Genomic DNA, 57,149 nt, shown 5'->3' with positions numbered 1-57,149 from the left:
CAGCCACCTCCGCCGAGTTCGTCGCCGCGCTGAGGGCACTGCGAGAGTGGTCAGGGCTGACGTACCGGCAAATCGCGGGTAATGCGGCCGCCGCCGGAGAGGTCCTTCCCTCGAGTACGATCGCCGCCGCGTTGGGACGCACGACGCTGCCCCGGCAGCAGGTGGTGGCGGCATTCGCCCGGGCCTGCGGTCTGGATGGCGCCACGACGGCGCGATGGGTCGCCGCGCGCAACCGCATCGCAGCCGGGTCCGTCGGGCCAGAGCCGACGGCATCCCCCATTAGGGCCGAGGCGACCGGTGCGGCATCCAGCACGGAGCCGTCGTCGACTGAGTCGGAGACGGTGCCTCGGACACGGCCGGTGGACCCGGCAGCGCCGGCCAACCGACGCTGGCTGCTGGTGGCGGCGATCACGGTCGTCGCGACACTCGTGATCGCGCTGACCGCAGCGCTGATCTGGGACAGGGAGCAAGAGTCGGGAGTCCCCACCAATACCACCCACCCGATCGACGGTTGGTATCTGGTTCGGCCCGCCCACATTGACGACCGCAGCCTGTGCCTGGGCGAGGGCCGGGAGCGCAATGGCCGCACCGATCGGCCACTGGCGGTGCAGAGGCCATGCGACAAGGTGTCCCCGGACACCTACCTTCGAGAAGTCGGTGCCGATGTGTACGAGCTTCAGTGGCACCACCCGACGGAAGGTGCCGGGTGCCTGACCGTGGATGACGCGTTCACCGGCGACGGCGCGCTGTTGGCCCCGTCGGACTGCGTCGGAGCCAGCCATCAGCGTTACCTGCTGGATCCGGTTGACGACTCGACCGGGAACAACTACCGCCTGCGTCCAGTCCACAGTGGGCTGTGTATCGGGCTACTTGGCGGTCCGGCTGAGGTGAACATCGGCGCCGAGGTGGTGCAAACGCCCTGCTCCGGGACCGACGACCAGAAGTTCCTCATATCCCCCACCCAGAAGGCGAATCGGACTTCATGACCCTGGAACGTCCGTATTCGACGCGCGGGGTGGCGGTGCACTGGTTGCGTTGACCCTGTTGCCGCCGCCGTGACCCGGAGTGCTGAGGATCCGTTCGGGTTGGAGGTAGGCCAGTCTCTTCGCCATGCACGCCGCCGCCTCGACATCTCTGAGAAGGTCAGCGCCGGGCGGCAGAAGCCGCCGAATGTTCGTCAGCAGCGTCAGCGATGTAGCCGGCAACGATTGCCGCCAGCGTGACCAGCCGTTACCGCCAAGGCCGTTGCCACCCGGCCGGGCTCCTCAGCTCGCCCCTTCGCTTGACGTACACCAACACCGGCTATGTCCTGGTCGACGAACTCGGCCAGCCGCAACGCACCGACTGGCTACGCCGTCGGGTACACGAGCTGGTGTCGAAGGTCGGGGTACGGAAGGTCCGGCCCTACGACGCTCGGCACGCCTGCCTAACTTCGGTACCGCCGGGGTGCCCGATGTGGTGCTCGCGGCCCGGGCTGGCCACGCCTTGGCCTATACGCCGATTGTGCGGGGGTTGTACGGATCCCACCGTATCGTCCTACCGTCAGATCGGCCCATGGGAGAGATCCCGTTGGCCTGGCTGTGACATGGCGCTGAAACCCGCTCGATGTCCTTGGGCCCGCCGCCGCGCCCCTGAAGATCACAGGTCAGCTGACAAGGTCACAGTTGCGGATGAATCGGAGGAAACATGGATAGCGTCATCCGACGAGTGCAAGCGGTAGCTGACCGGATGCTTGAGGTTGTTGTGCCTCGTGCCGACGTCCAGGCCATCGACTGCTGGAACGAGTTCAGGTGTATGACCCTCAACAACGTGCGGTACCGCTGGATCCGGCGGTGCTGCTACTACGGGCCAAGCCGGCCCGTGAACTGCAACGCATGGACCATCTACTCCACTGAGGGCTGTTAGCACCGGCGCCATCCGCAGTCGGAAGCAGGGCGTGGCGGGAGGCGGCTGGTGATGTATCTGGCGGTGGCCTGCCGCGCTCTGGTCTTCGGCGTCTTCCTGTGCTCGCTGGCCAGCAAGCTCCGCGGTCCGGCGGCGTACTCGAGCTTTGTCGCTTCGACCGGTGGGTTGTTGGGCCGGCCGCGCCGCGGTGTGGCCGTGGGCGTGGCCGCGGCCGGTACGGTGATGGCCGAGGCTGCGGTAACGGTGCTGGTGGTGATTCCAGCGACGGCGCCGACCGGGTTGACGCTGGCGGCAGCGCTCCTGGTGGCGTTCTCGGTCGCCATCGTGCTGGCAATGCGGGGCGGGCGGCGGGCGCCGTGCCGGTGTTTCGGCGCATCGGAGACTCCACTCGGCCTGCCGCACGTGGCGCGTAACATGCTGTTGGCTGTCGTGTGCCTGGGCGGCCTGGTGGCGACGACCGCAGCGACGGGTGTCGGCCGACATCCCGCCGGCGTCGCCGTGGCGCTTGCCGTGGCCGCGGCGGTGTTGCCTTTCGTATTGCGGCTCGATGACCTGGTGGCGCTGTTCCGTCCCACCTATCATCCCGGAAACCTTCGGAGGAAGTGACGATGCCCTTCGTCGTCGCCGCAGTCGCCCTGCTTGGGGCGTTGTGCATGGTGAACCTGCTGTTGACGTTCGGGGTACTGCGCCGGCTGCGGGAGCAGACCGCTGCGCTGACCCGACTCTCGGGCGCCCTACCGCCCGTAATGCCCGCACCGGAGGAGCTGGTGGGCACGCCTGTGCCGGCATTCGCGGCGACCGCGGTCGATGGCACACCGGTCACCCGGGACAGCCTGGTCGGCCGACCACGGTTGGTGGGATTCTTCTCCGCCGGATGCGCGCCGTGCCACGAACAGGCGCCCCTGTTCGCCAAGTGGTTGGCTGAGCAGGGCGGCGACGCCAGCACGGCGGTCGCGGTCATCACCGACTCCGGTCCGGAAGCCGTTGAGCTGGCCACGTCGCTGACCGACACGGCGACCGTGGTCGTCGAACCGGACGCTTTCTCGGTGTCCCAGGCGTTCGGGGTACGAGGCTTCCCGACGTTTCTGCGGGTCGATGCCGACGGCGTCATCGCGGCTGCGGACGCCACGGTGCGCGGCGTGGTGGGGCACGTGGCGGCCACGTCCTGACGATGCCAGCTTCCGAGATGCCGGTGACAGAGCCGGCCAGCCCGCAGCGCCCGCTTCATGAACTGGCCGGGGTGTGGCGTACCGCGTGGCAGGCGGGTCCGTGGTTGACCGTGGCGCAGATGGTGACGACCGTTGCCAGCGGTCTGCTGCCAGCGACCACGGTGTGGCTGACCAAGCTTGTGGTGGATGGGCTGGCGGCCGGTCGGGTCGAGGCCGCCGTCGGCGCCGGAGTGGGCCTGGCCGGTGCCGGCCTGGTCGCCGCGGTACTACCGCAGTTGGCCGGCTATCTGCAGGGTGAGCAGCAGCGGCGGATGGACCGCCTGATGCAGGACCAGCTGTACACCGCGGTGAACTCCTTCCAAGGGTTGTCCAGGTTCGAGAACCCTCGGTTTCTCGACCGGCTGCGGATGGCGACCGAGGCGACCGGTCCGGCACTCAGCCCGCTCACGTCCGGCCTGCTCGGCATCGGCCGGGACGTGATCACGCTGCTCAGTCTGCTCGGCACGCTGTACTTCCTCAGCCCGGTGATGACCGCGGTCGTAGTGGGCGCGGCGGTGCCGGCGCTGCTGGCGGAGATCTCGCTGGCCCGGCAGCGGGTCGGAATGTACCTGGGCCTGTCGGCGGCGATGCGGCGGCAGGCCTTCTACAGCCAGCTGATCACCGACGTCGGAGCCGCCCAGGAGGTACGCCTGTTCGGCCTTGGTGACTTCTTCAAGGGCCGGCTGCTGCGCGGACTGCGCGAGGTGCAGGACGGGGAACGGCGCCTCGACCGGAAGGTGCTACGTAGCCAGTCACTGCTGGCGCTGCTGAGTGCGGTGGTCTCTGGGCTCGGCCTGGTGTGGGCGGTACACAGCGCCACCACCGGCCGGCTGACGCTGGGCGACGTGACGGCGTTCGTGGTGGCTGTCGCCGGTATCCAGGGATCGCTCATGGGTCTGGTCAACGGCATTGCCAGCGGGCACGAAGCGCTGCTGATGGTCGGCCACCACTCCGCCGTACGCCGCCTCGGTGACGACCTGCCACCCGCCCGCCGACCGGCACAACTCCTGCCGTTGCGCCACGGCATCGAGGTACGGGACGTGTGGTTCCGTTACCACGACGACCATCCATGGATCCTGCGCGGCGTCAGCCTGACCATCTCCCAGGGCCAGGCGGTCGCACTGGTGGGGCTCAACGGCGCGGGCAAAAGCACCCTGGTCAAACTGTTGTGCCGGTTCTACGACCCGAACCACGGCGTGATCCGCTGGGACGGCGTCGACATCCGCGACCTGGATCCAGCGCAGTTGCGGCGCCGGATGGGCGTGTTGTTCCAGGACTTCGTGTCGTACGACCTGAGCGCCGCCGAGAATATCGGGGTCGGTGACGTCGACGCGATAGCCGACCGGCGCCGGATTGAGGAGGCGGCCGGCGCAGCTGGCATTCACACCAATCTGGCCGCGCTGCCGCGGGGCTACGACACGCTGCTCAGCCGCCTCTTCTACCTGGAGGAGGAGAAGGACGACCCGGACACCGGTGTAGTGCTGTCCGGCGGCCAGTGGCAGCGGCTGGCCCTGAGCCGGACGTTCATGCGTGACACCCGGGACCTGCTGATCCTCGACGAACCGAGCGCGGGCCTGGACGCGAAGGCCGAACACGAGATCCACCAGCGCCTCCGGACGCATCGTGCCGGCCGCACCAGCCTGCTCATCTCGCACCGGCTGGGCACGGTTCGGGATGCCGACGTGATAGTCGTGCTCGACGGCGGCCTGGTCGCCGAGCAGGGCAGCCACGACGAACTGATCGCCCTCGACGGCCGGTACGCGCAACTGTTCCGGACCCAGGCCAGCGGCTACGGCGCAACGGCGGTAGAGGAGATCCGATGATTGCTCGGGTGGTGGCCAGCGCCCTGGTCGTCGGCGCCGTAACCGGTGGTGTGGCGTGCTGGCTGCGGCACACCTTTCTCGTCACCACCGTGGCCGGGCGAAGCATGCTGCCCACGTACACCAGCGGTGACCGGATGCTGGTGCGGCGGGTGCCACTGGCCAGGGTCCGCTCCGGCGATGTCGTCGTCCTCGCCGACGGCGACCTGCCAGCGCGTTCCACCCGGTCGGCCAGCACGCGACGCGATCCACCAGGCGAGCTCATCGTCAAACGCGCCGTGGCCGTACCAGGCGATCCCGTACCCGCCGGGGTACCCGTACCCGACCAGGTCGTACCACCCGGGCACCTGATCGTCCTCGGCGACAACGCCGACGCCAGCTACGACTCGAGAAATGCCGGCTACTACGCCGCGGACGCGCTGATCGGCGTCGTGGTCCGCGGTATGCGGCGTAACCCGCACAGCTGAGCCTGCCAGGCTGCTGCCCGTCAACGACGAACTCAACCGAAAGGCTGTGGCGCGGTGCGCCCGATCCGCGTCGCACGGCCCGGGATCAGCTGCCGTGCAAGTCGAGTGCGCCCACCGTTTCATGCCCGAGGACCTCGGCCATGACCCCCAACGCTCATGACTGATGATCGTCGCCCGGACGGCGGTGCCCACCACCAGGCTGCCGCCAGCGCCCTGGTACGCCTTGTCAGCAAAGGTCATCACGTTGGCTCAGCTCAGAGCCTCGATCAGGCCGTGGGTGCGTGGGGCGGTCAGGTCGTGCACGGCGCCGGGCAGGGCGGGTGAGGCCCAGACGAGTCGTCCCTTGCAGTCCGCGATGACCTGCACGTTGACCCCGTGGCGTTTGTGATTATCGCCTATATATGCCTATATATGTGCCGACATCGTCGGCACTTTATGCCCGATGACTAAAGAGTCGATACTTGACGTCGTTGTCAACTTCATGAAGACTCGACGGTGGCGCCGGTGACTGACGGCGACCCTCGCCCGGTTGGGAGCTGGCACATGCGCGCGCTACTGCCGAAGGACCTGTTGCGTCAGCGGACCGTGTTCGTCAGCGGCGGCGGCAGCGGGGTCAACCTGGCCATCGCCAAGGCCTGCGCCCAGGTAGGCGCCAACCTGGTGCTGTGTGGGCGCACCGAGACCAAGCTCAAGGACGCGGTCGAGGAACTGACCGCGCTCGGCGCCGAGGCGGTCTACGCGATCGCCGACGTACGCGACGCCACCGCGGTCAAGGCCGCCTTCGAGATGGCCGAGGAGCGCTTCGGCGCGGTCGACGCGGTGGTCTGCGGTGCCGCCGGCAACTTCCTCGCCCCCGCCGAACGGATCAGCTCCAACGGTTTCCGCGCAGTGGTCGACATCGACCTGCTCGGGAGTTTCCATTGCGCGCACGCCGCCTACGAGCAACTCCGCCGCACCCGGGGCACCATCCTGTTCGTCTCCGGCGGGCAGTCGCAGATGCCCTTCGCCCACCAGGCGCATGTGGCCGCCGCCAAGGCCGGCGTGGACCAGCTCATGCGCTCGCTGGCGCTGGAGTGGGGGCCGCACGGCATCCGCTCAAACTCGATCGTGCCCGGCCCGGTGAGCGGCACCGAGGGCATGCGGCGGCTGGCCGAAACGGTCACCGAACAGGTCTGGGCCGGCATGGTGCCGCTGGGCCGTTTCGCCGTGCCTGAGGAGATCGCGCAGATCGCGGTCGTCCTGCTCTCGCCGCTCGCCGCGTACGTCAACGGGTCGCAGGTCGTGGTCGACGGAGGCATGGCGACGGTCGGCTCCGCGGCTTTCAACCACGCCGTCCGCCAGGCCGGCTGACCCCACCCGGCCGCGCCGTACTCGCGGCCCGCTCGGGCGGCGCGCGATCTGGCCCGAGTGCCACGTCACCCGTGCCGCCAGCCCGGATTGTTCTCCTCGTCAGCGTGATGTCACACGACATCAACATGTCGGTGTGACATCACGCTCGGCGGGAGCAACACCACCCCGAGCCGTCAGCCGGTCGGCAGGGACCGCAGCGTCGGCGGGACCACCAGGTCGAGGCCCAGAGCGCGGGCCTCCGCCTCCACCATGGACAGGTAACGGCCAATGTTGCGAAGCTTGACGTGCTCGTAGCCGCGGATGGTGTCGGCCTGGTCCAGGAGCCGGATGCACCGGTCGAGGTTGTCGGCGTTCACTCCGGCGGCGACCGCCTCGGCGAGCGCCGTGTAGTGGACGACCAGGTCCCGCTCGACCCGGCGAAGGTGGGCGTAGCCGAAGACGTCGAACGGCGTGTGGCGGACCCGCTTGAGCACGGCAAGCGCCTGGAACCCGGGCCGGAACCACGGGCCGAGCCGGATCTTGGAAGTCATCCCCATCGCCCGCAGGATCGGCGGGTGCAGGTGCCAGGAGACCTTTGCGCCCGGCCCGAACTGCTCGCGTACCGTGTCCCGGGTCGAGTCGAGCAGGTGCAGCCGGGCCACCTCGTACTCGTCCTTGTAGGCCATCAGCCGGTGCATCTGGGTTGCGGTGGCCCGGGTGAGTGGCCCGGCCGCGCCGCTCACCGCCGTCTCCGCAACCGCCATCCGCTGTACGGTGTCGAGGTACCGCCCGGCGTACCCCGCGTTCTGGTACTCCACCAGGTCCGCGGCCCGGGTGTGCAGCAGGTCGTGCAGCGCCGGATCGGGCGCGAGGGAGGCGACCCGGTCGGCCAGCACGGACGCCAATGGGGGCGGCGCGAGGCGGCGCCGACGGGCCGCCACCAGTGCCTCGACGGTGGCCGGTACCGCCACCGCGGCGCGGCCCCACCGGAACGCCTGCACGTTCGCGGCGACGGCGGTCCCGTTGAGCCGGTACGCCTCCTCGATCGACGCGGCCGACAGTGGCAGTGCGCCGCTCTGGTACGCCGCGCCAACCAGCACCGTGTTGGCCATCAGGTGGTTCCCGAAGACCGCATCCGCGATCGCCTCCGGGTCGACGAAGACGTTGTCGTCGCGCCGCGTCACATCGCCGAGCTGGCGGGTCTGCGCGTCGATCGAGGGGTAGGCGATGCTCGGGTCGACCGCCATGTCCGCCGTCGGCGTGGGGCTCAGCGACCCGACCGCCACCGTACGGTTCGGCGACGCCTTGGCCAGGCCCTTGGCGTTCATCGCGGCGAGCAGGTCGAAGGCGAGCATCAGGTCCGCCTCGCCGTCGGCGATCTGGGCCGCTGGTTCGACCGCCGGGTCGGAGTAGACCTGTAGCTGCGACACCACCGGCCCGGCCTTCTGGCTGGAGCCGGTGAGGTCGAGGTTGCGGACCAGCTTGCCGTCGAGCACGGCCGCGGTGGCGAGCACCTGGCTGACCGTCACCACGCCGGTGCCGCCGATGCCGGTCATGTACAGGTTGAACGCGTCGGCGGGCACGGTCACCACCGGCGCCGGCAGGTCCGGCAGCGGCGGGGTGTCGCTTTCGCCCGAGGTCCGGGCGCCGCCGCCCGCCGAGGTCTCGACGGTCATGAACGAGGGGCAGTCGCCCCGCATGCACGAGTAGTCGAAATTGCAGGACGACTGGTGGATCGTGGTCTTGCGGCCGAACTCGGTCTCCACCGGCTGCACGCTCAGGCACTGCGACTTCGCGCTGCAGTCCCCGCACCCCTCGCAGACCCGGTCGTTGATGACCACCCGCCGGGTCGGCTGCGCCATCTGCCGGCGCTTGCGGAGCCGGCGTTTCTCGGCCGCGCAGTGCTGGTCGTGCAGCAGTACGGTGACGCCGGGGGTGGCGGCGAGGATCTCCTGCGCCTCCAGCAGCCGCTCCCGCTTCCACACCTGGACGCCACGCGGTAGCCGGACCCACCGGTACCTGCGGGTGTCGTCGGTGGTGATGATGGTGCGGGCGACCCCTTCGGCGGCCAGCATGCGGACCAGCCGGGGCACGTCGAGTACGCCCTCGACGTGCTGGCCGCCGGTCATCCCGACCGCGCTGTTGTAGAGCAGCTTGTAGGTGATGTTCACGCCGGCCGCCACGGCCTGGCGCAGAGCGAGGCTGCCGGAGTGGTGGAAGGTGCCGTCGCCGACGTTCTGGAAGATGTGCGTCGTGGTGGTGAAGGGGGCCATGCCGACCCACTGCGCGCCCTCGCCGCCCATCTGCGTGTAGCCGGCCATCGTGCCGTACTCCTCACGGGGCACGACCAGCTCCAGGATGTGGCAGCCGATACCGGCGCCCACCACCGCGCCCGCCGGCACGGCGAGTGAGCTGTTGTGTGGGCAGCCCGAGCAGAAGAACGGCTTGCGGGAGGTGACCAGCGGCAGCATGGTCCGGGTCCGGGTCCGCTCGGGCAGCCGGACGGCGTCACCGAGCAGGTCCCGCAGCCGGGGGCCGAGAGTGGCGGCGAGTTGGTCGGTGCTGAAGACGCCGTAGCCGGGCAGGAAGGGCTCGCCGTCGGCGTCGGTCTTGCCGTGGATCGCCGGTGCCCCCGGGCGCCCGTACAGGGCCTCCTTGAGCATCCGCTCGATCAGCGGCCCCTTCTCCTCCACCACGAAGACCTGCTCCAGCCCGTCGGCGAAGTCCCGCCACTCCCCCGTCGACACCGGCCACAACGCCAGGACCTTCTTCACCCGTACGCCGGCGTGGCGCAGCGCGTCGTCGTCCAGGCCGAGCCGGTCCAGGGCACGCCGTACGTCGTAGTAGGTGGTGCCGGGTGCCACGATGCCGACGCGGGCGGCCGGCGGTGCCACCGTGACCGGGTTGAGCTGGTTGGCCTCGATGTAGCTGGCCGCGATGCCCCGGCGGTGGGTGACCAGGTCGCGTTCGGCCTCCCGCATCGGCGGACCGGGGGTGTTCACCCGCAGTTTCGGGGTGTGGCCGGTCTCGGGCACCACGAAGCGCAGCCGGTCGGGCGTGACGTCCGCCGAGCCGGAGGCGTCGGCCAGGTCGGTGACCATCTTGAAGCCGACCCAGAGCCCGCTGGCCCGGGACAGCGCGATGCCGTGCGCGGCCAGGTCGAGGATCTCCTGCACGGTGCCGGGGTAGAGCAGCGGCATGCCCCAGTCGATGAAGGCGCCGTTGCTGTCGGTCGGGAAGTTGGTCGAGGCGGCGTCCGGGTCGTCACCGGCGACGACCAGCACGCCGCCGTGCGGCGCGGTGCCCCTGATGTTGGCGGTCCGCAACGCGTCACCGGCCCGGTCCACCCCGGGTGCCTTGCCGAACCAGAGGCCGAAGACGCCGTCGACGGTGGCGCCGGGCAACTCGTTGACGGTCTGGCTGCCCCACAGCGCGGTGGCGGCGAGATCCTCGTTGAGCCCCGGCTGGTGCCGGATCCGGTGCTCGGTCAGCAGCGCCTGCTGGCGGTGCATCTCCAGGTCGACCCCGCCGAGCGGCGAGCCGGGGTAGCCGGAGACCAGGCCCGCCGTGTCGAGTCCGGCGGCGACGTCGCGCCGACGCTGGTCGAGCAGCACCCGGACGAGCGCCTGGATCGCGGTCAGGTAGACCTGGCCCTCGCGCCGGGTGAAGCGGTCGGCGAGGGTGAACTCCGAGGCGGGCTCGTTGGTGATCGTCATGGGTACTCAGTGCCCGACGACCGAGCTGGCGTCACCGACGGTGAGCCGGCGTACGGTCAGGTTGTCGATCTCGTCCTCGTCGATCTCGTAGCCGAGGCCGGGCTTGGTCGGCGCGTCCACGTAGCCGTCGGCGGTGACCCGCAGGGTGTCCTTCATGCCCTGGTCCAGGACGCCGGTGGGGACCGGCAACTCGACCAGGTCGCAGTTGTGGATGGCGAGCATGACGTGGAAGTGCGCGGCCTGGATCAGCGTCGAGCCGTAGCTGTGCGGCTCGAACTTCACGCCGAACGCCTCGCAGAGCGCGGCGGTCTTCCTCATCGCGGTGATGCCGCCGGTCCAGTCCCCCACCGAGCGCACCGAGTCCACCGCGTGGTTCACCAGGTAGGGCGGCACGAACTTGAGACCGCCGCCGACGCTCTCCACCGCCGTGATCGGGATCGAGAAGTACCGGGTGAGGTCGGTCAGGCCCTGGATGTCGGCGTCCTCGATCGGCGCCTCGTACCAGTAGAAGTCCAACTCCTCCAGCACCTTGCCGACCTTGAACGCCCCCTGCCGGTCGTACGCATTGACCGGGTCGAGCATCAGGTCCATGGTGTCGCCGACCGCCTCGCGTACCGCCCGGCAGACCTCGATGTCCTTGTCCGGCACCCCGAAGGCGTGCAGCTTGTACGCGGTGAAGCCCTCGTCCCGGCACTGCAACGCCAGGTCGACGTACTCGGGCACGGTGTCGTAGCGCACGGTGCTGGCGTACGCGCGGACCCGGTCGCGGGCCGCGCCCAACAGCTTGTAGACGGGCTGTTCGTGGATCTTGCCGACCAGGTCCCAGAGGGCGATGTCGACGCCGGAGGAGACCGCGTTCGGGGCGGTCAGGTTGTCGGTCAGCTGGTACGAGAACCGCTCGATGTCGTGCGGGTCCTGGCCGACGAGGGTGTCACGGACCCGGGGCAGCATGTCCTCGAACTGGCCCGGCCCGGCCAGCCAGGTGATGCACTGTCCCTCGTGGCCCTCGTCGTCGCGGATCCGCAGCAGGATCATGCCGACCCGGCGCGGCGGGAGCTGGTCCTTCCACTGGAACTCGAACTCGGTCGGCTTGAGCAGTTGGGCGGACACATCGGTGATCTTCACGGTCGGATCCTCTCTTCCTCAGGCTCCAGCGAGCGCAGCTCGGAGGCGGCGATGAGGCTGCGGGTGTACTCGTGCCGGGGGTTCCCGAGCACCTCGGCCACGGTGCCCTGCTCCACGATCTGGCCCTTCAGGAGCACGGCGACCCGGTGACACAGATGGCGCACCATGTGCATGTCGTGGGCGACGAAGACGTAGCTCATCTGGAACTTCTCCTGCAGGTCGAGCAGGAGGTTCGCGATCTGGGCGCTGACCGAGACGTCGAGCGCCGACATCGGCTCGTCGAGCACGATGACGTCCGGTTCCTCGGAGAGGCTGCGGGCGATCGCCACCCGCTGCCGCTGGCCGCCGGAGAGCTGGTGCGGGAACCGGTCGGCGAACTCCGGCGGCAGCGACACCAGGTCCAGCAGTTCGGCCGCGCGGGCCCGGCGTTCCGCCCGGCCGGCCCGGCGTTCGATGGAGCGCCGCTCGGTGATGATGTCCCACAACCGTCGGCGCGGGTTGAGCGAGCTGTACGGGTTCTGGAAGACCGCGGAGACCGAGTTGAAGAAGTCGCGTCGGTGCTCGGTGGTGAACGTGGGCCGGGGCGTACCCCGGAAGGTCACCGTGCCGCTGGTCGGCTGCTCGATGCCGAGCAGGATGCGCATCAGCGTGGTCTTGCCGCTGCCCGACTCGCCCACCAGCCCGACCATCTCGCCCCGGCCCACCCCGAAGGTCACGTCGGTCAGGGCGTGGGTGGTGCCGGCGGTGCGGCTGCGGTACGTCTTGGAGACGTCGACCGCGTCCAGGATTCTGTCGGTCATGACGTCACCGGATTCCAGCAGGCGTACGACGCGCCGTCCGGCCGCCGGGTGGTGGCCGGCATCCGCTGGTGGCAGAGGTCGGTGGCGCTCGGGCAGCGGGGGGCGAACGGGCAGCCGGGTGGCATCGCGGTCAGCGATGGCGGGCTGCCGGAGATGGCGCGCAGGCGCTGGCGGGGCCCGACGTCGAGGGAGCTGGCGTCCAGCAGCGCCCGGGTGTACGGGTGCGACGGGTTGTCGGCCACCACGGTCAGCGGGCCGGACTCCACCACCACGCCGCCGTACATCACCGCGACGTCCTGACAGACCAGCCGGGCCACCCGGATGTTGTGGGTGATGAACATCGTGGTGAGGTGGCGTTCCCGGCGCAGCCGGTCCAGCAGCCGCAGGATGCCGATCTGGGTGGTCACGTCGAGCGCGGTGGTCGGTTCGTCGGCGATGAGCAGCTGCGGCTCCTTGGCCAGCGCGATGGCGATCGCGACGCGCTGGCGCATGCCGCCGCTGAACTGGTGCGGGTGCTGCTTGAGCCGGGCCGCCGCGTCGACGATGCCGAGCGAGGTGAGCAGCTCGACGATGACCTCGTCGCGGCGGGCCCGCTCGACGTGCGGCATCGCCTCGACGATCTGCGAGCGGATCGTGTACAGCGGGTCCAGCGCCGTGGTCGGGTCCTGCGGCACGAAGCCGATCTGGGTACGCAGCAGCTCCCGCATCTGCCGGGGCGTGGCGCGGGTGACGTCGGTGCCGCCGATGCGGATCTCGCCCTCGGCGATGTCACCGATCGGCGGGCGGATCATCCGCATGACGCTCATCGCCACCGTGCTCTTGCCGCTGCCGGACTCCCCGACGATCGCCATGGCCGAGCCTTTCGGCAGGTTCAGGGTGACGCCGCGGGCAGCGGGGGTGACCTGGCCGCCGAAGAAGTAGTGGGTGGTGAGGTTGGTGATCTGCAGCATCTCCTACCGCCTCGTCGCGGGGTCGAGGGCGTGGCGGAGCCAGTCGCCCAGCAGGTTCGCCGCCAGCACGGTGATGCTCAACGCGACACCGGGTACCACCGGCAGCCACCAGGCGGTGGCCAGGAAGGTGCGCCCGTCGGCGAGCATGTTGCCCCAGGAGGCGGCCGGTGGCGGGACGCCGATGCCGAGAAAACTCAGCGAGCCCTCGGCGATGATGGCCAGGCCGACCTGGAGGGTCGCCAGCACCAGCAGGGTCGGGATCAGGTTCGGCACGACGTGCCGGGTGATCGCCCAGAACCGGCTGCCGCCCATGATCCGGGCCATGGTGACGAAGTCCTGGTGTCGGATCCGGATCACCTCGCTGCGCAGCACCCGCGCGTACTGCGGCCAGCCGGCCACCACCAGCACCAGGATCACCACCGTGACGCCCTTGCCGTAGATGGCCACGATGACGATGGCCAGCAGCACCACCGGGAAGGCCATCGAGGCGTCGGCGACGCGGGTCAGCACCGTGTCGAGCCGGCCACCGAGGTACCCGGCGAGCAGCGCGATGAGCAGGCCGAACGCACCGGCGATGAGCACCGCGCCGGCGGCGACGAGGAACGACACCTGCGCCCCGGCGAGCAGCCGGCTGAGCACGTCGCGGCCGAGCTGGTCGGTGCCGAGCAGGTAGCTGGTGCTGCCGCCGGCAAAGACCGGTGGCTTGAGCGACTGGCTCAGGTCGACCTTGTTCGGGTCGTGCGGCGAAACAAGCGCGCCGAAGGCGCCGCAGAACGCGAAGAGCACCATCACCGTGCCGGAGAACCAGGGCCAGCGGCCGGACCGGCGCCGCGGCCGCGCCGGTGGCGTACCGGCCGGCGGGGTGGTCGACGCGAGGTCGGTGGTCATGCCGACACACCCGCCTTCTGCGGCTCGGCGGACGAGTTCGTCCGCACCCGTGGGTCGAGCCAGCCGTAGGAAAGATCGACCAGGAAGAGCAGGGCGACGAAGACCAGCGTGTTGATCACGACGATGCCCTGGATCAGCGCGTAGTCGCGGGCCTGGATGGCCTGGATGGCGAGCTGTCCCACTCCCGGCCAGGCGAAGAGGTTCTCCACCACGATCGTCCCGGAGAACATCGCCCCCAGCTGGATGCCGGCGAGGGTGACCACGGGCAGCGAGGCGTTGCGCAGGATGTGGGCGACCAGCACGGCCGGCGACACGCCCTTGGCCCGTTCGAACAACGTCTGGTCCCGCCCCACGATCTCCAGCACCGACGAGCGGGTGAGCCGGGCGATCGAGGCGAGCGGGAAGGCGGCCAGCGCGCAGGCCGGCAGGATGAGGCTGGTGAACCCCTCCGAGCCGAAGGCGGGCAGCCAGCCCAGCGTGATGGAGAAGAGCAGGACCAGCAGCATGCCCAGCCAGAACGGCGGCACCGACTGCCCCAGCACCGACAGCGCGCGTACCGCCTGGTCGTAGCGCGACCCGGCGCGCATCCCGGCCACGGCGCCGAGCGCGATGCCGACGACGAGGGCGATGACGAAGCCGGTCAGCGCGAGCTGGGCGGTGTTCAGCATCGCGGGTACCACCAGGTCGGTCACCGGCTGGCGGTAGCTGACGCTCTGGCCGAGGTCGAGGGTGACGATGCCGCGCAGGTAGTCCAGGTATTGCAGGTAGACGGGCTGGTCCAGGCCGTAGCTGACCCGGATCGCCTCGACCTGTTCGGGGGTGGCGTCGGCCGGCGCGAGCAGCGCGGCCGCGTCACCGCCGAGCCGCGCCAGGAAGAACACGATGGTCACGATGACCCACATCGCGATCAGGCCCTGGAGCAGGCGGTTGAGGATGTAGCTGGTCATGGCCCCTCCATGCAGCGTCCGGCAGGTGCGGGGTGCCCGGCGCAGGGACGGCGCCGGGCACCCCCGGTCGTCAGTTCGCCCGCAGGTACCAGAACGGGCCCGGGTACGGGTTGCCGTCCATGACCTTCCAGTCGGCGACCTTGGGGCCGATCGCGTACACCGCGTCGAGCGAGACCACCGGCAGGCCGAAGAGCGTCGCGTGCAGCTTCCGGCTGATCTCGCCGGCGATGGCGGCCTGGTCGTCGCGCTTGACCGTCGAACTCAGCTTGGCGAAGAGCTCGTCGAGTTCGGCGTTCTTGACCGCCGAGTAGCCACCGGTGGAGGTGTAGAAGATGGACAGCTTCTCCGGGTCGGAGATGAGCAGGCCGGGCGTGCCGAGGATGACGGCGCCGGTCAACTGGTGCTTGACAGCCTTGTCAAGATAGGTGGCCGGGTCCATCGCGTCCATCGTCACGTCGACCCCGACCTCCTTCCAGTAACCGATCACGGCCTCGGCGAACTTCTGCACGTCGGCGATGGCGGTGGTCTGGTTGTAGAGGTGCAGGGTGAACTTCAGATCGCTGGCGCCGGCCGCCGCTAGCAGCCGTTTGGCCTCGGTCGGGTCGTACGGCCAGGCGCTCAGCGAGGTGTCGTTGCCCAGGGTCACCGGCAGGGTCGCGTTGACCGTCACCGAGCCGAAGCCGCGGTAGAGCGAGTCGGCGATGCTCTGCCGGTCGATGGCGAGCATCAGCGCCTTACGCACGTCGACGTTCTTCAGCGGCGAGTCCTCCGGGAACCAGTTGTCCACGAAGAACACGTTCGCCACGCTGGCCTGCTTGGAGGTGACCAGCCGCAGGCTGGGGTTGCCCTGCAACTGGGCCGCGCTGTTGGGGGTGAGCCCCTGGGCGATGTCCAGCTGACCGGTCTGGATGCCGGAGAGCCGACTGCTCTCGTCCGGGATGATCCGCATGATCAGGTTGGCGAAGTTCGGAATGCGCTCGGCGTCCCAGAAGTCGTCGAAGCGGGTCAGCGTCATCGACTCGTTGAAGACCTGCGAGTCGAACTTGAACGGACCGGCCGCGACCGGCTGCTTGCGGAACTCCTCCTCGCCCACCCGGTTGTAGTAGTCGGTGGCCACCGGCGCCGGGGTGTCGAAGACGAGGTTCGCGTACGGGACCTTGGTCTTGATCTTGATCTCGTGGTCGTTGACGACCTCGACCGTGTCGATCTTGCTGTAGTACGCCTGGTACGAGGTGAAGTCCGGGTTCTTCACGCGGTTGATCGACGTCTCGACGTCCTTGGCGGTGAACGCCGAGCCGTCGTGCATCTTGACGCCCTCGCGCAGCTTGATGTCCCAGGTCAGGTTGTCGTCGCTGACCGTCCACTCGGTGGCCAGCGCCGGCACCTGGGCCATGTTCAGGTCCTGCCGGATCAGCGGCTCGCCGACCGACCATTTGATCGGGTAGGTGTTGCCACCCTCGTTGGCCAGCACCGGGTCGGCATACTGCTGCTGGAGGGTGGCCACGCCCACGGTGAGCGTCTGGTTCTGCGCGACGGCCGGGATCTCGCCGTTGCCCTGGTTGGGCGCCTCGGCGCCGCCGCAGCCGGCAGCGACGAGAGTTGCGGTCAGTACGCCCGCGACCAGCGCAACGCGTCCAGCGTTTCGCCCGCGTCGGGGACGGGCACCACGGCCGCCGGCCGTGGCCCTCGTGGGGTTCGACATCCACTACTCCCTAGGAGGTGTGCGCGAGGTCAGGCCTACGCGGTGAAAGCAGCGTCTGAAATGGCCGGCGCGGTACGGAATCAGCGGCGCGGCCCGGGGTGAATCGTGAAGCGGAAGCCGTGAGGGCGGCTCCCCGAAACATTGCCGACGTCAGTTGTTGACATGCATGTCAAGTGTGACCAGAGCCACCGAGGCTGTCAAGGGGTCGGTTGTCAAGTCCCCAGGCCAGCGAAGGATGCGCGGGCAGGAGAGGGCGCGGACGGATCGCCGCCGGCCACGGATCAGTAGGGTGTGGGGCCGCTGACGAGCAGCCGGACGCGACTGCCCGCGAAGCGGGTCACGGTGACCCGCGAGCGGGCCCGGGATCAGCGCTGGCTCGACCGCAGAGTCTTGCGCCAGACCGTGGACAGCGCCTCCACCAACCGGTCCTCGTCGAAGTTCTTGTCCAGACAGAACCAGAGGTAGCAGCTGTATTCCAGCATCGCGCCGAGCACCTCGGCGGTGTACTCGACGTCGATGTCGGGATCGGCCAGCATGCCGCTGGACGCCATCCGGGTGATGCCGCGCCGGGTACGGCGCACGAAGGTGTCCCGGATGTCCAGGCGCAGCTCGCGCATCTCCGGCGAGAAGGTGCCCACCTGCTCGATCAACCCGATCATCTGCGCATGTGGACGGTACGCGTGCACGAAGCGGCGGACCAGGTCGCGGATACGCTCGTCGAAGCCGGTGGTCGGGATCGGCGTGGCCATCGAGGCGAGCATCGAGTCGACCACGTCGTGCGCCACCGCCGAGAAGATGGCTTCCTTCGTGTCGAAGTAGGTGTAGAAGGTGCCGTGGGAGACCTGCGCCTCCTTCACCACGTCGCGGACCCGGGTCTCGATGAAGCCCTTGCGTTCGAAGACCCGCCGCGCCGCGTCCAACAGTTCCCGCTTGCGCGCGGCACCACGATCGGTGAGCGGGCCGTTGTCGCGACGCGCCTGCTGGACCTCGGTCGGGCCGGGCATGTGATCTCCTGGGTGAAGCCGATGTCGGGAGCATCAGGGCGAGGGCGAGGCTCGTACCGGAGACAGCGTCTCCAGTAGATCGGTCGCCATCTGTGAAAAGGGTGCGTCAACCTTGTTGAGCCGCGCAACCCGCACCAGTGCACCACTGATGGCGTCGTGTTCGAACCGCCGACCGGCGTGCAGATCCTGCCACATCGACGAACGTACGGTCGCGGGAAACGCCGCGAACTCGTCGAGCATGGATTCGGCCAGTTCCGGCGGCAGCGTGGCGTGCCGGGTGGCCGCGACCGCGCGTACCTCGGCGACCAGCGCGGCGGCGATCCGGCGCAGTTCCGGCCGTCGCCCCAGCTCGCGTACGGGTAGGTCGGTGATGGTGGTCAGCGAGTTGCCGACCACGTTGTAGGCGAGCTTGGTCCACAGCGCGGCGACGAAGTCCTCGACCACCTCCACCCGCAGCGAGGTCGGCGCGGCGAGGCGGGCGAAGTCCCGGCCCGCGTCGTCGGCCGGTACCCGCACCAGGCCGTCCAGCGTCTGCACCACCCGGCCGGGGCCGCGGCGCTCCGCGCCGTAGGTGACGATCGCCGGTACGACCCGGGTGGGGTCGGCGAAGGGCGCCATCCGCTCCCGGTGCTCCACCCCGTTCTGCGCGACCAGGATCCGGGCTCCGGCGGTGGCCGGCGTGCCCAGCCAGGCGCCGAGCCGGGCGGTGTCGTAGGTCTTGGTCGCGACCACCACCCATTCCAGCGGCGGCAGCGACGCGGGGTCGACGACAGGCGTCACCGGCACCGTGACCGGCGGCGAGTCACCGGTCGGCCCGCGCCGGCTGAACGTCAGCCCGGGGATCGACCGGCGGGCGGCGACCAGGACGTCGAGCGCGGGCGACTCGGCGAGCCGGGCGCCGAGCAGTCCGCCGATCGCGCCAGCACCGAGGACCAGCACCCGCCGGGGCGCGCCCGGCGGGTGCCCGGCCTCAGCTGAACTGTCTGGTGGTGGCATCGTCGATCACGTCCCAGTCCAGCTCGTAGCCCAGCCCGGGGGCGGTGGGCGCGCGCACGTACCCGTCGTCACCGACCTCGATGACGTCCTTCATGCCGAAGTCCAGCGGTCCACGCGGGTAGGGCAGCTCGAAGAACTCGCAGTTGCGCACCGAGAGGATGTAGTGCAGGTGCGCGGCCTGGACCAGCGTCGAACCGTATGAGTGCGGCTCCATCCGCCGGTTGTGCAGCTCGGCCAACGCGCCGATCTTGCGTAGGCCGGTGATGCCGCCGATGATGTCGCCGACCGCGCGCAGCCCGTCGCAGGCGCCCTGGGTGAGGTAGTGCGCGAAGGTCCACGGTCCCCGCGCGGTGGACTCGCCCATCAGCACCGGCACGTCGAGCACCTGGCAGAGCTGCACGAACCCGGCGACGTCGTCGTCGCGCATCGGGTCCTCGTACCAGTGGAAGCCGAGCTTCTCGATCTCGCGGCCGACCCGTACCGCGTCGTGCCAGTCGTACGCGCTGGTGGCGTCGAGCATCAGGGTGAAGTCGTCGCCGACCGCGGCCCGGGTGGCGCGGCACGCCTCGATGTCCTTGTCCGGGGTGGCCGCCGCGTGCAGCTTCACCCCGTGCAGCCCCTGCTCCTTGCACTTTACCGCGATGTCCGCGTAGTCCTGCGCGTGCTTCTGGGTCTCGGTGGTGATGTAGACCGGCACCCGGTCCCGGTACGCCCCGAGCAGTTCGTAGACCGGCCGTCCGGCGGCCTTGCCGGCGATGTCCCAGAGCGCGATGTCGATGTTGCTGGCCGCCTTCGGCGAGATCATGTAGCGGCTGAAGGCCATCAACTCCTGCCAGATCTTCTCGCGCTGGAAGGGGTCGGCCCCGAGCAGCAGCGGCTTGAAGAAGTGGTTTGCCGACTCGGCGATCTCGTGTGGTGCCGCCGGCAGCCACGAGGTGGAGACGCCGGTGATGCCCTCGTCCGTCTCGATCTCGAAGACCGTCATGGTGAGCTGCACCGGGGGGATGTCCTCGCGCCACTGGAAGACGAACTCGGGGGGCGCGACGACCCGGGTCCGCAGATCGGTGATCTTCATGCGTTCGCCCTTCCGGTATTACAGGAATGTGAACGGCGTCACTTGCCCGAACGTAGGGGCAAGTTGACACTCATGTCAATAGACGCCGACCGGGTCGGCTCCGGCACTGCGAAGGGACGTCGATGGGTACCGAGTTGTTCGACCTGACCGGCCGCCGGGCGGTGGTGACCGGCGGCACCGCCGGCATCGGCCTGGCCATCGCGGGTGCGCTCGCCGACTTCGGGGCCGATGTGGCCGTCTGGGGGCGCGACGAGGGCCGGGTCCGCGCCGCCGTACGCCGACTCGGCGGCCGATCCGGCCGGCCCAGCGGCCAGGTCGTGGACGTCGCCGACGAGGCAGCCGTCGTCGCCGGCATGGACGAGGCGGTGGCCCACCACGGCGGAGTGGAGATCGTGGTGGTCAACGCCGGCATCGGCGGTACCACCGCCAGGCTGATCGACTCGACGACCGCGGACTACCGCCGGGTGATGGCGGTGAACCTGGACGGCGCCTACTGGACGGTCCGGGAGGCGGCCCGGGTGATGGTGGCGAGCGGCGGGGGCGGTTCGATCATCGCGATCTCCAGCCTCGCCGCGGTCGAGGGGGCCGGCCACAACCAGCCCTACGGCGCGGCCAAGGCCGGGCTGCTCGCGCTCGCCAACGGCGCCGCGGTCGAACTCGCCCGCCACGGCGTACGGGTCAACACCATCCTGCCCGGCTGGATCGCCACCGACATGAGCCAGCAGATGCAGGAGTCGACCGCCTTCACGGAGCGGGTGATCAACCGGGTGCCGTTGCGCCGCTGGGGCCGACCCGACGACCTCGTCGGCGCCGCCGTCTACCTGGCCAGCGACGCCGCCCGGTACACCACCGGCACGGAACTGGTGGTCGACGGCGGTTACCGCGTGTTCTGACCCTTGACCTCTGGTCGACCCCGACCTACATTCGCTTAGCGAGCGCTAAGTAAGCACCAGCCGGTCCGGTTCGGTGGGCGACTATCCGCATCCGCCATGGAAATTCGAGAGCCACCCCGCTCGGACGGGGCGGGGACGGGAGGTTCGGCGTGGTCGACGCAGTGCTGGTGGACGTGGTGCGGACCGCGTCCGGGCGGGGAAAGCCGGGCGGCGCCCTGTCCGGGGTGCATCCGGCGGAGTTGCTCGCCGGAGTGATCCGGGCGGTGGTGGAGCGCAACGGGCTGGACGGCAGCGAGGTCGACGACGTGATCGCCGGCTGTGTGAGCCAGTGCGGCGACCAAGCCATGAACGTCGCCCGCACCGCCGCCCTCGCCGCCGGGCTGCCCGAGCAGGTGCCGGCCACCACCGTCGACCGCCAATGCGGCTCCAGCCAGCAGGCGGTCCACTTCGCGGCTCAGGGGGTGCTGGCCGGCGCCTACGACGTCGCGATCGCCTGCGGGGTGGAGAGCATGAGCCGGGTGCCGATGGGCTCGGCCAACGCCGGTGGCGATCCGCTCGCCCCGCTGGCCGGCCGCTACCCGGACGGGCTGGTCGGTCAGGGCGTGTCGGCCGAACTGATCGCCGCGCGGTGGAAGCTCAGCCGGAGCCAGCTCGACGAGTACGCCGCCGCCTCGCACGAACGGGCCGCCCGGGCCACGGCCACCGGCGGCTTCTCCCGTGAGATCGTCCCGGTCGACGTCACCGACGCCACCGGTGCGGTACGCGCCCACACCGTCGACGAAACCATCCGGGCCGGCACCACCGCACAGAAGCTGGCCGGCCTACCGCCCGCCTTCCACACCGCGGCGCTCGCCGCCCGGTATCCCGAACTTGGCTGGCAGATCACCCCGGGCAACTCGTCGCCGTTGACCGACGGCGCCTCGGCCGCGCTGATCATGAGTGCCGAACGGGCCCGCACGCTCGGGCTCACACCCCGGGCCCGCTTCCGGGGCTTCGCCGTCACCGGCAGCGACCCGCTGCTCATGCTCACCGGTGTCATTCCGGCCACCGAACGGGTACTGCGCCGGGCCGGGCTCTCCATCGACGACATCGACGCGTTCGAGGTCAACGAGGCGTTCGCGCCGGTCCCACTGGTCTGGGCGCGGGAGTTCAACGTGGACGCCGCCCGCCTCAACCCGCGCGGCGGGGCGATCGCGCTCGGCCACCCGCTCGGCGGCTCCGGCACCCGGCTGCTGGCCACCCTGCTGCACCATCTGGAGGACACCGGCGGGCGGTTCGGTCTGCAGACCATGTGCGAGGGCGGCGGCATGGCCAACGCCACGATCATCGAACGGATCGACCGATGAGCGACCATGTCCGCTACGAGGTCCGCGACCACGTCGCCGTCGTCACGCTCGACCGGCCGGAGGCGCTCAACGCGTTCACCGACCAGATGGAGTCCGGCCTGATCGAGTGCCTGGACGCGGCCGACGCCGACGACGGCGTACGCGTGGTGGTTATCACCGGTGCCGGCCGGGCGTTCTGCGCCGGGATGGACCTGACCGACGGCGCCGACACCTTCCGGGCCTGGCGGACGAGTCCGCACGCCCCGGCCGGGACCCGGTTCGAGGTGCCGGGCGAGGAGTTGCCGATGCGACGTGACGGCGGCGGCCGGGTGGTACTGCGGATCTTCACGGCGCGCAAACCCGTGATCGCCGCGGTCAACGGCCACGCGGTCGGCGTCGGCATCACCATGACCCTGCCCTGCGACATCCGGATCCTCGCCGACGACGCCCGGGTGGGGTTTCCCTTCACCCGGCGGGGCCTGGTGCCCGAGTCGTGCTCGTCGTGGTTCCTGGCCCGCGCGGTGGGACCACAGCGGGCGCTGGAGTGGCTGCTCACCGGCCGGGTCTTCGGCGCCGCCGAGGCACTCGCCGGCGGGCTGGTACGCAGTACCCACCCGGCCGGCGAGGTGCTGCCGGTCGCGCTCGGCCTCGCCGCCGAGATCGCCGAGCGGGCCGCCCCGGTCTCCGCCACGCTGACCCGGCAACTGGTGTGGCGGATGCTCACCGCCGAGCACCCGGCCACCGCACACAAGGCTGAGACGTACCTGCTGAACCTGCGCGGCATGAGCGGCGACGCGGCCGAGGGCATCGCCGCGTTCCTCGACAAGCGCGAGCCCCGGTTTCCCGACCGCGTCTCGCGGGACCTGCCGTCACTGCCGACCGGCGCCGACGCCGACGCCGACCCGACGGGAGATCGTCATGTCCGGGCCTGACCTACGGCTGTCGCCGCAGGGCGAGCAACTCCACACGGAGATGGTCGCGTTCCTGCGCGAGGAGGTGCTACCCGCCGAGGCGGCGTACCACCGGCACCGCGCTGCCGGTGGGCCCGGCGACCACAGCGTTCCGCCGGTGATCGAGGAGCTCAAACGGTCGGCGAGGCGGCGCGGGCTGTGGAACCTCTTCCTGCCGGCGGAGTCCGGGCTCAGCCAGGTGGACTACGCGAGCATCGCCGAGGTCTCCGGCTGGAGCCTGGAACTCGCCCCGGAGGCGATCAACGGCCAGGCGCCCGACACCGGCAACATGGAGTTGCTGCACCTCTTCGGCACCGCCGAGCAGCGGGCGCGGTGGCTGAAGCCGTTGCTGGACGGGCGGATCCGGTCGGCGTTCGCGATGACCGAGCCGGACGTGGCCTCCAGCGACGCCACCAACATCGCCACCACCATTCGGCCCGACGGGGACGGGTACCTGGTGAACGGACGCAAGTGGTGGACCAGCGGGCTGGCCGACCCTCGGTGCGGCCTGCTCGTCGTACTGGGCCGGACGGATTCCGACGCGCCGGCGCACCGGCGGCACTCGATCGTGCTGGTGCCCAGGGACACGCCGGGCGTGACCGTGCACCGGGACGTGCCGGTCTTCGGCCGCCACGACCAGCACGGTCACTGCGAGGTGAGCTTCCACGACGTACGGGTGCCGGCGGCGAACCTGCTCGGCGCGCCCGGCGACGGCTTCACGATGGCCCAGGCCCGCCTCGGCCCGGGCCGCATCCATCACTGTATGCGGGCGCTCGGGGCGGCCGAACGGGCGTTGGCCATGCTGATCGCCCGGGCCCGCGCCCGGATCGCGTTCGGTCAGCCGCTGCTGGAACGCGAGACGGTCCAGCGGGAGATCGCCGAGTCCCGGATCGCGATCGACCAGGCCCGGCTGCTCTGCCAGGCCGCCGCGCGGACCATCGACGAGGCCGGCAACCGGGCCGCGGCGCCGCAGGTCGCGATGGTCAAGGCGATCGTGCCCCGGGTCGCCACCGAGGTCATCGACCGGGCGATCCAGGTGCACGGCGGCGCCGGGGTCAGCGACGACGTGCCGCTGGCGGCGATGTGGGGGTGGCACCGGGCCATGCGGATCTTCGACGGCCCCGACGAGGTTCACCTACGCTCGGTGGCCCGGGCCGAGATCCGTCGACGGCCCCTGGTCGACCTGTCGCTAGAGTTCTCAGCATGAGGCGGTCGGCGGCATGAGGCGGTCGACGGCCGGTACCCCGGAGGACGACCCGCGGGCGCGGGCGTCGCGACCGGTCGCGCTCACCCCGATGCTGACGGCGGCGCTGGAGGCGTTCTACGAGAACGGTTACCACGGCGCCACGGTGCGGGACATCGCCAGCCGGGTGGGCGTCACGGTGCCGGCCCTCTACTACCACCACGAGAACAAGGAGGCGCTGCTCTACGCCCTGCTGGACACCTCGATCAGCCGGCTGGACACCGTCTGCCACCTGGTCGACATCGGCGGCGGCAGTCCGGTGCAGCGCTTCAACGACCTGGTCGAGTGCCTGGTGCGACACATGGCGGTCAGCGGCAAGCTCGCCTATCTCGACGGTGAACTGCGATCGCTGACGCCGGAGCACCGGCGCGGCTACATCGCCAAGCGGTCGGCGATCGAGGCTCGACTGCTGCGCGCGGTCGAGGAGGGCGTCGCCGAGGGCTCCTTCGACCTGGCGTACCCCCGGGACACCGTGCGGGCGATGCTCGGCACCATCCAGGCGGTCGCGACCTGGTACCGGCCGGACGGCGAGCTCTCGCTGGACGACCTGGTGAAACGATATCTGTCGATCCTGTCCCGGATGGCCGGCCTGCGGTCTGCCTGACCCTTTCCCGGCCATGAGGCCAGCGGTCCGGCCTTGCCGCCGGACTGAGCGAGCGATAAGTAAGCAGGAGTGGAGATGGTTTCTTCCGAGCCGGCGCTGCTGGAGATCCGGGACGGCGTCGCCGTGGTGACGCTGAACCGGCCCGAGGCACTCAACGCGGTCAACGCCGAGCTGTCCCGGGCGGTCGGCGACGCCGTCACCGCCGCCGAGGCCGATCCACGGGTCCATGTCATCGTGCTCACCGGCGCGGGCCGGGCATTCTGCGCCGGTGCCGACCTCAAGGCGATCGGCGCCGGCCTGCCGCTGCACCACCCCGGGCATCCGGAGTGGGGCTTCGCCGGCTTCGTCGACCGGCCCCGGGAGAAGCCGACGATCGCGGCAGTGAACGGCCTGGCCCGGGGCGGTGGCACGGAGCTGATGCTCGCCTGCGATCTGGTCGTTCTCAACGAGGAGGCCACCATCGGCCTGCCGGAGGTACGGCGCGGCCTGTTCGCCGCGGCGGGCGGGCTGATCGAACTGCCCCGCCATCTGCCGGTGAAGCTGGCGATGGAACTCGCCCTGACCGGGGCCACCATGGACGCCGCCACCGCCCTGCGCTGGGGCCTGGCGAACCGGGTGTTGCCCGCCGGAGAGGTGCTCGCCGGGGCGCGCGGCCTCGCCGGCGAGATCTCGGCCAACGCGCCCCTCGCCGTACGGGTGAGCCGGCGACTGGTCCGCGGCGCCGCCGGGGCGGGTTCCCCATGGGACGCGGAGTTGCACGACCAACAGCATCGGGCGATCGAGGAACTGCTGGCCAGCGACGACGTTCGGGAGGGCGCGACCGCGTTCGCCGAGAAGCGGGCACCGCACTGGAGCGGATCGTGACGGCGGCACCGGTCGACCTCGCCGTGCTGGCCCGGGTGCTCGCCGAGCGGGAGATCCCCGTCGCGGGACCGCTGACGGCGACCCTGGTGGCCGGCGGCAAGTCGAACCTGACCTTCCGGGTCACCGACGGGGTCAACCGGTGGATCCTGCGCCGCCCGCCGTATGGGTCGTACCACCGGGGGGCGCACGACGTGGCCCGGGAGTACCGGGTGCTGGCGGCGCTCGCCGCCACCGCCGTCCCGGTGCCGACGGTGGTCGCCCTCGGCACCGACCAGGAGGTGCCGTACTACCTGATGGCCGAGGTGCCGGGCGATGTCCTGCGCACCCGCGACGCGGTGGCCGCGGTCGCACCAGCCGACCGGCACCGGCTGTCCATCGCCATGGTCGACACCCTCGCCGACCTGCACGAGGTACGGATCGACGCGGTCGGGCTACGGGACTTCGGCCGGCCGGACGGCTTTCTCGCCCGCCAGCTGGCCCGGTGGCACCGCCAGTACCACGCGGTGTCCCGGCGGCACACCGTGCTGGTGGACGAGCTGGCCAACCGGCTCGGCGCGGGCCTGCCGCCGCCGGTCGGCGCATCGATCGTGCACGGCGACTACCGCGTCGACAACCTCATCGTGACGCCGGACGACCCGGGTCGGATCGCGGCGGTGCTCGACTGGGAGATGGCCACCCTCGGTGACCCGCTCGCCGACCTCGGCACGCTGGTGATGTTCTGGGACGAGGTCGGCCGGCCGTTCAACCCGATCACCGGCGGGCTCACCGCGTTCGCCGGGTTCCTCGACGTGGACGAGGTGGTCTCCCACTACTGCGCCCGTCGCGGACTGGACGACCAGGTCTCCACGGCGCTGCCCTGGTACCTGGCCTTCGCCAAGTTCAAACTGGCGGTGATCCTCGAACAGATCCACGTACGTCACACCTCGGGCCAGACCCTCGGCGACGGCTTCGACGGCATCGGCCGGATGGTCGACGAACTGCTCGACGACTGTGCCCTGGCGACCCTGCCCGCCCGGTGACGGCGAGCTGAAAGGACGGCGATGAAGCGCAACCTCTACACCGACGACCATGAACAGTTCCGCGACGTGGTGCGCACCTTCGTCGCCCGTTCCGTGGTGGACAACCTCGACCGCTGGGAGAGCGAGCGGCTGATCGACCGCGAGGTCTGGCGCGCCGCCGGCAAGCAGGGCGTCATCGGGCTCTCCGCACCGGCTGAGTACGGCGGCGCCGGGCAGCACCACGACTACCGCTACCGCAACATCGTGCTGGAGGAGTTGGCCCGGGTGCACGCCACCTCGCTGGCCTCCAGCTTCTCGTTGCAGGACGACATCACCATCCCGTACCTGCTCACTCTCGGCAGCGCCGAACAGCGGGCCCGGTGGCTGCCGGCGATGGTGGCCGGGGAGCTGATCGGGGCGATCGCGATGACCGAACCGGGCACCGGCAGCGACCTACGCGGGATACGCACCACGGGGCGGCGGGTCGACGGTGGATGGCTGGTCAACGGCGCCAAGACCTTCATCACCAGCGGCATCAACGCCGACCTGGTCATCGTGGTCGCCCGCACCGACGATTCGGGCGGCCTGAGCCTGCTCGTGGTGGAGCGGGACATGGCCGGCTTCAGCCGGGGCCGCAAGCTCGCCAAGATCGGCCTGCACGCCCAGGACACCGCCGAACTCTTCTTCGCCGACGTCTTCGTGCCCGACGCCAACGTCCTCGGTGAGCTGGGCGGTGGGCTCCGGCAACTGGTCGGTCTGCTACCGCTGGAACGCCTCTCCATCGCGGCCCACGCCGTCGCCGTGGCCGACGTCGTGCTCACCGACACCCTCACGTACGTCGACGAACGGCACGCCTTCGGCCAGCCGATCGCCGACTTTCAGAACACCCGGTTCGAGCTGGCGGCGATGGCCACCGAGGTCGACGTGGCCCGGGCCTTCGTGGACAAGGCGATCCTGGCCCACGGCGACGGCGACCTCACCGTGGTCGACGCCGCCAAGGCGAAGCTGTTCGCCTCGGAGATGCAGAACCGGGTCATCGACCGTTGCCTGCAGCTGCACGGCGGCTACGGCTACATGCTGGAGTACCCGGTGGCCCGGGCGTTCTCCGACGCCCGGGTACAGCGCATCTTCGGTGGCACCAACGAGATCATGAAAGAGATCATCGGCCGCGACCTGGTCGGTCGCCGGTGACCGGCCGGGCCCGTGCCCGGCGGCCACCGCCGTGCGGTTCAGCGGCGGTGGTAGCGCGGCGCGCGCTTCTCCAGAAAGGCCCGGGTCGCCTCGACCCGGTCCTCGGTCATGTTGGCCACCATCTGCTGGCGGTTCTCGAACTCGACCGCAGCCCGGAAGCTCGGCGTCTCCAGTGCGATCCACATACCGACCTTGGTCAACTCGACCGACGCCGGCGGGTTGCCGACGATATCGGTCGCGGTTCGACGCGCCTCGGCCAGCAACTCCCCGGCGGGCACCGTTCGGGCCAGCAGTCCACCATGGAGCGCCTCGGCGGCGTCGAAGCGCCGCCCGGTCAGCATCAGCTCGTGGGCCCGCCCGGCCCCCATGATCCGGGGCAGCAGCCAGGACACTCCGATGTCGCAGGCCGAGTAGCCCGCCCTGATGAACGAGACCGCGAAGATCGCCTCCGGCGCCGCTATGCGTACGTCGCTCGCGCAGACCAGGGCGAGTCCACCGCCGGCCGCCGCCCCGTTGACCGCGGCGATCACCGGTTGCGGCAACTCGTGCAGGCGGTGGGCGAGGTCGGCGATCTCGCGCTGCCGGTCGAAGGTGCGCAGCATCTCCCCGTCGGCAGCCACCTGGTCGTCGTCGCCGTACCCGGTGAGGTCGAGGCCGGCGCAGAAGGCCCGCCCCGCGCCGGTGAGGATGACCACCCGGCAGTCGCGGTCGCGGCGGATCGCCGCCAACGCGGTGGTGAGGTCACCCACCATGGCGTGGTTGAGGGCATTGAGCGACCCCGGTCGGTCCAGCGTCAGCGTCGTGATGCCGTCCTCGCCCCGGTCCACCTGCACCGTCATGGCTGCCTTCCCTTCCTCGGCCCGCAACTTAGCGAACGATAACTAGATCCTGGCGAAAGGAGAACCGGCTGTGACCCGCGCCCTCGAGCAAATCCGCGTCCTCGAACTCGCCGGTATCGGCCCCGGCCCGCACGCGGCGATGCTCCTCGCCGACCTCGGCGCCGACGTGGTACGCGTGCAGCGCCCGCACGCCTGGCCCGACCAACTGCCCAGCCACGTGCTGCGCCGGCGTACCACCGTCGAGGCCGACCTCAAGGACCCGGCCCAGCGCGACCACGCCTTGGCCCTCGCCGATCGCGCCGACGTGCTCATCGAGGGCTTCCGCCCCGGCGTGGCCGAACGTCTGGGCCTCGGACCGGAGGTGCTCACCGCGCGCAATCCCCGGCTGGTCTACGCCCGGATGACCGGCTGGGGTCAGAGCGGCCCCCGGGCACACACCGCCGGTCACGACCTCAACTACATCTCGATCACCGGGGTCCTGCACGCCATCGGGCCGGCCGAGACACCGGTGCCGCCACTGAACCTCGCCGGTGACTTCGGCGGCGGCTCGCTCTTCCTCGTGGTCGGGATTCTCGCCGCGCTGGTCGAACGCGAACGTTCCGGGCAGGGCCAGGTGGTCGACGGCGCCATGGTCGACGGCGTCAGCGTGCTGGCCCAGCACGTGCTGGAGATGAAGGCACAGGGCGCGTGGGCGTACGGCCGGGCGCAGAACCTGCTCGACGGCGGCGCACCGTTCTACCGGACGTACCGCTGCGCCGACGACCGCTTCGTCGCCGTCGCCGCCCTGGAGCGCAGGTTCTACGCGCTGCTGCTCAACGGGCTGGAACTCGACCCGGCCAGGCTTCCCGACCAGTACGACCGGGCCGGCTGGCCGGCGCTGGCGGCGGAGTTCGAGCGGGTCTTCCGCACCCGTACCCGCGGCGACTGGAGTCGCGTCTTCGACGGCACCGACGCCTGTGTCACCCCGGTCCTCACCTTCGACGAGGCGGTCGACGAGCCGCATATCGCGGCCCGGGGCAGCCTGCGGTCGGTGCAGGGGCATGTCGGCGCCGGCACCGCACCCCGCCTGTCCCGGTCCGCCCCGCCGCCGGAGGGTGGCGAGGTGCCGGCCACGGTCAGCGACGTGGCCGCCCGATGGGGCACCGCCGCCGGCTGAGAGACCCACCCACCCCCGACAGCGAAGGTCCGAGTGCCGAGATGCCCCTGCACGTCGCCAGCAACCCGATCCGGTTCGTCACCGCGTCGAGCCTCTTCGACGGTCACGACGCGTCCATCAACATCATGCGCCGCATCCTGCAGAAGCAGGGCGTGGAGGTGGTGCACCTCGGCCACAACCGGTCCGTCCAGGAGGTCGCCGACGCCGTCGTACAGGAGGACGCCCAGGGGGTGGCCGTCTCCTCGTACCAGGGCGGGCACGTCGAGTACTTCGAGTACCTGGTCGACTCGCTCGCCACGGCCGGCGCCGGCCGGGTGCGGGTCTACGGCGGCGGTGGCGGCGTCATCGTGCCGGCCGAGATAGCCCGGCTGCGCGGGCGCGGCGTCACCATCTTTTCCCCCGAGGACGGCCAACGGATGGGCCTGCCCGGCATGGTCAACGTGATGGTCCGCGAGTGCGACGTCGATCTCTGGCGGCAGGACCCGGTCGACGCCGCCGCGGTCCTCGCCGGTGACCGGCGCGCGGTGGCCCGGGCGATCACCGGCGCGGAACTCGGCGCGCTGCCGGACCCGATGGTCGACACGCTGCGGGCCGCCGCCGGGCGCCGCCGCACACCGGTGCTCGGCATCACCGGCACCGGCGGCTCCGGCAAGTCCAGCCTCACCGACGAGTTGGTCCGCCGGCTGCGCCTGGACCAGCAGGACAAGCTACGCGTCGCCGTGGTCGCCGTCGACCCGACCCGGCGGGCCACCGGCGGCGCCCTACTCGGCGACCGCATCCGGATGAACGCGCTGGGCGGGAAGAACGTCTACTTCCGGTCCCTGGCCACCCGGGGCAGCCACGAACTGCCCGAGTCGCTCGGCACCATCATCGACCTGCTCAAGGCCGCCGGGTTCGACCTGGTCGTCGTGGAGACCCCCGGCATCGGCCAGGGCGACGCGGCGATCGTCCCGTACGCCGACACCTCGCTGTACGTGATGACACCGGAGTACGGCGCCCCCTCCCAGCTGGAGAAGATCGACATGCTGGGCTTCGCCGATGCCGTGGCGATCAACAAGTTCGAGCGGCGGGGCGCCGAGGACGCGCTGCGCGAGGTGGGCCGTCAACTGGTGCGCAACCGGGAGGCGTTCGGTACGCGTCCGGAGGAGATGCCGGTCTTCGGCACCTCGGCCGCCACCTTCAACGACGACGGGGTGACCGCGCTCTACCAGCACCTCAGGGCACTGCTGGGCGAGGCCGGGCTGCCGGTCGGCGAGGGGGTGCTACCCCGGGTGGACGTCCGGACCTCCACGATGATCCGGCAGTTGCTGCCCAGCTCACGGATCCGGTACCTCGCCGAGATCGCCGAGACGGTACGGGCGTACCACGCCACCGCCGAGCACCATGCGGAGCAGGCCCGACGGGTGCAGCGGTTGGAACTGGTCGCCGCCGAGGTCGACTCGACCCCGGTGCGCGAACTGCTCGCCGACGCCCGGGCGCAACTGCCGGCGGAGGTGAGCCGCCAGCTCGCCGAGTGGCCCGAGGTGGTGTCGGCGTACCGGGGTGCCGAGCACGTCTTCCGGGTACGGGACCGGGAGATCCGTACCCCGCTGACCCGGGAGTCGCTCTCCGGCAACGCCATCCCCCGGGTCGCCCTGCCCCGCTTCACCGACCACGGCGAGTTGGTGCGCTTCTTCCGACGGGAAAACCTGCCGGGCCGCTTTCCGTACACCGCCGGGGTCTTCCCGTTCAAGCGCGACGGCGAGGACCCGGCCCGGATGTTCGCCGGCGAGGGCGACCCATTCCGCACCAACCGCCGGTTCAAGCTGCTCGCGGCAGGCTCCCCCGCCACCCGGCTGTCCACCGCGTTCGACTCGGTGACACTCTACGGCCGCGACCCGGACCTGCGCCCGGACATCTACGGCAAGGTCGGCACCTCCGGCGTCTCGGTCGCCACCGTCGACGATATGCGCGCCCTCTACGACGGCTTCGACCTGCTCTCCCCCGCCACCTCCGTGTCGATGACGATCAACGGACCGGCACCCACCGTGCTCGCCTTCTTCCTCAACACCGTCATCGACCAGCGAACGGCCCGATTCGAGGCCGAGCACGGCCGCCCGCCCGGCCCCGAGGAGCACGGCAGGCTGCGGGCCGAGGCGCTGGGCCAGGTACGCGGCACCGTGCAGGCCGACATCCTCAAGGAGGACCAGGGGCAGAACACCTGCCTGTTCTCCACCGAGTTCTCACTGCGGATGATGGCCGACATCCAGGAGTGGTTCATCGCCAACGACGTGCGTAACTTCTACTCGGTCTCCATCTCCGGCTACCACATCGCCGAGGCCGGGGCGAACCCGATCAGCCAGCTCGCCTTCACCCTTGCCAACGGCTTCACCTACGTGGAGACGTACCTCGCCCGGGGCATGCGGATCGACGACTTCGCGCCGAACCTGTCGTTCTTCTTCTCCAACGGGATGGACCCGGAGTACTCGGTGCTCGGGCGGGTGGCCCGGCGGATCTGGGCGATCGCCATGCGCGACCGGTACGGCGCCAACGAACGCTCGCAGAAGCTGAAGTACCACATCCAGACCAGTGGGCGATCGCTGCACGCGCAGGAGATGGACTTCAACGACATCCGCACCACGTTGCAGGCCCTGATCGCCGTCTACGACAACGCCAACTCGCTGCACACCAACGCATATGACGAGGCGGTCACCACGCCGAGCGAGGAATCGGTCCGCCGGGCGCTGGCCATCCAGCTCATCATCAACCGGGAGTGGGGCCTGGCGATGAACGAGAACCCGTTGCAGGGCTCGTTCGTCATCGACGAACTCACCGACCTGGTCGAGGCGGCCGTGCTGGCCGAGTTCGACCGCATCAACGACCGGGGTGGTGTGCTCGGGGCGATGGAGACCGGCTACCAACGCGGTCGTATCCAGGACGAGTCCATGCACTACGAGCAGCGCAAGCACGACGGCACACTGCCGCTGATCGGGGTCAACACGTACCTGCGGGAGGAGGCCGACGTCCCCGCGGCCGTGCCCGAACTGGCCCGGGCCACCGAGGCCGAGAAGCAGTCGCAGCTGCACCGGCTGCGCGCATTCCAGCAGGCGCACCGCGACGAGGCCACCGTCGCCCTGGCCCGGCTCAAGCAGGCGACCATCACGGGCGAGAACGTCTTCGCCGTGCTGATGGACGCGGCCCGGGTCTGCTCACTGCAACAGATCACCGACGCCTTCTTCGAGGTCGGCGGGGAGTACCGCCGCAACGTCTGACACCACCAGCCAAGAGGAGTCATCAGCATGCGTGTCGCCAACACCGCCGCCGTCGTCACCGGCGGTGCCTCCGGACTCGGCGCGGCCACCGCCGCCGCCCTGGCCGCCCGAGGCGCGTCCGTCTTCGCCCTCGACCTGGCACCGTCGATCGCCCAGGCACCACGGGTCGACGGGGTCACCTACCTCACCGCCGACGTCACCCACGCCGACAGCGTCCGTACCGCCGTGGCCACCGCCGCCGGCTCCGGGGCCCCGCTGCGGGTCGTGGTCAACTGCGCGGGCATCGGCCCCTCGGCCCGGATCCTCGGCCGCAAGGGCGTCCACGACCTCGCGCTGTACGCGAAGATCGTGCAGGTCAACCTGATCGGCACGTTCACCGTGCTGGCGCTGGCCGCCGAACAGATCGCCGAGACCGAAGGCGACGAGCACGGCCAGCGCGGTGTCGTTATCAACACCGCCTCGGTGGCCGCCTACGACGGCCAGATCGGCCAGGCCGCCTACTCCTCGTCCAAGGGCGGAATCGTCGGGCTGACCCTGCCCGCCGCCCGGGACCTCGCCCAGTACGGCATCCGGGTCTGCACCATCGCACCGGGCATCATCGACACCCCGCTGCTCGCCACCGTCTCCGAGGAGTTCCGCACCACGCTGGCCGAGGGCGTCCCGTTCCCCCGACGCCTCGGCCGGCCCGACGAGTTCGCCCAGCTCGCGCTGAGCATCGTCGAGCACGACTACCTCAACGGCGAGGTGTTCCGGATGGACGGTGCGCTGCGGATGGCCCCCCGATGAACCGGCCCGACGCGACCGTGCGGTACGAGGTCGACGGCGCACTGGCCCGGATCACCCTGGACCGGCCGGCCGCCTCCAACGCGATCGACCTGCCCACCGCCGAGGCCCTCGCCGCCAGCGTGGCACGGGCCGCCGACGACGAGGCGGTACGGGCCGTACTGCTCACCGGCGCCGGCCGCCGGTTCTGCGCCGGCGGCGATCTCGCCGCGATGGCCGCCGCACCCGACCGGGGCACGTACGTGCACACCCTCGCCAGCACCCTCGACCGTGCCCTGCGCGCCCTCGCCGACCTGCCGAAACCGGTGGTCGTGGCGGTGCAGGGCGCGGCGGCCGGGGCCGGCCTCGCCGCCGTACTGTCGGCCGACGTCGCGGTGGCGACCCGGTCGGCGACGTTCGCGGCCGCGTACACCGCCGTCGGGCTGACCCCCGACTGCGGATTCTCCCGGCTGCTTCCCCGGGCGGTCGGCCAGCCCCGCGCCCTGTACCTCACCCTCACCGGTCGCCGCCTCACCGCGACCGAGGCATTGGAGTGGGGCGTCGTGGCCGAGGTGGTGGAGGACGACGAGCTGACCACTCGGGTCGAGGCGCTCGCCACCGACCTGGCCGCCGGCCCGGTCCAGGCACTAGGCGAGGCGAAGCGGCTGCTGCGCGCTTCGTGGCACCGGTCACCGCAGGAGGTGGCGGACGACGAGGCCCGCACCATCGCCGGGCTGGTCACCGGGCCGGAGGCAAGCGGACGAATCGACGCCTTTCTCAGCCGTTAGGCCACTGTGGTTGCCGGGCGCTGCCCTCGTCCCGGAGCGCCGGACGGCGCTAGCCTGCCATCCGGCGCCCGGCCTGCCGGCGGGGCGGTTTGCCAGACCGGCCAGGAGGGCAGCCACCTCACCGGCATCGACGGGCTGAAAGCTGACTGCCGTGGACAATTCAGCGCACGACCCCCAGATGAACCCGACGGCGAAGAAGGTCCTGTCGGGCGTAAGGTCGTCGACGGTCAGATTGCCGAAAAGCGCCGATGGCAGTGTGTTTCACATTGTGACGACGAGCTTGCCGGTGGTATGCCGGCAGGCGAAGTCGACGCATGCTTGAGCGCCCTGGTCGAGGGTGTAGCGGCGGCCGATCGTGGCCGGTAGTTCGCCATTGACCGCCATTTCGCCGACCTCGCGCATCCCGCCGAAGGCGCCGTCCATGTCGAGCACGAAGTGCAGACCGACGTCATCGCGGCCGATCCACTCCTGCTGCGGCACCGGGTAGGTGATCGTGAAGAGGCGTCCACCCGGGCGGATGACGTCAGCGACTCCGGCGAGGTGGTCACTCGGCAGGGTCAGGTTGAACGCGACGTCGACATCGGAGGGGTACCCAGATTCCGCGTACCCGATGGTCTCATCGGCGCCAAGAGCTCGCAGAATGGCGGCGTCAGCGGCGGTCGCCGTGGCGATCACCCGCGCCTTCGCGGCGGCGAGTAGCGGGATCACCGCGGTTCCGACGCCGCCGGTCGCGCCGATGACCAGGACGGTCTCCCCGGGCTGCACCGTGGCGGTGGCCATCAGCGCCCGTGCGGTCAGGCCGACGGTGGGCAGCGCGGCCGCCTGCTCGATGTCGAGGCTGACCGGGCGGTGCGCCAGGAACGGGGTGTCGGCCTCGAAGACCGCGTACTCGGCCAGTGAGCCGGTGCTCAGCGACGGCCGGGTCGCACCGACCATCGCCCGGCAGCGCCCGCGGCACGGCCTGACCGAAGATCTCGTCGCCGACCTGGTAGGCCGTCACACCGGCGCCGACCTCGCTGACCGTGCCGGCGAAGGGTGGCGACGTGACCAGCAGCCGCCCGTTGCGTGCCGACGCCGCCGACGAGTTCGCGGAGCGTGGCCTGGACGCCTCGGTCGCCGGCATCGCCCGCCGGGCCGGTCTCGGAAAGGGCACCCTGTTCCGTCATTTCGCCACGAAGGACGACCTGCTCGCCGCGATCGTCCTCGACCGGATCGGCGAACTCAATGCCGTCGGCGAACAGTTGCTCGACGCGGCGGACCCAGGCGCCGCGCTGCTGGAGTTCCTCACCGTCGCCGCAGACCAACGACAGCAACGCGACCTGTCGTTCCTGCAAGATGCCGGCGAGCTGAACGCGAACGTGATCAGGGCCCGCGAGCAGATGTTTCGCACCGTGCACAAGCTTGTCGATCGGGCCCGCGAGCACGGCGCCGTGCGGGCCGACGTCACCGGCGCCGACGTCATCCTGCTGATGTGCGCACCCAACTACGTCACCAGCTACGCGCCAGACGCCCCGCCCGACCTCTGGCGGCGATATCTTGCCATCATCTTCGACGGCCTCCGCCCAGAAGGTGCCCACCCGCTGCCCCACCCGCCGCCAGCCGCCCCTTGACGCCGCCACACAGGGTCTGGCCGATGCTGCTGGCGCGTCTGGGTTCGCTCGGTTGAACGCGCTTACGGGGAACGGAGACCGCCCGGCCGCACCTGGTTGAGCACGTTGGCAAGAGATAACGGAGACGCGGACCGCGCCGCCGACGCCCGGACAAGCCGCACGCCGACAAGGCACCCGAGGCTTACGACCAAAGTCCGTCGTGGCCTACGCGCCCCCAGACCCGGGCGGCGCCGCCACGTCACTCGGCGCGCCCGGGCGGGGCGCCCCTGGGAGGGCGGGCCGGGGTGGTCAATCAGACGACCGCGATCGTGGTGGTGAGCGAGCCGAGTCCGGTGGCGGCGACCTCCACGACGTCACCATCCTCGAGGAAACGCGGCGGGTCGAAGCCGATACCGACGCCGGCCGGCGTGCCGGTGGCGATGATGTCGCCGGGCTGCAGGGTGATACCTGCCGAGATCGTCTCGATCAGGGTGGGGATGTCGAAGATCAGGTCCGAGGCGGGGGCGCTCTGCCGGGGGCTGCCGTTGACGGTGCCGGTGAGCACGAGTTCGGCCAAGTCGATCTCGTCGCGGGTCACGGCCAACGGCCCCATGGGGGCGAACCCGTCGAGCGACTTGCCGAGGAACCACTGCTTGTGGTCACGTTGCAGGTCCCGGGCGGTGAGGTCGTTGATGAGCGTGTACCCCCAGACATGGTCCATCGCCGCGCTCCTGCTGATGCCCTTGCCGCCGGTGCCGATGATGACGGCGAACTCGGCCTCGTAGTCGATCTCCGCCGTGACCGCGCGCGGCACCGTCACCACCGCCCCGGGGTCGGCGACAGCACTCGGCGCCTTGGTGAAGATGATGGGGAACGCCGGCACGGTCACCGAAGAACCGGAGTCGTATCCGCTCGCGGCGAACTCGGCGGCGTGTTCCCGGTAGTTCTTCCCGACACACATGATGTTTCGGGCCGGCCGCGGGATCGGCGCGGTAAGGACAAGATCGTCGTACGCGTGGGTGGCACCGGTGGTCACGACCGGTTGCGACCGTTCGATGAGACCCAGCACTCCTCGTTCGGGATCGTCCAAGGAGATCTCGGCGACCGTGTCGGGGGCGGTGAGGACGCCCACCCGGTAACCGGCGTCGGTGCGGAAACTGACGAACTTCACAGCGGCTCCTCCTGGCTACTCGACAGCGGCTTCCGCCGCGCCGAGCTTTTCCTGCTTGCGCAGATCGTTGATCAGGTCGAGGCGCTGTTCACCCGACCAGTCGAGCTGGGTCCTCGGCCGTTCCCCACCCTCGAAGACCCGGTCGTAGGTGAGTAGTTCCCAGCCGTACTCGTGAGGCAGGTAGTCGTTACGCAGGAACCGCGTACGGATGTCGTCGGGGAAGGTCTGCACCACGCCGTTGAGAATCACGTGCGACATCCGGCCGGGCTGGTAGAGCACCCGGATGTCCTTCAGCGGATCGCCGTCGACGACGATGATGTCCGCCAGTTTGCCCACCGCGAGCACACCCAGATCGTCAGGTAGGCCCATCGCGTTGGCGCCGTGTTTGGTGCCGGCCTGGATCGCCTCGAGCGCGCTCATGCCGGTGTAGAGCATGAGGATCTCCAGCTCGCGCGCATGCCATTCGCCGTACGGGACGGTGGCGAAGCCACTGTCGGTGCCCATGGCGAACTTGACACCGGCCTTGTACGCGCGGTGCAGCGTCTCCATCGTCGCCTCGTTCATCCGCGCCGTCGCGTCGACGATGCTGCGGCGACTACCGGAGATCTTGGCGAACTCGACGATGTGGTGCATGAACAGTTGGGTGGGGGCGAGCGGGATCCGCGACGCCGCGAGGTTGGCGATCGTCTCGTCACTCATGTAGTTGCCGTGCATGATGTGATCGAAGCCGGCCTCTACGGCGGCGTTCATCTCGTCCGAGCCCCGAGCATGGATGGTGATCTTCAGGCCGAGCTGGTGGGCAAGGTCAGCCGCCATTTTCAGCTCGTCGTTGGTGAACGCCTGGAAGTCGCCGAAGGGGCTGTCCGCGAGCTTGATCAGGTCGACGCCGGCCTTCTTCTGCCGCCGGATCTCCGCGACCATCTCGGCGGGAGTGTTGGTAAGCCGGCCGGTGCTGGACTCGGGCACGCCGGTGGCGTCGGGAAACCAGTCGGTGAGGCCGTTGCTGGTGGTGAGGTACCGGCCGGCGGTCGTCATCCGGGGTCCGTGCACGAGCCCACGGCGGATGCCCTCGCGCAACCCGACGCCGATGAAGTAGCTGCCACCGGGCTGGGAGATGCTCGTGACGCCGGCGGCGAGGACCTTCTCGATGTTGGCCGCAGCGATCAGGGTCCGCAACTCAGGCGGGGTGTAGACGCTGATTTCCTCTTCGGTACGGGCGAGGCCGTACGTCATGTGGCAGTGGATGTCGATGAGACCCGGCATGACGGTCTTGCCACGCGCGTCCAGGACGGTGAGGTCGGCGCCACGGGGAATGTCGGTCTCCCGGTTGACGCTGCCCAGTTTCACGATCCGGGCGTTACGCACCAAAACCGAGCATCCCTCGCGCGGAGGGTTGGCGTCACCGTCGACGACGGTGCCGTTTTCGATGAGCAGCCAGGTGTCGCTCATGTTGACGTCCATTCTGATCTGGGGCAGTGATCAAGCCGGCGTTGCGACGAAGTCGTTCACGTGCGCCACGAAGGCGGCAGGGTCCTCGAAGTACGGTGCGTGGCCGCAGCCGGGCATGACGACCAGCTTCGAGCCCGGCAGCAGGTCCCGCGCGGTGTAGGCCATGTGCACCGGCGTCCAGCGATCGTTCTCGCCCCACACCAGCAGCACCGGGATCTCGGGGCGAAGCTCCTGCAGACGGCCGGTCTGCAGGTCTGTGTTGGCCTCCTCGTTGAGGTGGGCGGCGGCGGAGAGCAACGCGCCGCGCGCACCCACGGACGAGTTGATCATCGATTCTTCCCGCACCCACGCTGCCGTGACGTTCGCCGGGTCGGCCACCAGGAAGCCCAGCTTGGCGCGAACAGCCTCAGGGCTACCGTTGGCCACCGTCGCCGGCGGCACCTTGTCGGCGTCGTTCAGCGGGGCGATGCCCATCGTGCCGATCAGCACGAGCCGCTCGACCAGTTCGGGACGGTCGCAGGCGATGCGGGCGGCGACGAGACCACCCAGCGAGGTACCGGCGATCACGACGTCGCGCAGGTGCAGTTCGTCGAGCACACCGGCGACGTACGCGGCGAACGCCTGGGGTCGGTAGTCGATGTCGTCGCGCTTGTCGGCGAATCCGTGCCCGGGAAAGTCGATGGCATAGACGTGGAAGCCGGCGGCAACCAGCCCGGGAATCGTCGGGACGAACCGGTCGGCCCGCGACCCGACGCCGTGCAGGCAGACCAGTACCCGGTCACCGCTACCGGCCTCGATCACCCGGGTCCGGACCCCGCCCACCGTAATCGGGTAGGCGATCACCTCCTCGCGACCGGTGTTGAACGCGGTCACGACCGCACCCGTGCGAGGGCCTCGATCTCGACGACGAACTCGGCTTCCACCAGACCGGCCACGATCAGCAGGGTGTTCGGCGGGTAGACGCCCTGGGGATAGAGTTCGGCGAACACGTCCTTGCGGGTGGCCATGAACGGTGCGATCGTCTCGCGTCCGACGACGTACGTGGTGAACTTGATGACGTCAGCGAAGCCGAGGCCCACCGCCGCCAGGGCGGTGCCGACGTTGGCGAACGCCCCACGTACCTGGCCGGCGGTGTCAGAAGCGCCGGTGCCGAATTGTCCGGCGACAGCGACGAGGTCACCGGAGACACTGACCGGCGAGTAGTCCCCGAAGGACGACAGGCCCTCGACGGCGGGGAGGTAGGTAACAGACATCAGCGAGCCCTTCTTCAGCGGTCGGAGGTGCTGGCGGCCAGTTCGAGTTCGGTGTGCGGCGCCTGGGCGTCGTACTCGTGGATCCAGCGCACGTTCTGGTAGAGGTTGCCCAGGGTGGCGTCCCGCAGCGGGATTTCCGGCCCGTCGGGCAGGTGGAAGAGCCGGTTGCTGACCCAGGAGATCTTCTGGACCCGCTGTGCGCGGTCCATCCGGATCCGGCAGTACGCCTCGAGCCGCTCCGCAAGCGTCTCCGGGCCGTCCCCGGCCAGCAGGTCGGCGAGCACGACCGCGTCCTCGACGCACTGGTTGGCGCCCTGGCCGTGGTGTGGCACCAGCCCGTGTGCGGCGTCACCGAGCAGTACCACGTTGTCGCGCACCCAGCTCGGCAGAGGTCCGAGGCCGAACAGTGCCCACCGGTCGGTGTGGTCGACCGCTTCGATCATCTGTAGGACTGCCGGGTGCCAGCCGCGGAACGCCTCCACCGCGTCCTCGGTGGTGCACGGAATCCGTACACCCCGAGGGTTCGGCCAGACGGTCGGTCCTTCCACGGCGGCCAGGAACGTCGCGTACCTGTAGTCCGGGCCGATCGGAAAGTGCAGGAAGTGCTTGTCGGCACCGAGCCAGAACTGGGTGGCGGTGGGGTCCGGCAGCAGCGAGCAGGACTCGATCGGCACCACGCCCCGGAAACCGCTGGTCCGCGAGTACATGGTGTGGTCCAGGCCGTCGGTCATCCAGGTGCGGATCTTCGACCAGATGCCGTCGGCACCGACCACCAGGTCGGCCTCCACGGTGGCCCCGTTGTCGAAGTGCAGAAGCGTGGTCGGGCCGGTGCGCTCCAGCCGCGCCAGGCGGTGCCCGAGGTGGATCGTGCCCGGCTGCACCGCCTCGGCGAGGATCCTCTGCAACGCCTGGCGGTGGATTCCGTAGTACGGCGCGCCGAACTGTTGCCGATACCAGCCGCCCTCCGTCAACGGGTAGCTGACGATGCGGTCGGCGCTCAGGCCGCTCCGGAAGATCAGCTCGGTGGGTTCGGACCCGTACTCGGCAAGCTGAGCGGCCAGGCCGAGGCGGTGCAGCAACCGGGTGGCGTTCGACCAGAGCGCGACGCCCGCACCGACCTCGTCGAGGATGTCGGCTTGCTCGTACACGTCGACTGCGATGCCCCGCTGTTGCAGGGCGATCGCCAATGTCAGGCCGCCAATGCCGCCGCCGACGATGGCGATCCGATTTTCAGGCATGGGAACTCCTCGGGTTGCACGGTGCGAGTGGGCGCCGGGTCGGCGCTCGGCCGACCTGGCACGGCGCTCGTCCAGTGGCACCGCTCACGCCCTGAAGGCAAGGATCAAGTTAAGCTACGATGAAATACGTATTCATTGCTCTAGTAGTCATCCTTGCTAGAGCGACGATAGCAGCACTACGACTTAAGCGCTACTGAAATTTTCTGATCTTGCTGGCGGCCTCGGGACCGGGCCGGTGCGCGGAGGTCAGCTTCCGGTGGGGAGAATGAACGCTGTGACGACGCCCTCAGCCTCCGTTTCGACGGAGACCGAATCCGCCACCCGCGATCTGGGCCGGGAAATCCGCCGGATCCGTTCCGAGCGTGGCTTGACCCTGCTCGACGTCGCGAACCTCACCGGATTGAGCGTGTCGATGCTGAGCATGCTCGAACGCGGACGTACCGGCGTGTCGGTCGGATCGCTGGTCGCGGTCTCCTCGGCGCTCGGAGTGCCGGTCGGCGAACTGTTCCACGCCCGGCCGGCACCAGGTGCGACAGTGATCGCCCGCGCCGACCAGACGGAGATCACCGTTGGTGCCGGCGTCAACCGGCGACTGGTCCTCGCCGACCCGGAGCGCGGCATCGAGATCGCCGAGCTGCACCTGCCGCCCGGCGCGCACACCGGCGACGAGCCGGTCCGGCACGAGGGACACGAGTATCTGACCGTCCTGGAGGGCACGCTCACGGTGGAGATCGCGGGCGAGATCCGGTGGCTGGCCAACGGCGACGCGTTGCACCTGGACGCCCGACAGTTGCATCGGTTCGCCAACACGTCCGACTCGTCGTCCCGGTCCATGCTGGTCATGCACCGCCCAGTGGGGTCCGGTCACGGGCACTGAGAGCCGGCTCGGTCGACGCGGGATGCGGTATCGGGCGGATGGCGGTCCACGGGAACCGGTCGAGGGCCGCCCGGATCGCACCTCGGGTCACTGCGGCGTTGTCCAGTTCCGACAACCGCACCTCGACGAAGGGCGGACCGTCCCGGCGGACCAGCGCGTTGACTCGGTCGGCCAGTAGCGACCCGAGTTCGGCGCTGAGCGAGCCGCCGAGCACGATGAACCGCGGAGCCAGGATCCAGCCCAGGGTGGACAGCCCTCGCGCGAGGATCGCCGCGAAACGCTGCACCTCGGCAAGGGACTCCGGGTCCCCCGCCCGGGCGCGGCGCACCAGTTGCATTCCCTCGGCGCGGCGGGCGGCCGGCTGCAACCGGCCGAGCCCGATCAGCGACGAGCTGGCGAGTTCGTCCAGGCCGAGAACCTTGGCCCAGAAGATCTCACCGGCTGCTCCGTCGACACCCCGGTACGGCACGCCGTCGACGACGATGCTCATGCCGTTGTACTGCCCCTCCAGCATCAACCAGAGCACGTGGTCGGCGCCCGGCGTGGCGCCCTCCCAGAGCTCGGCCAGCACCGCCAGCTTGGCGTTGTTCTCCACATGCAGCGGGCAGTCGAAGTCGGCGGCGAACTCGGCGGCGAGGCTCACCCCGGTCCAGCCGCGCATCGACAGCTCCAAAGAGACCACGCCATTGTCGTCGACGTTGCCCGGGGTGGCGATGGCGACGGCCCCGATCTGCTCGGGCGTGAGTCCCGCCGCGGTCAACGCCGCCGTGATGGTGTCGCGGGTCAGCGCGAGACGCCCGGCCCGGTCGGGCTCGCCGACCGCGGCGCGTTCGATCGAGGCCAGCGGTCGGCCGCGCAGATCGGCGACGACGGCGGTGGAACGGTCGTGTGCGATCTCGACGCCGAGCACGGCACCGGCACCGTCGCGGAACTCGAAGTGACGACGCGGACGGCCACGGCCGTTCTCGTGCAGCTGCGGTGGTCTGGTCCGGATCCAGCCGTCCTTCTCCAGGTCGGTGAGGATCAGTTCGACGGTCCGGCGGGATACCCCGATCGCCTGGGACAGGGTGGCCAGGGGCAGACTGCGCTCACGATAGAGCGCACGCAGCACGCTCTCGGCGTTCACACGACGCATCGCACGCGGGTCGAGTCCGGTCATGGTGGCCTCCTGGATCATTCGTGCGCCGGAACCACCGTCACGTCGGCGCGCAGTGCCGGATCGGACAACGCGGCGCCGACGGTGAGGGTGAAGTTCCCAGGTTCGAACTGCCAACCGTCATCCCAGTGTGCGAACGTCCGGGCCGCAACCTCGACCTCGACGACCGCACTGGCACCGGCATCCAGTCGCACGGCGGCGAATCCGGCCAGCCACACAACCGGGCGCTCGACCCGGGAATCGGGGCGGGACGCGTACACCTGCACCACCTGTTTGCCGGCGCGGACGCCTGTGTTGCTCAGGGCCACCGAGACGAGGAACGTACCTTCCGGGGTGGCCTCCACCGTGTGGGGGAGCTTGATCTCGTCGAAGCTCCACGTGGTGTAGCCCAGGCCGTGCCCGAACTGGTAGGCCGGTTCGATGCCGAGCCGACGCCAGTTGCGGTATCCGACGTGGATGCCCTCGGTGTACTCGACTACCCCGTCGACCGGCTCGACGCGCAGGATCGGCACCTGTTCGTCGCTGGCGGGCCAGGTCGTGGGAAGCCGGCCACCGGGCTCGGCGGCGCCGGTGAGCAGGTCGCCCAGCGCGTCGCCGAGCTCCTGGCCACCGAACCACAGCTGCAGCACCGCGCCGACCTTGTCGGCCCACGGCAGCAGTACCGGCGCTCCGCAGTTGAGCACCGCGACGGTCCGCGAGTTGGCCTCGGCCAGCGCCGACACGAGGTCATCCTGTCGTCCGGGCAACGCCAGCGTCGTACGGTCCGCGCCCTCGGCCTCGCGTTCCTTGTTGCTGCCGACCACCACGACCACCAGGTCCGCCGCCCGTGCCGCCTCGACCGCCTCCGCGATGAGCGCGTCGTCGTCGCGATCGGGGGGCAGGAGCCCGAACCGGAATCCCAGGGCGTTCTGCATCCCGACGGCCGGGCCACGGACCAGGGTGAAGACGATCTCGACGGGCTGACCGGCGACGGTGTCGACCGGGAACGACCGGACCGGTGCGGCCAGCAGCGCGGCGCCGAGGTCGGTGCCCTCCGGCCGGATGTCGGCGTCGAACACCACCCGGCCGTCTGCCTCGACCCGGACCGCGCCCACCGTGCTCACCCCCAGCAGCGAGGTACCGGTGGTGTCCGGGGTGTACGTCGTCGACACCCGCAGCACCGTCGTACGCTCGATCGGCGCGTCGCCGCCGAACCAGACCAGGTTGCTGGAACGCCGATCCTCGGTGTGGATCTCCTCGGTGCCGGCGAGGAACACCACGCGCGCGCCGGGTTCACCGGAGTGCGGATTACGCATCTGGGTCAGCGCGAGGAAGCTCAGCCCGTTCTCCACCAGCGGACCCGGCCGGAACTCCACCGTCGCGTCGGGAAACGCGGCACGGATGCCCTCCAGCGGGGTGACGACATGGTCGGGAACCACGCTCGCGCTGCCGCCGCCCTGCGTACGAGGGCTGCGTGCGCTGTGCCCGACGACCAGGATCCGCCCGACCGCCGCCGGCTCGACCGGCAGCAGGCCGGCGTTCTCGAGCAGGACGGCACCCGCGGCGGCAGCCTCGCGGGCGAACACGGTGCTCACCCGGCCGGAGCGGGTACGGGCGACCTCCGGCGCGTACCCTTCGAGCCGGCCGAGCCGGGCCGCGAGCCGCAGGAGACGATGCACCTTCCGGTCGATGACCTCCTCGGCGATGTCACCGGCGCGTACCGCCTCGACCAACGCCTCGCCCCACGGCCCGTCCGGTCCGGGCATCGCCAGGTCCTGCGCGTACCGCGCGCTCTCCAGACTGCGCACGCCGGTCCAGTCCCCGATGACGACCCCGTCGAAGCCCCACTCGTCGTTGAGTGGGCTCTCCAACAGGTCGTTCTCGCTGGCGGTACGTCCGTTGATCGAGTTGTAGGCACTCATCACCAGCCAGGCGCCGGCCCGGGCGACCGCCTTCTCGAACGCCAGCAGGTAGACCTCACGCAGGGAGCGGTCGGTCACCCGGACATCGACGGTGTACCGCTCGGTCTCGAAGTCGTTGCAGACGTAGTGCTTCGGGGTCGCGCCGATGCCCCGCTCCTGGATGCCCTCGACGTAGGCCGCCGCGAGGTCGGCGGTGAGTACCGGATCTTCGCTGAACGCCTCGAAGTGGCGCCCGGACGTCGGGGTGCGGTGCATGTTGATGGTCGGCCCCAGCACGACGTCGATGCCCTTACGCTGTGCCTCGTCGGCGAGGACCTCGCCGTAGGCCCGGGCGATCTGCCGGTCCCAGGAGGCGGAGAGCGCGGTGGCCGACGGCAGGTTCACCGACGGGTCTCGTTCGTCCCAGGCCTGGCCACGGATTCCGGACGGTCCGTCGGAGAACGTGATCGGCTGCAACCCGACCCGGTCGATGCCGTGTGTCGACCAGAAGTCCCGCCCGGTCAGCAGTCGAACCTTCTCCTCGAGTGACAGCCGGGCGCACAGCGCCGTCAGGCCGTCGTCTGCGGATGTCACGATGGTGGGATGCCTTTCTGGAGGGCGGGTGGGCCGGGGATTCGACTCATTTGGTGCCGGTGGTGGCGATCCCCTGGACGAAGTAGCGCTGGAGGACGAGGAAGAGCGCGAGTACGGGCATCACCACGACGGTGGCGCCAGCGAGCAGCAGTCCGTAGTTCACGGTGTTCGATCCTGCGGATATCAACGCGATCGCGACCGGCAACGTGTACATGTCCTCGGTCTGGCCGGCGACCAGCGGCCAGAGGAACTCGTTCCACGACGAGAGGAACTGCAGGATCGCCAGGGTGGCGAGGGCCGGGCCGCAGAGTGGCACGACGATCGTGAACAGGATGCGGAACTCCCCTGCCCCGTCCATCCGGGCCGCCTCGATCAGCGAGTCGGGGATGGTGGCGATGAACTGCCGCATGATGAAGACCCCGAGCGGCATCGCCAGGAACGGCAGGATCAGGCCGGGGTAGGTGTTGATCAGACCCATCTTGGTGACCAGTACGAACAGTGGAATGAACGTCACCACGGTCGGCACCGTCAGCATGGCCATGACCAGCCCGAACAACGGCCGCTTGCCGGGGAACTCCAGCTTCGCCAGGGCGTAGCCGAGCATCGTGCAGAACAGCAGGTTGCCGAGTACGACGGTGACAGCGACCACCGAACTGTTCAGGAAGTAGTGGCCGAACTGGACGCGGGTGAACAGGTCGTGGAAATTGTCCAGAGTGGCCTGTTGAGGCAGGAGCCTGACCTCGTCGGAGAGGATCTCCTGCTGGGGTTTGAACGCGCCACTGATCATCCAGGCGAACGGGAACATCGTCAGGACCAGTGCTGCGGAGAGCGCCACGTAGAGCAGCCCGCGCCGGAGGAGTACGGCACGCCGGCCGCGGCGTCGCCGAGGCGGGGGCTGCGGCACCGCTGCGGTCCGCAGGGTGGCCGGTACGGAGACCTGCGTCATGTCAGTCCTTGTTCCGAAGCAGACGAAACTGCATGAGCGTGACGAGCCCGATGGCGAGCGCGAGCAGATAACTGGCGGCCGACGCATAGCCGTAGCGTCCGTAGCCGAACTGCTCGTAGGTGAAGTAGGTGACCGAGGTGGTGCTGCCCAGCGGGCCGCCCCCGGTCATCACGAACGCTTCCTCGAAGAACTGGAAGTAGTAGACGCTGATCAGGACGCAACCAAGCAGGATCGTCGGACGCAGCAGCGGGAGCGTGTGGCTGAAGAAGCGCTGCACCGCATTGGCACCGTCGACCCTGGCCGCCTCGAACACATCCTGCGGCAGACCCTGCAGACCGGCCAGGAAGATCACCATGAGCGTTCCCATGTTGCGCCAGGTGGCCAGTCCGATAAGCGACGGCATCGCCCAGGCCGTGTCGTGCAGCCAGTCCGGACCGGTGATGCCCATCCCGGCCAGCACCTGGTTGAGCAGGCCGCCGGGGTCGAGGATGTACTTCCACACCACCGCGATCGCCACCATGCTGGTCACCACCGGGGTGTAGAACCCGACCCGGAACAGCGACCGGAACCGGTTGATGCCGGTGTTGAGCGCGAGCGCCAGCAGGAGGGCGACCGCGACGGTCAACGGAACGCCCACACCCGCGAAGTAGACGGTGTTCACGACTGCCGACCGGAAACCGGCGTCGCCCATGAGCCGGACGTAGTTCTCCAGACCCACCACTTCGACGGCGAACGGGTCACGCAGGTCGCGGCTGGTCAGATCGGTCAGACTCAGCAGCAGCGACGCCACCAACGGCACGACCATGAAGACCAGGAAAAGTACGGAGAAGGGCAGCGCGAGTAACCACGCGACGAGGGCGCGCCGGCGGCGCCGGGCGGGACGAGCCCGCCCGGCGCCGCTGGCTGCGTCGACAACCACCTGGGGCGTGACAGTCGGCACGCGCTACTCCAGCCCGATGCCGGACAGCTCGCTCTGCATCTGCTTCGCCGCCTCGGCGGGTTCGACCACTCCCCGGGCGACCCGCTCGCCGTACCGGGCGAAGACAGTGGCGATCTGGTTCCAGGTCGCTACCGCTGGCGGGGTGCCAGTCGCCGTCAGCTGCTCGCTGAACACTGCGGTGGTCGGGTCGGTGGTCAGGCCGGCCGGCTCCCACGCGGCGGTGACGGCGGGCAGGTCGCCGGTCGCCCGGGAGAACGCTGCCGCCTGCTCGGGCTGAGACAGGTAGCGAATGAACTTCCACGCGCCGTCCGGGTTCTTGGCGTCCTTGAAGACCGCCAGTTGCCCACCGTCGAGCCAGCTCTTGGCGTTCTTCGGGCCGGCAGGCAGCGCAGCGACGCCGATCTTGGCGGAGTACTCCGCACCGAGCAGCTCCTTGAGCGCGGGCACCAGCCACGGACCGTTGATTGCCGCGCCGATCTTTCCGTCCACCAGGCGCTGTTCGACCGAGCCCCACGGTTCGTAGGTTCCGGTCTGGCTGGCCACACCGTCCACGAAGAAGGACCGATACTTCTCCAGACCGGCGACCACCTCGGGGGTGTCGACGGTGAACTTGGTCAAACCGGCGTCAGTCAGCTCCGCCCCGGCCTGCCACAGGAACGGGATCAGGGTCTGCTCGGTGAATCCCAACTCGCCGGTCGGTAGCAGCAGCCCCTGCCCGGCCCCGGCCTCCTGCAGCCCCTTGGCGAACGTGGTGAACTCGTCCCAGGTCTTGGGCGCCTCCACGCCCGCCTTGGCCGCGAGGTCCTTCCGGTAGAACAGCGTGCGGGTGTCCACGTAGAGCGGCACCGAGTACGACGTTCCGTTGACCTTCGTGGCCTGCAGAGCCCCGGCGTCGAACGCACTGTCGGCGACCAGGCCGCTCGGCACCGGGGCGAAGCCGCCGGTCGCCACGAACGAGGCGAGGGCCGAGGGATTGATCAGGGTGGCATCGGGCGTCTCGCCGGAGGCGATCGCGGTGGAGATCTTGGTGGGCGCGTCGTCCCAGGGCACTGCCGTGATCGTGACGTTGGCACCGGGGTTGGCGGCGTTGAACGTCTGGGCGATCTCAGGCAACTTCTCGCCCTCGGTACCCATGGCCCACACCCGGATGTCGCCGGTGGCCGGTCCGTCCGAGACGGCCGGCGCCGCGGTCGGGGCGCCGCCGGTCGGGTCGTCACCGGTACGGCCGCAGGCGCCCAGTGCTGCTGCCACCGCGACCGCGAGCATTGCGGCGGGCAGCCGCTTCTGTCGAATCATGAGGGGTTCCCTTCGAGTCATGGAGCGAACGAAAGCCGAAGAAGGGCCAGCTAGAGGAGCTCGATAAAGCGCGAAGGTTCGTTAAAGCAGTATTGAAACGCACCGGGTCGACCCTGGCAAGGATGCAGCTCCGAGTAATTCAGTAGGCACAAGATCGCTGGCCACCAAGATGCCCCGGTTCCGCCCTCAAGGACCCAAATCGGTCACGCCACTGGACCCTGCCGTGCTCATCTGAGCTGGTCTTTCCTCAGTGCACCAGCACCGACCCGGCTCGAAGATCGAGAAGCCCCACCCTCGCCACCCCCCGCAGAGGAGGCCCGCGTCCAATCCGGCACCGCCCACATCGAAGGCGGACCCTGCCTGCACAGGCCCGCTCGAAGTTCAGCCGAGTTGAACTTGGTGCCTCAGCACACCGGACCACGGGCACAATTGCGCGAGACTCCCCCATAAGCCCTGGCCCACTTACTGCCCCACTCCAACCTCCCCGGATGACCCCCCTCAGCCGCCCAGTGTGATCTGTGGTTCGCCGGCGGACGTGCCGTTGGGCTTCGGGCAGGCCGGCCGCCGGTGATCGCGGCCCGTCGGATCACTGCTTCGGAAGCGGCGGGGTGCCGCTCGTAGTCGCGGGCCAGTCGGCGGTGGCCGGTCAACCGGGCCAGGCTGGGTTCGACGACCCATCGTCGGGCGATTACCGCGAACCCTTTCTGGCCTGGGGCCTTGCGCACGACTTCCAGGGTGGTGCGCAGGATGCGCTGGCACCAGTCGACCAGGGTTCCGGCGAAGCCTGCGTCGGCGTAGAGGAACCGGACGGCCGATCACCCGCGCCACGCTCGAGACGTTGGCAGAAAGGATCACCGGCGGCCAGGCGAGGGACCTCGCCTCCCAACTCCCTCAGGAACTACGAGGGCTGGTGGCTAGGCCCACCGAAGATCCGGAACGGTTCGGACTGGCTGACTTCTTCGAACGGGTGCAGTCACGGGCCGGGGTGGATCGCCAGGTGGCCACTGACGGAGCACGGGCCGTGCTGGACACCCTTCGTGAGTCGGTCAGAGCGAAGGAGTACTGGGACGCCGTTGACCAGTTGCCGCAGGAGTTCTGGCAGTTGACCGGGCCGAGGCCGGAACGGCTCCAGACCCGCCGGGTTGGCACCTAGCTAAGAGCGGCCGGCAATTGGTGGTGGTGACGCAGCGGGAGGTCGAGCGGCCGGGCACATGCCCATGGGCCCGTCACTGACCCCAGGCAACCATCTGGCAGGCTCGCTGCCACGCCAAGGCATCCGAGATCTTGGCACGAGGGCGCCCCTCAAGGGGCAGATTCGTACCAAGATCTTCCCCGCCCTGGGTGGCGGGCTGGCTATCAGGACGTGTCGGCCTATTGCCGGTCGCTCTAAGACCAGGGCGCCTATGGACTTTGCCAGAAAGCTCGGACGTTAGCGGGCGCCGACGCAGTGTTACCGGTCGCTGGATTCGGTGGCGAGGGACGACACCTGCGGCCAGAGCGGGCTCGGCGCAAAGTCGTCGGAGACCAGACAGCGGACGGCGCCGACCTCGACCGGTGCCGTCCGCCGAAACGTTCGGCGAGGCTATAGCATCTCCAACGGTTGCGGGCCGGCCGGCGGCGGGAACGCCGTGTCGAGTGCCGCCACGTCCTCCTCGCTCAGCTGCAGGTCGCGCGCTTCCGCGTTCTCCCGAGTGTGTTCGGGCCTGGACGACCGAGGGATGGCCGCGACCCCCTCCTGCCGCAACAGCCAGGCCAGCGCCACCTGAGCGGGCGTGACCCCGTGCCGGGCGGCGGCCTCAGCGACTTGGGGGTGGCCGAGCAGTCGACCCTGCTCGATCGGCGAGTACGCCATCACCGGGATTCGGTGCTCGCGTAGCCACGGCAGCAGGTCGTACTCGGGACCACGGCGGGTGAGGTTGTACAGGATCTGATTGGTCGCGCAGGCGCTGCCGCCCGCCTCCAGTAGCTCCGTCATGTCGGAAAGATCGAAGTTGCTCACGCCCCACTGCCCGATGTCGCCGGCGTCGACGAGTTCGGCGAACGCCTCGATCGTCTCCGCGAGTGGATTCGCACCACGCCAGTGCAGCAGGTAGAGGTCGATGTGGTCGACGCCGAGTCGTTGCAGGCTGCGGCGGCAGGCTTGCACGGTTCCCCGTCGGCTGGCGTTGGACGGGAGCACCTTGTCGACCAGAAAGACGTCGGGGCGTCGTCCGACGATTGCCTCGCCGACAAGTTCCTCGGCAGCGCCGTCACCGTACATCTCCGCAGTGTCGATCATGGTCATTCCCAGGTCGAGCCCGGTGCGTAGCGCGGCTATCTCGTCCTGCCGCCTCGCGGGACGCTCGCCCAGGTACCAGGTTCCCTGGCCGAGAACGGGCATCGTCTGGCCGGACGGTAGCTCGATCGCTTCGGCAGCGAGGGTCATGTCGTGACCTTTCTGGACGCTGGGCACCAGTGGGTTGCCTGCGTACCCGCTGCGACAGGTAGCACACCTTCTCCGCTGTCCAGAGGGCAGGTGACCGCATTTCCGCCCCTCGAAGTGACGTTCGCCGGTCTGTTTGCCCGTGCCCGCACCGGGAAGGCGACCGCGTTCGAGCAACGCGCCGCTGACGGGGCGGCGCCGCGAAGGGAAGGCCGCAGAAATGGCGCAGAGCCAGCAGCCACTGACCGGCAAGCGAGTCGCTTGCCTCGCCGCCGACGGGGTGGAGGATGTGGAGTACACCCAGTCTCGGGCCGCCGCGGAGCAGGCGGGGGCCGAGGTCCACCTGATCTCCTTGAAGTCCGGCGAGATCCAGTCGATGAACCAGGACATCAATCCGGCCAACCGCTATCGGGTGGAGCGGACCCTGGACGAGGCCAATCCGGCCGACTACGACGCCCTGTTGCTGCCGGGCGGGACGGTCAACCCCGACCGGCTCCGGATGAACCCACAGGCGATGGACTTCGTCCGGGCGTTCTTCCAGCAACAGAAGCCGGTGGCAGCGATCTGCCACGGACCCTGGTCGTTGGTCGAGACCGGAATGGTCAACGGCCGAACCGTCACCTCTTTCCCCAGCCTGCGCACCGACATCCGCAACGCCGGCGGGGTCTGGGTGGACCAGCAGGTACAGGTCGACAACGGGCTGGTCACCAGCCGCAACCCCAGTGACCTTCCGGCCTTCTGCGCCAAGATGGTCGAGGAGTTCGCTCAGGGCGAGAACGTCCGTCAGATGGCGACGGCCTGACGCGGCGGGGCTCAGGATCCGGCGGATCAGGCCGGGCCTGGGGCCCCACGGCGGTGGCATTCCCCAGCCGAAACGCCGCCGCTTCCGCTCAGCAGCGACTGTGACACCCCGCATCCGAAGCGACGGTCGCACGATGCCCAACAGCCAGCCGGCGGGCCGATATCCGGGGAGCTGGCGATCATGGTGCGGGCTGCTGGTGGTCGCGGCCTTCACGCCGTGCTGAGCAGCGGGACAGGGATCGCCTCCATAGTGCGGCCGATGCGCGGATTGAGGTGGTTTTCGTGGGGTACGCGGGCCTATAAGTCGCGTCCCGAACTTCAATGAGCCGGAATGGCTCGGCCGGGTGCGACCGGATGGAGGCTACCCGTGACTCAACTAGCAACCCGAGAGGCCGCACAGGCCAGGCAGGAAGACGTGCGACGGCGAGGGCGCCGGCTCGGCTGGATGAGTCTCGGTCTGGGGGTGGCACAGCTGGCGGCACCGGACACGGTGCGCCGCATCAGCGGGGTGGACGACTCCTCGGCCTCCCGGACGGTGGTGCCGCTGGTCGGGGCGCGGGAGTTGGTTCATGCGGCCGGGCTACTGACGAGCCGGCGCAAGGGCATCTGGGCGTGGACCCGGGTCATGGGCGATGCGATGGACCTGGCCTCCCTCGGGGTGGCCATCGCGCACCGAGGCGGACGCCGCCGGCGTCGCCTCGTCGGTGTCACTGCCGCCATCGTCGGCATCACGGTAGTGGATCTGCTGACCGCCGTGCAGGCCACCCGCGTCCGGAGGATCAGTTCAGCGCCGGCGGTACGAGGCTTACGCGAAGGAGGATCTATGGAGCTGACAGCCACGACAACCATCCGCAAACCCCCACTGGAGGTCTACGCGTTCTGGCGCGACCTCGACAACCTCCCGACGTTCATGGCACACCTGGAGGAAGTCCGCGCCACCGGTGACCGTACGAGCCATTGGTCCGCCAGCGCGCCGTTCGGCAAGAACGTCGAGTGGGACGCGGAAATCATCGACGAGGCGACCGGCGAGAGAATCGCGTGGCGGTCGACCGGGAACGCCGCCGTGCCGAACGCCGGTACGGTCCGGTTTGTGCCCGCCCCGGGTGGTGTCAGCACCGAGGTGCACGTCGTCATGTCGTACGACGTCCCGGGCGGCGCGGTCGGCAAGGCGGTCGCCAGATATTTCGGTGAGGAACCGCACCAGCAGCTTGACGACGACCTCCGCCGGCTCAAGCAGGCGCTGGAGACCGGGCAGGTGGTTCGATCCGAGGGCGCCCCGTGGGGCAAGCGGGCCCGCAAGGAGTTCCCGCAGCGTCCGGCGCAACCGCTGTCGGATTCCGAGCTCTCGAAGGGGCCGCAAGCGTGAGGGCGAACACTTGGGCGGGCCGCAACAAGGTCAAGGTCCGTGACGTGCCGGACCCGAAGATCCTCAACGACCGCGATGCCATCGTACGGATCACCTCCACCGCGATCTGCGGCTCGGACCTGCACCTGCTCGACGGGTACGTGCCCACGATGCAGGACGGCGACATCATGGGTCACGAGTTCATGGGCGAGGTGGTGGAGGTCGGCCGGGGCGTCGACCCAGATCGGGTACGCGTTGGGGACCGGATCGTCGTGCCGTTCCCGATCGCGTGCGGCGCATGCGGCGCGTGCGCCGCCAAGCTGTACTCCTGCTGCGAAAATTCCAACCCCAACGCCGGGATCGCGGAGAAGATGTTCGGCCACCCGGTCGCCGGGATCTTCGGCTATTCGCATCTGACCGGCGGCTTCGCCGGCGGTCAGGCACAGTACGCGCGGGTGCCGTTCGCCGACGTCGGTCCGCTGAAGATCGAGCCCGATCTGACCGACGAGCAGGTGCTGTTCCTCTCGGACATCCTGCCCACCGGCTACATGGGCGCCGAGATGTGCGACATCCAGCCCTCCGACGTGGTGGCGGTGTGGGGCGCGGGCCCAGTCGGCCAGTTCGCCATGGACAGTGCCCGGGTGCTCGGCGCCGCGAAGGTCATCGCCATCGACAAAGAGCCGTACCGGCTGCAAATGGCCGAACGGGCAGGCCACACGCCGGTGAACTTCGAGGAGGTCGACGTGCGGTCCCGGCTGCTGGAACTGACCGGCGGGCGGGGACCGGACAAGTGCATCGACGCGGTCGGCATGGAGGCCAGCCACGGCAGCGCACACGTCCACGCCTACGACCGGATCAAGCAGGCAGTCCGCTCGGAGACCGAACGCCCCCACGCGCTGCGACAGGCGATCCTGTCCTGCCGCAGCGGCGGCATCGTGTCGGTGATCGGCGTATACGGGGGCTTCCTCGACAAATTCCCGGCCGGGGCGTGGATGAATCGGGCGCTGACCCTGCGTACCGGTCAATGCCACGTGCAGCGCTACATGAAACCGCTGTTGCAGCGCATCGAACGTGGGGAGATCGACCCGACCCGGGTCATCACCCACACCCTGCCACTCGACCAGGCAGAACGCGGCTTCGAGATCTTCAAGAACAAGCAGGACAACTGCGAGAAGGTCGTCCTCAAACCCTGACCACCACCCGCATCCCTGGCGCGACGACGCGCACCGTCGCGCCCGGGATGCGCGTCTGCGCGGCAGCGGCCGGACTGCGGCGCGGCCCGGCGTCGTAGCCTCGGGCGTCGGTGCCGACGGTGTCGGCGGCTTTGACGCTCTGGGAGTCGATGATCCCGGCGGATGGCCACGAGTATCAGCCGCACACCGAGTCCGACACGCCCCTTCTCAAACACTCACACAGAGGACGTCGGCTGCCGATAAGTCAGTAATGCAGCGTGAGACCGACGAGACAAAGTCCGGCTATGGCGAACATGAGCAACGGGACACCCACGCTCATGACCCTACGTATCACCAAGACGGCACCCGCCAGCGTCATCGCGACAGCGAAAGCCAGGCCGTACCAGAAGCGAGCATAGATGTCCTCGAGATGCACCTGTTCCGTGTAGCCACGTCTCGCTCGGCCAAGCGAGTCCACAACCGGACCGTCCGTCATCCAGAACCACAACGCGATGTCGCCGGCAATTCCTATCGCGAGCCCTAGGAGTACCCCGCCAAGAACGGAGGGCGCTACTACCCGTGGTCTGGGCTGTGAGTCCGACACGCCTCATCACCTCTTCGCCAACCACTCTAGATTTGTGGCTGACGATAGAAGGGCCGCCAGAGGGCGGCAAGGTCGCCCAACCTCGGCCCTTCGTTAAGGGCTGTCCAAGGAGTGGACCGGGAACGAGGAAGTGCCTTCTGGTCAGGGAAAATGGGGCTTGTCGAGAGTCCTGTTATCCCGTCACGGAAGGCACTTGCTGGGTGAAGATTACCGCAACACGTCCGAAGATCACGGTGACCGGAGGCGGGCGGGACGTCGTGGGTAACGCCGGTGTCCGGCTGCTCACCGATCTGGCCGACGCACTGGCTTGACCAGCGCGTTCAGTCGAACCCTCGCCCGGCTGCGGCAGCGCCAGCGTGGGCATGACCCGGGCCGGATCGCGGTGGAGTTCGCGGTGATGCTCGCCGAGGGCGGTGAGAGCATCGCTGACCTGGCAGTCCTGCGACATCAGCAGGCACTGTTCGGGTCGGTCGCGTCGGATCCGACCGCATGGCGGCTGTTGTCACAGCTCGACTGGGCGCACTCACCCAGACCGGTCATGTGCCGTGGACGGGACGCATGGCGAGGACGACGGGTCATGCTTGCTTGACGCCCCGCGAAGGGCAGCGACAGTCGCCCGACAGTTTTGATCGACTGGGGCGGACGGGCTTAATCGGCGTGCTGGTAGGTCTGGCCAGTCTGACTCGGCGTCCATCTCGTCAGAGAATGCGTGTAGGTAACGCAGGTATCGTGGCGTCACGGCCTGAGCCAACTCGATGCGTGGTAGGGCGACATCGAGTGCCGCGCCGGTGCTGAGTTCGACCGCCACGCATGGCTGGGAGTCCCGGAGTGCTCGGACAGCCTCGGCGAGAAGCGCTCGGACGGGTGCGAGTTTGCCCCGTTGCTGTTCGGCGTGCGCGCGGGCGGAGGCGTAGACGGTCTTCGGCCCTCGATCAACGAGAAGTACGTGAGGTTGCTGTGGGTCACGTTCTCGGAGGTCGTCGACCCGGCGGGCCATTGCGGTCATGAGTGACACGGCAACGTCCAGTCCACTGTTCGTGGTTACCCACCGGGCGAACTGTTCGGGTGCGGTGATGGGGTCGAGGTATCGCCAGAGCGGCTCAGCGGTGTACGCCGGCGTGCCGGCGCGAACGAGTGCGTCGCAAAGGTGCCGGATGAGCGTGGTCTTACCACTGCCATCGATCCCGTCAACGAAGAGGATCATGGCAGCATGGAGCCGTCTTCAACGAGCCGTTGTGCGGCCGTGAGAGCGTGCGGTACGCGCGCGGCGAGTCGTTCTGCCTGTTCGATTCCGTCGGCGCCAGCACGACGGTAGGCGTCGTAGTCGTACAGCAGCATGCTGAGTTGATCGTCTGGCCAGTCACGCAGGGCTTCCGCCATGTCGGGCAGCCGTAGGGAAGCGTTCGGATCCTGGTGCGTGACGAGTAGTCGGGCGGCGCTGGAGAGCGCGGACAGAACTCGGCGCGCGGTGTCTCTGCGTCCGGAGGTGTTGTCGCGGTTCGAGGCGAGACGGGCGGAGGTGAAGTCACGGAGCGTGGCGATGTCGTTGGCGAGGTCAACGGCTTCTGCGGTGACGCCGGGTATGGGGGCGACGCCTGCGATCACTGCGGTGTCGATCCC

Annotated in this window: 49 protein-coding genes and 3 pseudogenes (2 of these 52 cut by a window edge); 25 read left to right on the top strand and 27 right to left on the bottom strand. The window is 69.6% G+C overall.

Annotation, left to right across the window (positions count from 1 at the left end):
• The 5 genes from E0H26_RS20125 to E0H26_RS20105 all read left to right on the top strand — a co-directional run.
• On the top strand, positions 1-986 hold the 3' portion of the coding sequence (locus E0H26_RS20125; RefSeq protein WP_165521927.1) for an XRE family transcriptional regulator. It extends 25 nt beyond the left edge of the window; 986 of the gene's 1,011 nt are visible here — the last part of the coding sequence; the start codon falls outside the window, past its left edge; its stop codon occupies positions 984-986.
• A gap of 970 nt (positions 987-1,956) precedes the next feature.
• A complete protein-coding gene (locus E0H26_RS20120; protein ID WP_338106225.1) occupies positions 1,957-2,511 on the top strand; it encodes a MauE/DoxX family redox-associated membrane protein in 555 nt (184 codons plus the stop codon).
• 2 nt (positions 2,512-2,513) lie between these two features.
• Positions 2,514-3,074, top strand: a complete 561-nt coding sequence (locus tag E0H26_RS20115) for a TlpA family protein disulfide reductase (RefSeq protein ID WP_131305900.1) — start codon at positions 2,514-2,516, stop codon at positions 3,072-3,074.
• A gap of 17 nt (positions 3,075-3,091) precedes the next feature.
• Positions 3,092-4,936 carry an ABC transporter ATP-binding protein gene (locus tag E0H26_RS20110; RefSeq protein ID WP_131305897.1) on the top strand — a complete coding sequence of 615 codons (1,845 nt, stop codon included), beginning with the start codon at positions 3,092-3,094 and terminating at the stop codon, positions 4,934-4,936.
• On the top strand, positions 4,933-5,400 hold the full coding sequence (locus E0H26_RS20105; RefSeq protein WP_131305894.1) for a S26 family signal peptidase: 468 nt from the start codon (positions 4,933-4,935) through the stop codon (positions 5,398-5,400). Before E0H26_RS20110 ends, E0H26_RS20105 begins: the two co-directional genes overlap by 4 nt.
• 252 nt (positions 5,401-5,652) lie before the next feature.
• On the opposite strand, the pseudogene E0H26_RS20100 reads toward E0H26_RS20105, so the two are convergent.
• A pseudogene (locus E0H26_RS20100) lies at positions 5,653-5,787 on the bottom strand (transposase family protein); the annotation flags it as partial.
• A gap of 156 nt (positions 5,788-5,943) precedes the next feature.
• Between E0H26_RS20100 and E0H26_RS20095 the strand changes: the two are divergent.
• Positions 5,944-6,750, top strand: a complete 807-nt coding sequence (locus E0H26_RS20095) for an SDR family oxidoreductase (RefSeq protein ID WP_131305891.1) — start codon at positions 5,944-5,946, stop codon at positions 6,748-6,750.
• A gap of 173 nt (positions 6,751-6,923) precedes the next feature.
• On the opposite strand, the gene E0H26_RS20090 is transcribed toward E0H26_RS20095, so the two are convergent.
• The 10 genes from E0H26_RS20090 to E0H26_RS20045 all read right to left on the bottom strand — a co-directional run bounded on the left by E0H26_RS20090 (position 6,924) and on the right by E0H26_RS20045 (position 19,932).
• Positions 6,924-10,445, bottom strand: coding sequence for an indolepyruvate ferredoxin oxidoreductase family protein (locus E0H26_RS20090; protein ID WP_131305888.1), 3,522 nt, complete (start codon positions 10,443-10,445; stop codon positions 6,924-6,926).
• Positions 10,446-10,451: 6 nt separating this feature from the next.
• Positions 10,452-11,570: a mandelate racemase/muconate lactonizing enzyme family protein gene (locus E0H26_RS20085; RefSeq protein ID WP_131305884.1), complete on the bottom strand. Its 1,119-nt coding sequence runs from the start codon at positions 11,568-11,570 to the stop codon at positions 10,452-10,454.
• On the bottom strand, positions 11,567-12,370 hold the full coding sequence (locus tag E0H26_RS20080; protein WP_131305881.1) for an ABC transporter ATP-binding protein: 804 nt from the start codon (positions 12,368-12,370) through the stop codon (positions 11,567-11,569). The genes E0H26_RS20085 and E0H26_RS20080 overlap by 4 nt, the downstream gene beginning before the upstream one ends.
• Positions 12,367-13,320 carry an ABC transporter ATP-binding protein gene (locus E0H26_RS20075; protein ID WP_131305878.1) on the bottom strand — a complete coding sequence of 318 codons (954 nt, stop codon included), beginning with the start codon at positions 13,318-13,320 and terminating at the stop codon, positions 12,367-12,369. The genes E0H26_RS20080 and E0H26_RS20075 overlap by 4 nt, the downstream gene beginning before the upstream one ends.
• 3 nt (positions 13,321-13,323) lie before the next feature.
• On the bottom strand, positions 13,324-14,208 hold the full coding sequence (locus E0H26_RS20070; RefSeq protein ID WP_131305875.1) for an ABC transporter permease: 885 nt from the start codon (positions 14,206-14,208) through the stop codon (positions 13,324-13,326).
• Entirely contained in the window at positions 14,205-15,155 is a 951-nt protein-coding gene (locus tag E0H26_RS20065) for an ABC transporter permease (RefSeq protein WP_131305872.1), read from the bottom strand. The genes E0H26_RS20070 and E0H26_RS20065 overlap by 4 nt, the downstream gene beginning before the upstream one ends.
• A 70-nt stretch (positions 15,156-15,225) precedes the next feature.
• Complete coding sequence (locus tag E0H26_RS20060) at positions 15,226-16,857, bottom strand: ABC transporter substrate-binding protein (protein WP_131305869.1); 1,632 nt, start codon at positions 16,855-16,857, stop codon at positions 15,226-15,228.
• 365 nt (positions 16,858-17,222) lie between these two features.
• Positions 17,223-17,861 (bottom strand): TetR/AcrR family transcriptional regulator, encoded by a 639-nt coding sequence (locus tag E0H26_RS20055; RefSeq protein WP_131305866.1) that lies wholly within the window; start codon positions 17,859-17,861, stop codon positions 17,223-17,225.
• 33 nt (positions 17,862-17,894) lie between these two features.
• Complete coding sequence (locus E0H26_RS20050) at positions 17,895-18,857, bottom strand: ketopantoate reductase family protein (RefSeq protein ID WP_131305863.1); 963 nt, start codon at positions 18,855-18,857, stop codon at positions 17,895-17,897.
• Positions 18,832-19,932: an enolase C-terminal domain-like protein gene (locus tag E0H26_RS20045; RefSeq protein WP_131305860.1), complete on the bottom strand. Its 1,101-nt coding sequence runs from the start codon at positions 19,930-19,932 to the stop codon at positions 18,832-18,834. The genes E0H26_RS20050 and E0H26_RS20045 overlap by 26 nt, the downstream gene beginning before the upstream one ends.
• Positions 19,933-20,054: 122 nt before the next feature.
• On the opposite strand from E0H26_RS20045, the gene E0H26_RS20040 reads away from it, so the two are divergent.
• The 8 genes from E0H26_RS20040 to E0H26_RS20005 all read left to right on the top strand — a co-directional run bounded on the left by E0H26_RS20040 (position 20,055) and on the right by E0H26_RS20005 (position 28,000).
• Entirely contained in the window at positions 20,055-20,825 is a 771-nt protein-coding gene (locus E0H26_RS20040; RefSeq protein ID WP_165521926.1) for an SDR family NAD(P)-dependent oxidoreductase, read from the top strand.
• 149 nt (positions 20,826-20,974) lie between these two features.
• The gene (locus E0H26_RS20035; protein WP_131305857.1) at positions 20,975-22,171 is read left to right on the top strand and encodes a thiolase family protein; all 1,197 of its coding nucleotides are present in this window, start codon (positions 20,975-20,977) and stop codon (positions 22,169-22,171) included.
• The gene (locus tag E0H26_RS20030; protein ID WP_131305854.1) at positions 22,168-23,082 is read left to right on the top strand and encodes an enoyl-CoA hydratase-related protein; all 915 of its coding nucleotides are present in this window, start codon (positions 22,168-22,170) and stop codon (positions 23,080-23,082) included. Before E0H26_RS20035 ends, E0H26_RS20030 begins: the two co-directional genes overlap by 4 nt.
• A complete protein-coding gene (locus E0H26_RS20025; RefSeq protein WP_131305851.1) occupies positions 23,069-24,307 on the top strand; it encodes an acyl-CoA dehydrogenase family protein in 1,239 nt (412 codons plus the stop codon). Before E0H26_RS20030 ends, E0H26_RS20025 begins: the two co-directional genes overlap by 14 nt.
• Positions 24,308-24,320: 13 nt before the next feature.
• Positions 24,321-24,947 (top strand): TetR/AcrR family transcriptional regulator, encoded by a 627-nt coding sequence (locus E0H26_RS20020; protein ID WP_131305849.1) that lies wholly within the window; start codon positions 24,321-24,323, stop codon positions 24,945-24,947.
• A gap of 75 nt (positions 24,948-25,022) precedes the next feature.
• Positions 25,023-25,811: a crotonase/enoyl-CoA hydratase family protein gene (locus E0H26_RS20015; RefSeq protein ID WP_131305846.1), complete on the top strand. Its 789-nt coding sequence runs from the start codon at positions 25,023-25,025 to the stop codon at positions 25,809-25,811.
• A complete protein-coding gene (locus E0H26_RS20010; protein WP_165521916.1) occupies positions 25,808-26,830 on the top strand; it encodes a phosphotransferase family protein in 1,023 nt (340 codons plus the stop codon). The genes E0H26_RS20015 and E0H26_RS20010 overlap by 4 nt, the downstream gene beginning before the upstream one ends.
• Positions 26,831-26,851: 21 nt before the next feature.
• Entirely contained in the window at positions 26,852-28,000 is a 1,149-nt protein-coding gene (locus E0H26_RS20005; RefSeq protein WP_131305840.1) for an acyl-CoA dehydrogenase family protein, read from the top strand.
• A gap of 38 nt (positions 28,001-28,038) precedes the next feature.
• Here E0H26_RS20005 and E0H26_RS20000 read toward each other — a convergent pair whose 3' ends face one another.
• Positions 28,039-28,839, bottom strand: a complete 801-nt coding sequence (locus E0H26_RS20000; RefSeq protein WP_131305837.1) for an enoyl-CoA hydratase/isomerase family protein — start codon at positions 28,837-28,839, stop codon at positions 28,039-28,041.
• Between the two features lie 70 nt (positions 28,840-28,909).
• Here E0H26_RS20000 and E0H26_RS19995 point away from each other — a divergent pair, with 70 nt between their 5' ends.
• The 4 genes from E0H26_RS19995 to E0H26_RS19980 are packed head-to-tail and all read left to right on the top strand — an operon-like array spanning position 28,910 to position 34,796.
• Positions 28,910-29,995 carry a CaiB/BaiF CoA transferase family protein gene (locus tag E0H26_RS19995; protein WP_206025252.1) on the top strand — a complete coding sequence of 362 codons (1,086 nt, stop codon included), beginning with the start codon at positions 28,910-28,912 and terminating at the stop codon, positions 29,993-29,995.
• A 41-nt stretch (positions 29,996-30,036) separates the two neighbouring features.
• Positions 30,037-33,246, top strand: a complete 3,210-nt coding sequence (gene icmF, locus E0H26_RS19990; protein WP_131305831.1) for a fused isobutyryl-CoA mutase/GTPase IcmF — start codon at positions 30,037-30,039, stop codon at positions 33,244-33,246.
• A gap of 27 nt (positions 33,247-33,273) precedes the next feature.
• Positions 33,274-34,032, top strand: a complete 759-nt coding sequence (locus E0H26_RS19985; RefSeq protein WP_131305828.1) for an SDR family NAD(P)-dependent oxidoreductase — start codon at positions 33,274-33,276, stop codon at positions 34,030-34,032.
• Positions 34,029-34,796 carry an enoyl-CoA hydratase/isomerase family protein gene (locus tag E0H26_RS19980; RefSeq protein WP_131305825.1) on the top strand — a complete coding sequence of 256 codons (768 nt, stop codon included), beginning with the start codon at positions 34,029-34,031 and terminating at the stop codon, positions 34,794-34,796. The genes E0H26_RS19985 and E0H26_RS19980 overlap by 4 nt, the downstream gene beginning before the upstream one ends.
• 261 nt (positions 34,797-35,057) lie before the next feature.
• Here E0H26_RS19980 and E0H26_RS19975 read toward each other — a convergent pair whose 3' ends face one another.
• The gene (locus E0H26_RS19975) at positions 35,058-35,732 is read right to left on the bottom strand and encodes a zinc-binding dehydrogenase (protein WP_206025251.1); all 675 of its coding nucleotides are present in this window, start codon (positions 35,730-35,732) and stop codon (positions 35,058-35,060) included.
• A gap of 107 nt (positions 35,733-35,839) precedes the next feature.
• On the opposite strand from E0H26_RS19975, the gene E0H26_RS19970 reads away from it, so the two are divergent.
• Positions 35,840-36,406, top strand: coding sequence for a TetR/AcrR family transcriptional regulator (locus E0H26_RS19970; RefSeq protein WP_131305822.1), 567 nt, complete (start codon positions 35,840-35,842; stop codon positions 36,404-36,406).
• A 292-nt stretch (positions 36,407-36,698) separates the two neighbouring features.
• Here the strand turns inward: E0H26_RS19970 and E0H26_RS19965 are convergent, their stop codons facing one another.
• From E0H26_RS19965 to E0H26_RS19945, 5 genes are read right to left on the bottom strand one after another with little or no spacing between them, the layout of a single operon-like run.
• Complete coding sequence (locus tag E0H26_RS19965; RefSeq protein ID WP_131305819.1) at positions 36,699-37,556, bottom strand: fumarylacetoacetate hydrolase family protein; 858 nt, start codon at positions 37,554-37,556, stop codon at positions 36,699-36,701.
• Between the two features lie 15 nt (positions 37,557-37,571).
• Positions 37,572-39,005 (bottom strand): amidohydrolase family protein, encoded by a 1,434-nt coding sequence (locus E0H26_RS19960; protein ID WP_131305816.1) that lies wholly within the window; start codon positions 39,003-39,005, stop codon positions 37,572-37,574.
• A gap of 30 nt (positions 39,006-39,035) precedes the next feature.
• Positions 39,036-39,878: an alpha/beta fold hydrolase gene (locus tag E0H26_RS19955; protein WP_131305813.1), complete on the bottom strand. Its 843-nt coding sequence runs from the start codon at positions 39,876-39,878 to the stop codon at positions 39,036-39,038.
• Complete coding sequence (locus E0H26_RS19950) at positions 39,875-40,258, bottom strand: RidA family protein (RefSeq protein ID WP_131305810.1); 384 nt, start codon at positions 40,256-40,258, stop codon at positions 39,875-39,877. The genes E0H26_RS19955 and E0H26_RS19950 overlap by 4 nt, the downstream gene beginning before the upstream one ends.
• A gap of 14 nt (positions 40,259-40,272) precedes the next feature.
• Complete coding sequence (locus E0H26_RS19945; RefSeq protein WP_131305807.1) at positions 40,273-41,496, bottom strand: FAD-dependent oxidoreductase; 1,224 nt, start codon at positions 41,494-41,496, stop codon at positions 40,273-40,275.
• A 274-nt stretch (positions 41,497-41,770) separates the two neighbouring features.
• Between E0H26_RS19945 and E0H26_RS19940 the strand changes: the two genes are divergently transcribed.
• Complete coding sequence (locus E0H26_RS19940; protein WP_165521925.1) at positions 41,771-42,373, top strand: helix-turn-helix domain-containing protein; 603 nt, start codon at positions 41,771-41,773, stop codon at positions 42,371-42,373.
• Here the strand turns inward: E0H26_RS19940 and E0H26_RS19935 are convergent.
• From E0H26_RS19935 to E0H26_RS30455, 6 genes and pseudogenes are all read right to left on the bottom strand, one after another.
• Positions 42,336-43,532: an ROK family transcriptional regulator gene (locus tag E0H26_RS19935; RefSeq protein WP_165521924.1), complete on the bottom strand. Its 1,197-nt coding sequence runs from the start codon at positions 43,530-43,532 to the stop codon at positions 42,336-42,338. The two genes, E0H26_RS19940 and E0H26_RS19935, sit on opposite strands and share 38 nt — an antisense overlap.
• Positions 43,533-43,546: 14 nt before the next feature.
• Positions 43,547-46,003 (bottom strand): beta-glucosidase family protein, encoded by a 2,457-nt coding sequence (locus E0H26_RS19930; protein WP_131305798.1) that lies wholly within the window; start codon positions 46,001-46,003, stop codon positions 43,547-43,549.
• Between the two features lie 46 nt (positions 46,004-46,049).
• A complete protein-coding gene (locus E0H26_RS19925) occupies positions 46,050-46,949 on the bottom strand; it encodes a carbohydrate ABC transporter permease (RefSeq protein WP_206025250.1) in 900 nt (299 codons plus the stop codon).
• A 1-nt stretch (position 46,950) separates the two neighbouring features.
• The gene (locus E0H26_RS19920; protein ID WP_131305795.1) at positions 46,951-47,889 is read right to left on the bottom strand and encodes a carbohydrate ABC transporter permease; all 939 of its coding nucleotides are present in this window, start codon (positions 47,887-47,889) and stop codon (positions 46,951-46,953) included.
• A gap of 3 nt (positions 47,890-47,892) precedes the next feature.
• Positions 47,893-49,185: an extracellular solute-binding protein gene (locus tag E0H26_RS19915; protein ID WP_165521923.1), complete on the bottom strand. Its 1,293-nt coding sequence runs from the start codon at positions 49,183-49,185 to the stop codon at positions 47,893-47,895.
• Between the two features lie 404 nt (positions 49,186-49,589).
• Positions 49,590-49,979: pseudogene (locus E0H26_RS30455) on the bottom strand (hypothetical protein); the annotation flags it as partial.
• Here E0H26_RS30455 and E0H26_RS19905 point away from each other — a divergent pair.
• On the top strand, positions 49,862-50,338 hold the full coding sequence (locus tag E0H26_RS19905; protein WP_338106224.1) for a DUF2267 domain-containing protein: 477 nt from the start codon (positions 49,862-49,864) through the stop codon (positions 50,336-50,338). The pseudogene E0H26_RS30455 and the gene E0H26_RS19905 sit on opposite strands and share 118 nt — an antisense overlap.
• 429 nt (positions 50,339-50,767) lie before the next feature.
• Here E0H26_RS19905 and E0H26_RS19900 read toward each other — a convergent pair whose 3' ends face one another.
• On the bottom strand, positions 50,768-51,610 hold the full coding sequence (locus E0H26_RS19900; RefSeq protein WP_131305787.1) for an aldo/keto reductase: 843 nt from the start codon (positions 51,608-51,610) through the stop codon (positions 50,768-50,770).
• 217 nt (positions 51,611-51,827) lie between these two features.
• Here E0H26_RS19900 and E0H26_RS19895 point away from each other — a divergent pair, with 217 nt between their 5' ends.
• From E0H26_RS19895 to E0H26_RS19885, 3 genes are all read left to right on the top strand, one after another.
• Positions 51,828-52,409 carry a type 1 glutamine amidotransferase domain-containing protein gene (locus tag E0H26_RS19895; RefSeq protein ID WP_131305784.1) on the top strand — a complete coding sequence of 194 codons (582 nt, stop codon included), beginning with the start codon at positions 51,828-51,830 and terminating at the stop codon, positions 52,407-52,409.
• A 444-nt stretch (positions 52,410-52,853) separates the two neighbouring features.
• Positions 52,854-53,774, top strand: coding sequence for an SRPBCC family protein (locus E0H26_RS30035; RefSeq protein ID WP_240742275.1), 921 nt, complete (start codon positions 52,854-52,856; stop codon positions 53,772-53,774).
• Positions 53,771-54,946: a zinc-dependent alcohol dehydrogenase gene (locus E0H26_RS19885; RefSeq protein ID WP_131305778.1), complete on the top strand. Its 1,176-nt coding sequence runs from the start codon at positions 53,771-53,773 to the stop codon at positions 54,944-54,946. Before E0H26_RS30035 ends, E0H26_RS19885 begins: the two co-directional genes overlap by 4 nt.
• Before the next feature lie 244 nt (positions 54,947-55,190).
• Here the strand turns inward: E0H26_RS19885 and E0H26_RS29610 are convergent, their stop codons facing one another.
• Positions 55,191-55,361 carry a hypothetical protein gene (locus tag E0H26_RS29610; protein ID WP_206025249.1) on the bottom strand — a complete coding sequence of 57 codons (171 nt, stop codon included), beginning with the start codon at positions 55,359-55,361 and terminating at the stop codon, positions 55,191-55,193.
• A 368-nt stretch (positions 55,362-55,729) separates the two neighbouring features.
• Here E0H26_RS29610 and E0H26_RS19875 point away from each other — a divergent pair.
• Positions 55,730-56,043 (top strand): annotated as a pseudogene (locus E0H26_RS19875) (transposase); the annotation flags it as partial.
• 686 nt (positions 56,044-56,729) lie between these two features.
• On the opposite strand, the gene E0H26_RS19870 reads toward E0H26_RS19875, so the two are convergent.
• A protein-coding gene (locus E0H26_RS19870) for an NUDIX domain-containing protein (RefSeq protein WP_131305775.1) crosses the window boundary here: on the bottom strand, positions 56,730-57,149 show its final stretch. It continues 777 nt past the right edge of the window; 420 of the gene's 1,197 nt are visible here — the last part of the coding sequence; its start codon lies off the right edge, out of view; its stop codon occupies positions 56,730-56,732.

This window comes from Micromonospora zingiberis, assembly GCF_004331455.1.
Classification (GTDB): Bacteria; Actinomycetota; Actinomycetes; order Mycobacteriales; family Micromonosporaceae; genus Micromonospora; species Micromonospora zingiberis.
The sequence above is the reverse complement of the archived record's forward strand: the minus strand, read 5'-3'. Positions and strand labels throughout refer to the sequence as shown.

What these genes read in the sequence shown, in the direction of transcription:
- E0H26_RS19925 (WP_206025250.1), bottom strand. Translation starts at nt 46,949, where the DNA reads ATGACGCAGGTCTCCGTACCGGCCACCCTGCGGACCGCAGCGGTGCCG.
- E0H26_RS20090 (WP_131305888.1), bottom strand. Translation starts at nt 10,445, where the DNA reads ATGACGATCACCAACGAGCCCGCCTCGGAGTTCACCCTCGCCGACCGC.
- E0H26_RS20080 (WP_131305881.1), bottom strand. Translation starts at nt 12,370, where the DNA reads ATGACCGACAGAATCCTGGACGCGGTCGACGTCTCCAAGACGTACCGC.
- E0H26_RS20110 (WP_131305897.1), top strand. Translation starts at nt 3,092, where the DNA reads ATGCCGGTGACAGAGCCGGCCAGCCCGCAGCGCCCGCTTCATGAACTG.
- E0H26_RS20105 (WP_131305894.1), top strand. Translation starts at nt 4,933, where the DNA reads ATGATTGCTCGGGTGGTGGCCAGCGCCCTGGTCGTCGGCGCCGTAACC.
- E0H26_RS20050 (WP_131305863.1), bottom strand. Translation starts at nt 18,857, where the DNA reads ATGCCACCACCAGACAGTTCAGCTGAGGCCGGGCACCCGCCGGGCGCG.
- E0H26_RS20025 (WP_131305851.1), top strand. Translation starts at nt 23,069, where the DNA reads ATGTCCGGGCCTGACCTACGGCTGTCGCCGCAGGGCGAGCAACTCCAC.
- E0H26_RS20045 (WP_131305860.1), bottom strand. Translation starts at nt 19,932, where the DNA reads ATGAAGATCACCGATCTGCGGACCCGGGTCGTCGCGCCCCCCGAGTTC.
- E0H26_RS20115 (WP_131305900.1), top strand. Translation starts at nt 2,514, where the DNA reads ATGCCCTTCGTCGTCGCCGCAGTCGCCCTGCTTGGGGCGTTGTGCATG.
- E0H26_RS20020 (WP_131305849.1), top strand. Translation starts at nt 24,321, where the DNA reads ATGAGGCGGTCGACGGCCGGTACCCCGGAGGACGACCCGCGGGCGCGG.
- E0H26_RS30035 (WP_240742275.1), top strand. Translation starts at nt 52,854, where the DNA reads ATGAGTCTCGGTCTGGGGGTGGCACAGCTGGCGGCACCGGACACGGTG.
- E0H26_RS20065 (WP_131305872.1), bottom strand. Translation starts at nt 15,155, where the DNA reads ATGACCAGCTACATCCTCAACCGCCTGCTCCAGGGCCTGATCGCGATG.
- E0H26_RS19980 (WP_131305825.1), top strand. Translation starts at nt 34,029, where the DNA reads ATGAACCGGCCCGACGCGACCGTGCGGTACGAGGTCGACGGCGCACTG.
- E0H26_RS20005 (WP_131305840.1), top strand. Translation starts at nt 26,852, where the DNA reads ATGAAGCGCAACCTCTACACCGACGACCATGAACAGTTCCGCGACGTG.
- E0H26_RS19985 (WP_131305828.1), top strand. Translation starts at nt 33,274, where the DNA reads ATGCGTGTCGCCAACACCGCCGCCGTCGTCACCGGCGGTGCCTCCGGA.
- E0H26_RS20070 (WP_131305875.1), bottom strand. Translation starts at nt 14,208, where the DNA reads ATGACCACCGACCTCGCGTCGACCACCCCGCCGGCCGGTACGCCACCG.
- E0H26_RS19960 (WP_131305816.1), bottom strand. Translation starts at nt 39,005, where the DNA reads ATGAGCGACACCTGGCTGCTCATCGAAAACGGCACCGTCGTCGACGGT.
- E0H26_RS20015 (WP_131305846.1), top strand. Translation starts at nt 25,023, where the DNA reads ATGGTTTCTTCCGAGCCGGCGCTGCTGGAGATCCGGGACGGCGTCGCC.
- E0H26_RS20095 (WP_131305891.1), top strand. Translation starts at nt 5,944, where the DNA reads ATGCGCGCGCTACTGCCGAAGGACCTGTTGCGTCAGCGGACCGTGTTC.
- E0H26_RS20055 (WP_131305866.1), bottom strand. Translation starts at nt 17,861, where the DNA reads ATGCCCGGCCCGACCGAGGTCCAGCAGGCGCGTCGCGACAACGGCCCG.
- E0H26_RS19915 (WP_165521923.1), bottom strand. Translation starts at nt 49,185, where the DNA reads ATGATTCGACAGAAGCGGCTGCCCGCCGCAATGCTCGCGGTCGCGGTG.
- E0H26_RS19975 (WP_206025251.1), bottom strand. Translation starts at nt 35,732, where the DNA reads ATGGTCGGTGCGACCCGGCCGTCGCTGAGCACCGGCTCACTGGCCGAG.
- icmF (WP_131305831.1), top strand. Translation starts at nt 30,037, where the DNA reads ATGCCCCTGCACGTCGCCAGCAACCCGATCCGGTTCGTCACCGCGTCG.
- E0H26_RS20120 (WP_338106225.1), top strand. Translation starts at nt 1,957, where the DNA reads ATGTATCTGGCGGTGGCCTGCCGCGCTCTGGTCTTCGGCGTCTTCCTG.
- E0H26_RS19900 (WP_131305787.1), bottom strand. Translation starts at nt 51,610, where the DNA reads ATGACCCTCGCTGCCGAAGCGATCGAGCTACCGTCCGGCCAGACGATG.
- E0H26_RS19945 (WP_131305807.1), bottom strand. Translation starts at nt 41,496, where the DNA reads ATGCCTGAAAATCGGATCGCCATCGTCGGCGGCGGCATTGGCGGCCTG.
- E0H26_RS20030 (WP_131305854.1), top strand. Translation starts at nt 22,168, where the DNA reads ATGAGCGACCATGTCCGCTACGAGGTCCGCGACCACGTCGCCGTCGTC.
- E0H26_RS19935 (WP_165521924.1), bottom strand. Translation starts at nt 43,532, where the DNA reads ATGACCGGACTCGACCCGCGTGCGATGCGTCGTGTGAACGCCGAGAGC.
- E0H26_RS20060 (WP_131305869.1), bottom strand. Translation starts at nt 16,857, where the DNA reads ATGTCGAACCCCACGAGGGCCACGGCCGGCGGCCGTGGTGCCCGTCCC.
- E0H26_RS20040 (WP_165521926.1), top strand. Translation starts at nt 20,055, where the DNA reads ATGGGTACCGAGTTGTTCGACCTGACCGGCCGCCGGGCGGTGGTGACC.
- E0H26_RS20000 (WP_131305837.1), bottom strand. Translation starts at nt 28,839, where the DNA reads ATGACGGTGCAGGTGGACCGGGGCGAGGACGGCATCACGACGCTGACG.
- E0H26_RS20075 (WP_131305878.1), bottom strand. Translation starts at nt 13,320, where the DNA reads ATGCTGCAGATCACCAACCTCACCACCCACTACTTCTTCGGCGGCCAG.
- E0H26_RS19895 (WP_131305784.1), top strand. Translation starts at nt 51,828, where the DNA reads ATGGCGCAGAGCCAGCAGCCACTGACCGGCAAGCGAGTCGCTTGCCTC.
- E0H26_RS19950 (WP_131305810.1), bottom strand. Translation starts at nt 40,258, where the DNA reads ATGTCTGTTACCTACCTCCCCGCCGTCGAGGGCCTGTCGTCCTTCGGG.